Here is a 45171-nt window from a genome sequence, read left to right on the forward strand (position 1 = left end):
AGTTCACTGGCCAGGGTACGGTCTACATCCAAGCGAGCGAAAGGTAAGCCATGACGATTTACAATCCCGATACCTTGCCAAAGAACGATAATCTGAACCGCTTTTCGTATGTCATCGACGTCAAGGAACAGATCTTCATCCGCAAGGGCAAGATGATCGCCTTCTATGGCGAGTTGCGCTTCGAATCCATGGGCAGCAGCGTGCTCGACTTGATCGTGCGCAATGCCTTCAATGCGCCCAAGTACGTGCATCACTTTGTCGTGGCGCAAGGCCAGGGCCAATTGATTTTGGGCGACAACGGCAATGACCTGGCGTGCTACGACCTTGACAGCGCCAACATGACCATCCGCGCGAAAAACCTGCTGGGCTTTACCAAGGATGTGATTTGCCAGGAATCGACCCTGCCCGGCTATCTGACCATGATAGGCACGGGTAAAGTCATCGCCTCGTCGAACGGTCCCGTGCACTTCCTGGAGTTGCCTTGCCGTGTGGATGAGCAGGCCGTGCTGGGCTGGGCCGACTGCCCCAGCCCTTCGTATCACTACGACTATGCCCACGTTCAGGGCTGGGCCTCGGCCGCCGGCGCGCTCACGGGTTTTACCCTGTCGGGCGAGGAAAAGCAGATCGACTTCACGGGCGTCGGCACGGTGCTGGTGCAGTCGTCCGAGCTGGACGTGACGGGCAGCTCGGCCCTGATGCAGCTGCTGGCGCAATTGCCGCTGCTGGGCAAGGAAGACCTGGGAACCTTGAGTCTTTCCGTCCAGCAGCAGATGAAGCAAGAGCGTTAAACTACTTTACGGCCGCGCCCAGCTGGGCGGCCGTTTCTCCAGGAAGGCGGCGACGCCTTCCTCCGCATCCTCTTCCATCATGTTGCGCGCCATCACGTCGCCCGCATACGCATACGCGTCGTCCAGCGGCAGCTGGCGCTGCCGGTAGAACATGGCTTTGCCATAGCGGATGGCTGTCGGGCTTTTCGCCATGATTTGCTGTGCCAGGCGCGCCACGGCTTCGTCGAGCGCCGCGTCGGCCACCGTTTCATTGATCAGGCCCCAGTCGACGGCCGTGTCGGCGTCGATGAAGCGGCCCGTCACCAGCATGTCGAAGGCCCGCTTGGGCGAGACATTGCGCGACAGGGCCACGGACGGCGTGGCGCAGAACAGACCCACGTTGATGCCGGACACGGCGAAGCGGGCGGACGCGCCCGCCACGGCCAGGTCGCAGCTGGCCACCAGCTGGCAGCCGGCCGCCGTGGCGATGCCATGCACGCGGGCAATCACGGGCACGGGCAAGGACTGGATGGCTTGCATCACGCGCGAGCATTGCGCGAACAGGGTTTGATAATACTCAAGCTCACGCGTGGCTTGCATCTGGCGCAAATCGTGGCCCGCGCAAAAGGCCTTGCCTTCGGCGGCCAGCACCACACAGCGCACCTGCGGTTGCTGCGCGATGCTATCGAACGCCTCTTGCAACGCCGCCAGCATGGCGACGGACAGGGCGTTGAATTGCAGCGGGCGGTTCAGGCGCAGGGTGACGAGGCCATCGTGCTCCTCGCGCAGCACCAGCGGTGCGTCGGTATCTTGGGTATCGGGTGTTGCGGTCATGGGGTCTCCAGTGGCCTGATGGCTTTGTCAGGAAGTCTTACTTGGCGGCGTTGACGCTGCCGATGCCGGCGATCGATTTGTGCACGATCTTCGGCTTGCCGTAATACGTCAGTTCGCCCATGCCGCGCACCACGGCGTTCAGTTCGCCCGAGGAATACACCTTGACGGAGCCGATGCCGTCGAAATTGACATCGACGTTTTTCGCCAGCAAGGCTTTCGTATCGACTTCGCCCACGCCTTGCGCCTTCAAGCGCAGCCAGTCGACCTGGCCTTCGGCGGTCAGGCGGCCCGCGCCCTTGTAGCTGATGTCGACCCTGGGGCCATTGAGCTTGGTCAAGATCTTCTCGCCTGCGCCTTCCGCGATCAGCTTGCGCAAGGCGGGCATGGTGATGATGACCCGCGGGTCGCCCTCGGTCTTCTTGATATCCTTGTCTTTCATGGAAATTTTCAACTCGCCATCGACCACCTCCGTGATCACGCCGCTGAGGAACTTCTGGTCGCCGCGCAGCAGCAGGCTTTGCTCCTTGCCCGATTCCACCTCGATGCTGATGGGGCCACGGATGTCGATGGCGTTGAAGGCGGCGACCGTGCGGCTTTGCTCGTCGGCATGCGCGAGGGTGGAGAGGCAAGCGAGGGACAGGACTGACAACAGGAACAGAGGACGCATGGCGGTTTCCTTGAGTAGTTGATCAGTGTATTCTAGGGCGCAAGTTCTCCGAGAGGGAGAAATTTGCGATGAACTGCACAAATCTCGGCGCGGATGGCACTGCGCCTCCATCGGCCAGGCGCGCGCCCGCCGAGGCGCCATTGGTCTATGCTATGGCGTACCGCGTCCTGGAGAGCAGATGAAAAATTACCACAAAGAAGATTATCCCGTCGCCGATATCCGGCGCTTCCTCGAGCCCGGGCCGGTGGTGCTGGTCAGCTCCACCTGGAAGGGCGAGAGCGACGTCATGACCATGGCCTGGCACATGCTGATGGAATTGTCGCCATCGTTGCTGGGCTGCTTCATTTCTGACGCGAATCACAGCTATGAAATGATCAAGCGCAGCATGGAATGCGTGATCAACCTGCCCACGGCCGACATGGTCGACCAGGTGGTGGCCATCGGCAATTGCAGTGGCGAAGACACGGACAAGTTCACGGCCTTCGGCCTGACGCCGCAGCCGGCCGAACGGGTGGGCGCGCCCCTGATCGCCGAGTGCTACGCCAACTTCGAATGCAAGCTGGCGCAGGTGGCGGGTAATCCGAAGGGCGGCTTTTTCATTTTCGAGTGCGTGAAGGCCCACGTGGCCACCTCGCCCAAGCTGCCCGAAACCCTGCACTACCGCGGCAACGGCGAGTTCATGGTGTCGGGCCGCACCATCAGCCGCAAGAGCCTGATGAAGCCTGAAATGTTGTAGGTCGGCGTAGGTCGGATTAGGCGCAAGGCGCCGTAATCCGACAACACCGTTGGCCGATGATTAAATCACCCCTTGCGCCAGCATCGCATCGGCCACTTTGACAAAACCGGCGATATTGGCGCCATCCACATAGCTGACGGTGCCGTCAGGACGCGTGCCGTACTGCTTGCACGCCGCATGGATGCCTTGCATGATCTGCAGCAAACGCGCGTCGACTTCTTCGCGCGGCCACGCCATGCGGGCCGCGTTCTGGCTCATTTCCAGGCCCGACGTGGCCACGCCGCCCGCATTGCTGGCCTTGCCCGGCGCATACAGCACGCCGGCCGCCTCGAACGCCTTGGCCGCCTCGATGGTGGTGGGCATGTTGGCGCCCTCGGCCACGCACTGTACGCCATTGGCGATGAGAAGGCGCGCGTCGTCGATGTTTAATTCATTCTGCGTGGCGCAGGGCAGGGCGATGTCGACCGGCACGTGCCATGGCGACACGCCCGCCTCGAAGCGCACCCCCGTGCGCTCGGCGTAATCGCTGACGCGGCCATACAGGTGGTTCTTGATTTCCATCAGGATGGCCAGCTTTTCCGGCGTAAAGCCGTCTTCGTCGATGACGGTGCCGCTGGAATCGGAGACGGTGATGACTTTCGCGCCCATTGCCATGGCTTTCTCCACCGCGTACTGCGCCACGTTGCCCGACCCGGAAACGGACACGCGCATGCCTTCGAACGAGCGGCCCTGCGTTTTCAGCATTTCTTCGGCGAAATAGACGGTGCCGTAGCCCGTCGCTTCAGGCCGCATCAGCGAGCCGCCAAAGCTGGCGCCCTTGCCCGTAAACACGCAGTCGGCGCGGTTGCTGAGCTTTTTCATCATGCCGGCCATATAGCCCACTTCGCGGCCGCCCACGCCGATGTCGCCAGCCGGCACATCCGTGTCCGAACCCACATGGCGGAACAGTTCACTGACGAAGGCTTGGCAAAAGCGCATCACTTCGCCCGGGCTCTTGCCCTTCGGATCGAAATCGGCGCCGCCCTTGCCGCCGCCCATCGGCAAGGTCGTCAGGGCATTCTTGAACGTTTGCTCGAAGGCGAGGAATTTCAGCACCGACAGGGTGACGGACGGATGGAAGCGGATGCCGCCCTTGTACGGCCCGATGGCCATGCTGTGCTGGATGCGGTAGCCGCGATTGACTTGCACTTGCCCATGGTCATCGACCCACGACACGCGGAACATCACCACGCGTTCCGGCTCGATCAAGCGTTCCAGCAAGCCTTGTTCCGCGTATTTCGGGTGCTGCTCGAGGAACGGCCACAAGCTCTCCATGACTTCGGTGACGGCTTGCAGAAACTCGGGCTGACCTGGATTGCGTGCGGCGACATGCTGGACATACTCGTGAGCAGATGCGTATTTCATCAGAATTCCATGGAGGTGATCGGTTATTTGGGCAACTATCATCGCAGATTTTGCACGAAAATAGTGCAAAAATTTGGTTTTGAGGGGTTTCTGCTACATTTTGGGGATTTTTGGGAGGCTCTCAGGCCGAAGCAAGGGCGAATGCCTTATTGCGAAAAAACAAGTGACGAGGCGGTTTCAGCGGCATGCCAGGCCCACAAACGACAACGCCAGCCCTAAGGCTGGCGTCGTTGTCATGGCCGGGTGAATCACCCCGCCATGGCGCGCAATATCAAACCCGTGATGTAAGCGCCATAGGTGCCCAGCGCGTAGCCGAGCACGGCCAGCAGCACGCCGACGGGGGCCAGGGCCGGGTGGAAGGCGCTGGCGATGACGGGGGCGGAGGCGGCGCCGCCGATGTTCGCTTGCGATCCCACGGCCATGAAGAACAGCGGCGCACGTATCAGCTTGGCGACGAGCAGCATCAGGCCGCCGTGCACGGCGATCCAGATCAGGCCCAGCAGGAACAGGAATGGCTTGTCGAACAGGGCTTTCAAGTCCATGTGCATGCCGATGGTGGCCACCAGCACGTACAGCATGGCCGAGCCGATGGTCGAGGCGCCCGCGCCTTCCAGGCTGCGCGCCCGGGTAAAACTGAGCAGCAGGCCGAAGGTAGTGGCGAGCACGACGATCCAGAAGAAGTTCGACGTCAGGCTGTAGTCCTGCAGGCGCCATTCGGCGGGCAGGGTATTGATCCAGCTGATGATGGGGCCGGCCAGGAAGTGCGACAGGCCCGTCACGCCCAGGCCCACGCCGAGGATGATCATGATGTCGGTCAGGCTGGCAACGCGCGCGTGCTGGGCCCGGTAGCTCTCGATGCTGTCCTTGAGCGCATTGATGGCTGTCAAGTCGGCGCCCGTCCAGCGATCGAAGGCGCCCGCGCGGCCGGCCAGGAACAGCAGCACGGCCGTCCAGACGTTGGCCACCAGCACGTCGACGGCGACGAACTGGCCGAACAGGGTGGCGTCCACTTCAAACACTTCCTTCATGGCCGCCTGGTTGGCGCCGCCGCCTATCCACGAGCCGGCCACGGTGGTCATGCCGCGCCAGGTGTCGCCCGCCACCGTTTCCGGGTGGATCAAACGCAAGGCTTCGAACGAGACAAGGGCGCCCAGCATGACGCCAAGCGTGCCAGTGAGAAACATGATGATGGCTTTGGGCCCCAGGCGGATGATGCCGCCGAAATCGATGGCCACGCACAGCAGGACCAGCGCGCTGGGCAGCAGATAGTCGCGCGCCACGGCGTACAGGCCGGACGTGTTGCCATCGATGATGCCGAAGGTGTTGAGCAGCGCCGGGATCAGGTAGCACATCAGCAGCGACGGGATATACGTGTAAAACTTTTTCCAGAAGCCGTTCGTTCGGGAAGCGGTCCAGAAAACGGCCCCCAGGGTCATGGCGAGCAGGCCGAGGACGACGGCGTCATTGGTGATCAGGGCAGGTGTGGCAGGTGGCATCGGGGATTCCGGTGAACGTGTCAGGAACGCCCGGGATGCCGATAAGGCTCCCGGACGCAGGGTGGCCGTATCGTATAGTAATGTTGAGGCTTAAACAAATTGTTTAAGCGGTGCCGTGTGGATTTTTACTTGTCAAATCAAACACTTAGAAACTGCTCGCCACAGCACGCACTAGACTGGTGGTTACAAATAGCGGGCCAGCAAAGCCTTGTCGAGGGCACCGTCGAGTTCGATGCGCACGAAGTGGCCGCTGCCGGGCGCGACCTGGATTTCCTTGCCGTCATCGCTGAGCATGCGTGCTAGGGTGAAATCGCGGTTGCCGCCCGGATGCAGGGCCTCGATGCGGTCGCCCACGGCGAAGCGGTTTTTCACTTCCACCCTGGCCCAGCCGTCCGCCACGCCCAGCACGTCGCCCACGTACTGGCTGCGGTCCGCTTCCGAGGCGCCGCGCATGTAGTTCTGATGTGTTTGCGTGTGGTGGCGCTGGTAAAAACCATCCGTGTAGCCGCGGTTGGCCAGGCCTTGCAGCTGGCCCAGCAGGCTGATGTCGAAAGGACGGCCCGCCACGGCGTCATCGATGGCCTGGCGGTAGACTTGCGCCGTGCGCGCCGCGTAGTACAGCGATTTGGTGCGGCCCTCGACCTTCAGCGAATCGACGCCGATCTTGACCAGGCGTTCGATATGCTCGACAGCGCGCAAGTCCTTCGAGTTCATGATGTAGGTGCCGTGCTCGTCTTCGAGTATCGGCATCAGCTGGCCAGGGCGCTGTGCTTCTTCAATGAAATAGGGCTGGTCGGCCAGCGGGTGGCGCGGCTGCTGGTGCAGGGCCGAAAACGCGTTGTTGTCGGCCTCGGCCAGCGCCTGGTGAAATTCCAGCGGCACCACCTGCATGCCGCCCAGATCGCCGCTGGCGTCTTCCGAAGCATTTTTCACCTTGTAATCCCAGCGGCAGGAATTCGTGCACGTGCCCTGGTTCGGGTCGCGGTGGTTGAAATAGCCGGACAGCAGGCAGCGGCCAGAGTAGGCGATGCACAGGGCGCCGTGGACGAACACTTCCAGTTCCATCTCCGGGCAGCGCTGGCGGATTTCCTCGATCTCGTCGAGCGACAGTTCGCGCGACAGAATCACGCGCGTCAGGCCCATGCGGTGCCAGAATTTTACATCCGCCCAGTTCACGGCATTCGCCTGCACGGACAGGTGGACGGGGACGTCCGGCCACTTGTCGCGCACCATCATGATCAAGCCCGGGTCGGCCATGATCAGGGCGTCGGGACGCATGGCGATCACAGGTTCCATGTCGCGCAGATAGGTTTTCAGCTTGGCATTGTGGGCGAAGATATTGCTGGCGACAAAGAACTGCTTGCCACGCGCATGGGCGCCATCAATTCCCTCCTGCAAGGCTTGCAAGGTTGAAAAATCGTTATTGCGCACGCGCAAACTGTAGCGCGGCTGGCCCGCGTAGACGGCATCGGCGCCATAGTCGAAGGCGGCGTGCATCTTGGCCAGGGAGCCGGCAGGAAGGAGGAGTTCGGGAGCGTGGCGCATGGAGGAGGAGCAAAGCCGGCGATTGTAGGCGGCTTGGCGCCAGATTGCCTTGCCTTGGGTCAAGGGATTGACAGCCGGCACCAAGGCGCTCAGGCGTAAGGCGAGCCCGCCAGCGCCGCGTTCAAGCCGATATGTCCCTGGTCCAGCAGCGCGAGAAAGCTGGCCTTGGCCTGCCGCGCGTCGCCATGCTGGCGAAAGTGCCGGTGCGCTTCGATGAGGGCGGTGCTCCAGGTTGCCAGCAGCAGGCTGGCCGCCAGTTGTGCCAGAGGATCGTGCGCGTCGCGCCCGGTGCTCTCGGTCAGTGCCTGCGCCACCACGTGCGCCAGCTCGTCGCGTATCGCCCGCGCCCGCGCTTTCAGGGTATCGCTGGCCTCGATGGTGGCAATGAAACCCTGGCCGGCGGCGGAAAATGTGATGTAGGGACTGTCCTCCAGTACCAGCCGGTGCGCCAGCAGGCGCAGGGTGTCGATAGGCGCGATGGCGGGATCGCGCTGGCGCAAGGCGGCACGCAGCAGTTCGCGTCCCTCTTCCTCGCGGTCGAAGAACATGTCTTCCTTGCGCGGGAAGTGGTTGAACACCGTCATGCGTCCCACGCTGGCGGCCGCTGCGATCTCGTCCACCGTCACTTGCTCGAAGCCGCGTACGAAGAACAGGCGCGTGGCGGCATTCGAGATGGCTTGCCGGGTGGCAAGGCGTTTGCGGGAGCGGAGGTCGGCAGGAATCGTCATGTTGCCGCAATCATACACCAGGTGTACTGAGTACAGATAAGGCTTGATGACACAGTCAGGCGGGGCGTATTATTTATATACTGAGTATATATTTGGATTGAGTATATGAAGCCATCCGTTCCGGCGACAGCGCTGTCTGTCATCTTCGCCACGGTCGTGCTCGATGCCGTCGGCATCGGCCTGATCTTCCCCATCCTGCCTGCACTGCTGCGGGATGTCACGCATGCCGCCAACGTGGCGCCGTATATCGGCATCATGACGGCCTTGTACGCGCTGATGCAGTTCATCTTTGCGCCCGTGCTGGGAGCGCTGAGCGACCGCCTGGGGCGGCGCCCCGTGCTGCTGGTTTCGCTGGCGGGCGCCGCCGTCAACTACCTGTTCCTGGCGTTTGCGCCCAGCCTGTGGATGCTGTTGCTGGGGCGCGCCATCGCGGGGCTGACGAGCGCCAACGTCTCCGTGGCCACGGCTTACATCACCGATATTTCGGCCGAGAAGCAGCGGGCGCGCCGCTTCGGCTTGCTCAACGCCATGTTCGGCGCAGGCTTCATCATCGGCCCCGTGCTGGGCGGTGCGCTGGGCGATTACGGGCTGCGCCTGCCGTTCATGGCGGCGGCCATCTTGAATACCGGCAACCTGTTGTTGACGTTTCTTACCTTGCCCGAGTCACGTCCCCCCATGCGCCAGCCCACGCGCGCGAAAATTGACCTGGCGGCATTGAATCCCTTGTGTCCGCTGCGCTGGGTTTTCTCGCAGAAAACCTTGCTGCCGATCACCGTCATCTTTTTTACCTTCAGCGCGGCCGGTGAAGTGTATGGCGTGTGCTGGGCCTTGTGGGGCCACGATGCGTTCGAGTGGAACGGGCTGTGGATCGGCCTGTCGCTGGGCGCCTTTGGCCTGTGCCAGGCGCTGGCACAGGCCTTCTTGCCCGGCCCGGCCGTGAAACTGCTGGGCGAGCGCGCCACCATCCTGACCGGGGTGGCCTGCGCCTGCCTGGCGCTGGTCGTCATGGCCTTTGCCAGCCGCAGCTGGATGATCTTCGCCATCATGCCTGTGTTCGCCTTGGGCGGCATCGGCGCGCCGGCCCTGCAGTCGCTGGCCACGCGGCAAGTCGCCGACGACCGGCAAGGCCAGTTCCAGGGCGTGCTGGCCTCGTCCGTGAGCCTGGCGTCCGTGCTCTGCCCGCTGGTGTTTTCCAGCCTGTATTTTGTGTTCAAGGAACACTGGCCCGGCGCCATCTGGCTGTCGGTGATCGTCGTGTACGCGGCGCTCGTGCCGCTCGTACTGGGTCTGGACATCAGGACGCCAGCCAGCAAGCTGGCATCCTGAACTAGCAAGCCGGCGTGGCCGGCACGGACTTAATGTGTGTGCGTGTGCGCGGCGCTGCTGCTGCCGGCCTGCCCCGCCATGGGCAGGTGTTCAGGCGGCATGCCGTCCTTGAACAATTGACGCAGCTGCTGGCGCAGCTCCGGCGTGTCGTGGTGATGGTGTACCGAAACCGCGTGTTCCACAGCAATTCCCAATAGCTCTTCCTCGCTGTCGGCCGAGATGGCCACCGAGCAACGCGTGTCGCTTGGAAATTCCCGGCAATCGATGAATTTGCGTGTCATGATCGACTCCTTTCTGCCAAGAGCGGGTACCGTACCCGCTCCTTTTAGTATAGGCCGCAATCTGGCCTAGGCCACGCGGCTGCTGGCATTCGTCCTGTGCGCAGGCAAGTGTCTGGGCTGTGCCGTATCGGCGGGGAAATCGTTGACCTGTATCAAGCCATCGACCAGGCGCGCATATTCCAGCAAGGTATTGTGCTCCTGGCAGCTGACCAAGTTTGCTGGCTTGGCCGCAGCCAGCCACTGTTGCATGGCAGACAGGCTTTGCGGCAGGCGCCTGAGGGACGCCCCTTCGGGCGTGTCTTTCAGGCGTTTTTCGATGTGCAGCACGTCGGGCAGCAAGGCCAGCGCCCGTTCGGCGCAAGCCAGCGTATCGTCGGTGTCGCTGGCGACATGGCCGTCGGCCAGCAGGCGCTCGCGGTCGGCGCCCGGCGTTTGCAGGGCCAGCGCCACCTCGCTGCCCAGTTCGTCGGACGGCGGAAGATGGGGCAGGCCGAAGGGCAAGAGCAGCATGCGCAGCAACACTGCCAGCACGCGCGCGGGAAAATTGTCCAGTACGCCCGTCAAGCCCTGCTGCGCCTTGACCAGCGCATCTTGCAGCGACCAGTGCACGTAGGGCAGGTCGGCGGCGAAACGGCCATCGTCCTCGTAACGCTTCAGCACGGACGACGCCAGGTACAGTTGCGCCAGCACGTCGCCCAGGCGGGCGGACAGCCGCTCGCGGCGCTTGAGCTCGCCACCGAGCACGAACATCGACATATCCGTCATGACGGCAAAGGCCGTCGACATGCGCGTCAGCGCGCGGTAATAGGGAGCCAGTACGGGTGCGCTGGCGTCGGGCACGGCCACCAGGCGCGCGCCGCCCAGTGCGTACCACAATCCCCTGGCCAGGTTGCCCAGCACAAAGCCTACGTGGCCAAAGAAGGCTGCATCGAAATCGCGCACGGCTTTGCGGCCATCGCTTTCGCTGACGGCCGCCATTTCCCGGAGTACATATGGATGCGCGCGGATGGCGCCCTGGCCAAAGATGATCAGGCTGCGCGTGAGGATGTTGGCACCCTCAACGGTAATCGCGATGGGGATTTGCTGGTAGGCGCTGGCGAGGAAATTGTCCGGCCCCACGCAGATGCCCTTGCCGCCCAGGATGTCCATGCCGTCATTGACGAGCGCGCGTCCCCGTTCCGTGACGTGGTATTTGACGATGGCGGAAATGACGGCCGGCTTTTCGCCCAGGTCGACGGCGTGCGCAGCCAGGGTGCGGGCCGCGTCCATCAGGTACAGATTGGCGCCCATGCGGGCCAGCGCTTCCTGCACCCCCTCGAATTTGCCGATAGCCATGTTGAACTGGCGCCGCACGGCCGCATATGCGCCGGTGCCGCGCACGGCCATCTTGCCCATGCCCACGCTGGACGAGGGCAGGGAAATGGCGCGCCCGGCCGCCAGGCATTCCATCAGCATGCGCCAACCTTTACCCACTTGCGCCTGGCCGCCGATGACCCAGTCGATGGGAATGAAGACATCGTTCCCGGACGTGGGGCCGTTCTGGAACGCGGCGTTCAAGGGGTGATGGCGGCGGCCGATCACCACGCCGTCGTGGCTGGCGGGGATCAGGGCGCAGGTGATGCCCGGCGCATCGTTGTCGGAGAGCAAATGATCGGGGTCGCTGGTCTGGAATGCCAGCCCCAGCAAGGTCGCCACGGGTGCCAGGGTGATGTAGCGCTTGTTCCAGCTGAGGCGGAAACCCACAGTGGCGCGCCCTTCATGCATGCCCATGCACACGATGCCAAGGTCGGGAATGGCAGCCGCATCGGAACCCGCATACGGGCTGGTCAGTGCAAAGCAGGGAATCTCTGTGCCGGAAGCCAATCGCGGCAGGTAATAATCCTTTTGTTCTTCGGTGCCGTAGTGCAGCAGCAGTTCGGCCGGTCCCAGCGAATTGGGCACCATCACGGTCACGGCCAGCGCCGAGCAGCGGCTCGACAATTTCATGACAACTTGCGAGTGCATGTAGGCGGAGAATTGCTTGCCGCCGTATTGTTTCGGGATGATCATGCCGAGGAAACCTTGCGCCTTCATGTAGGCCCAGGCTTGCGGCGGCAAATCCTGCGCCTGCTGCGTTTCCCAGTCGTTGACCAGTTCGCACAGCCGCTCGACGTCGTGGTCAAGAAAATGGCGCTCGTCGGCAGTGAGCGAGGCGCGGCCATAAGCCAGCAGCCTGGACCAGTCGGGCCGGCCGGAAAACAGCTGGGCATCCCACCAGGTGGTGCCCGCCTCAAGGGCGTCGCGTTCCGTGTCGGACATGCTCGGCAAGATGCGCTTGAACAGGGCCAGCAAGTGTGGGGTAATCAGGGCGCGGCGCACGGGGCCGGGCGCGAACAGTGCAAGCAGGCCCAGCAGGGCCACCATCAGTACGATCGTCAGCATGCGATATCTCCCTGTGTAATAAGTACAGGGTAGGCCGATATGGACGATGTTACTGTGCGGTACTGCGCATACGCACAACGCCAACCGGATGGGTTGGCGTTGTGGTGTGTGGCGTGAGGCGTATTAGCGTTGTGGAACGACAATCACCGTGTCGCCTGTCTTGCCCTTGGCACCGTCGTCGCCCTTGGCACCGTCGTTGCCTTGGACACCATCGTTGCCTTGAACACCATCGTTGCCTTTTGCGCCAGTGGCGCCCTTGGCGCCATCATATCCGGCGGCGCCGCTGTCGCCGGTCTGGCCAGTGGCGCCGGTCGCACCGGTTGCGCCGGCAGGAGCTTCGGCACCCGTGGCACCCGTTGCGCCGGCTGGACCAGGCGCGCCGGCAGGGCCGGGGACGACTTGCACGACGGGTGGCGCTTCGCGCTGGCAAGCGGTCAAGGCGAGGGTAGAGGCGAGCGCGAGCAATATCAGGGTTGTTTTCATGATGCATCCTTTGGAGTGTGCCGTTATGTACGGAACGGCTCGACGGCGTCGGGCGCGAGTTTCGCATGGCGGGGAGAGATGACCAGTTGACCCGTCTGCCGTGTTGCGCATGGCGCGGACGGCGGGAAGGGAATTAGTGGTCTGCCTGCAGCATGTGCTCCTGGACGGCTGCAGTCCGTACGTTTGCGTACACAGCGGTGGGCGCGATGGTGGTTTTGTGCAAAGACAAACAAAAACGCCACCCGAAGGTGGCGTTTTTGATAAGTTCTGCTGAATTCTTGGTGGCCCGGGGCGGAATCGAACCACCGACACAAGGATTTTCAATCCTCTGCTCTACCGACTGAGCTACCAGGCCAAGGCGGCGAATTATAGCAGAAAGACTTTCCACCTGACCAGAGCTAGCTGTGTTCAAATGCAACAGATGGCCAAAACATAGTGTTTTGGCATCGATATGCGACATAAGGATGCGACGATGCAGCGACGTATTGGAGTGCAAGGCTTGGCGGTGGCGGGCTTGTTCAGTTTGTTTTGCAGTACGGCGCGGGCCGACGGGCTGGCCGATTTGAATGCGGCGCTGGCGCGCTTGCAGGGGCAGATGCCTATCAAGGCACAGGTGGAATCGAAAACCTGGCGCCGCGAGGGCGAAGGCAAGGCGGCGGAAGAGGATAGCGGTCAGGCCATGGTGACTGTCGACGGCGGGTCGGCGGGCTTGCAGGTGCTCTACGGCAAGGATTTGCTGGCGAAAGTGGAAGCCGAGCAGCGCGCCAAGGTGAAGGATCCCAAGGTCAAGACGCCGATCGGTTTTGCGCTGGGGGAAATGAAGGCGACGGAGCTGCGTTCCATGGTGTCGGCGGCGGACGCCCTGTCGCGCGAGATCGAGGAAGCCGTGTTCAGCGGCGAAAAAATGGATAGCTACAAGGGCAAGCCGGCGCGCCTGCTCAGCTTTACCCTGTCGCTCGACAAGGTGCCTGAGAAAGACCGCAAGTATGTGAAAAAGTTCGAAGGCGGCATCGAGGTGTGGATCGCTGCAGACGGCACGCCGCTGGCCAGCCATTTCCACGTGGATGTGAGCGGACGCGCCTTTGTCGTCATCAGCTTTACGCAAAAGACGGATGAGACGCGCCAGTATGGCGTCAGCGGTGACCATTTATTGTTGCTGCGCAAGGAAAGCAAGAACGCCACCTCGGGTGCGGGCGAGAAGGTGGAAAGCAAAATTATCAAGACCTTGCAGCTGCAATCCTGAAGCGTTGCAAAACCTCCCAAGCCGCTGATCCAGTGGCTTTTTTTACATCGCCGAGCTGCCGCCCATGACGCTCTTTTGCAGTACGCAGCGTCCCGCTTCGCAGGTGGCGCCCGGGTCCGTGACGATGGAGCAGGTCGACATCATGCCATCCGCCTGCTGCTGCTTGCGGCTGGCCTCGGCTTGCGCCTGGGCCAGTGCCTTGAGTGTCTTGCCGTCATAGTCCTTGCTGGACCAGGCCAGGTAGCGCTCGGGTCCGCCGCAGGCCTTGGCGCCGATGGCGATGGTGTGGCATTGCTGGGTGGAGTCGCAGGCGGCGGCGCCCACTTCCGCCTGGATTTGCGCCAGCAAGCCGGCATTGCCGGGGGCGGGCGGCGCATCCTGTGCGGGGGCGCTGCCACAGGCACTGGCGGCCAGCAGCACGATGGAGGAGCACGCGGCGCGCAGCAGTGGTAACAGGATGGGGGAGGTAGGTATATGCATGCCTTCATCATGTGCCACGCTTGCCCGAATGGCAAGCGCGATTCGCACGCTGGACGCACATGCTGTTGCCGATCCTGCCGCCATCGAGCGACACGACGCCGCGGCCCCTGCCGTTTGACTGACGTCAAGATGCCGTACATAAAAATGCCCGCATGAAAGCGGGCAGTTAAACTTACTTCAGCGTACGCTGGAACAGCTGATAAATCCTGCGGTACTCGTCATACCACGCTTCGGGCTGCACGAAGCCGTGGCGCTCCATGGGGTAGCTGGCCATTTCCCAGTTATCCTTTTTGAGCTCGATCAAACGCTGCGACAGGCGCACGGAATCCTGGTAAAACACGTTGTCGTCGATCATGCCATGGGCAATCAAGAGGTTGCCCGTCAGTTTGTCAGCGTATTCGATCGGCGAGGAGATTTTGTACGCTTGCGGATCGATGTCCGGCGTGTTCAGGATATTGGCCGTGTACTCGTGGTTGTAGGCAGTCCAGTCCGTCACGGGACGCAGCGCTGCGCCGGACTTGAACACGTCCGGCGCGCGCATCAGGGCCATCAGGCTCATGAAGCCGCCATAGCTGCCGCCATAGATGCCCACGTTCTTGATGTCCCCCTGGTGCTGCTGTGCCAGCCAGTTGGCGCCGTCGAGGAAATCTTCCAGTTCCGGGTGGCCCATCTGGCGGTAGATGGCCGTGCGCCACGCGCTGCCGTAGCCCATCGAGGCGCGGTAGTCGACGTCGAGCACGATATAGCCTTGCTCCACCAGCAGGTTGTGGAACATCTGTTCGCGGAAGTACACAGGGTAGCGCTCGGTCACGTTCTGCAGGTAGCCGGCGCCGTGCGCGAACATGACGATGGGATAGCGCTTGCCCGCTTCCAGTTGCGCAGGGCGGTACAGCTTGGCCCAGATGGGCGCCGCGCCATGCGTGGATGGCACTTGCACCAGTTCCGGCATGACCCAGCTGCGCGCCTTGAAGGCCTCGCTGCGCGTATCGGTCAGGATAGTCGCCTTGCCGCCTGCAACGGAAATCGTCGCCAGCTGGGCCGGCAGGTAGCTGTTCGAGTAGCGCAGCAGCAGCTTGCCGTTATCCGGCGACAGGCCGAAGTTTTCCACGCCTTTCAAATTTGTCACTTCGCGCACGCCGCCCTCCCTGGCCGTGCTGGCGCACACTTCATAGGTGCCGGGCGCCTGCGGGTTGCACATAAAGTAGGCGGTCTTGCCGTCGCGGCTCCACTCGACGGCGCTCACTTCCCATTTGCCTTGCGTCAACGCGCGCGCCGGAGCCGCGCCCGTTTTTGTGTACAGGTGGGCGTAGCCGCTTTCCTCGGACAAATACCACAAGGTGGCGTTGTCGGGCAGCCAGCCGAATTCGTCGGCGCGGCGGTTCACCCAAGCCGTGTCGCTCATGCGGTGTACGGGCAGGAGGGCGCCATTGGCCAGGTCGACGTTGGCGATCCAGCGGTCCTTGTTGTCGATGGCGCGCACGCGCACGGCCACGCGCGAACCGTCATCGGTCCAGGCGATGCCGTCGCGCTGGGCGTCGATGCGCACGGGACGGTTGCCTTTCAGTGGCGGCAGCTTCTGTTCGGCGCGCAAGGCCCCCAGCGGATCGGTGGCGATGCCGGGCAGGCTGTCGAAAGCGATCTCGCGCACCTGGCCCGTGCGCAGGTCGGCCAGTTTCAGGCTTTGCGCGATGGGCATGTTGCGGCCCACGCGCGTACGCTCGTCATCCGCTTCCGGGTAGCCTGTTTCCGTGACGTAGCGGGCCAGTTTGCCCAGCTTGCCTTTTTCGGCGGCCTTGTCTTGCGTGACGAACAGCAGCCAGCGGCCATCCGGCGACAGGGCGCTGCCCGATATCGTCACTTTTTCGCCCAGGTAAATCGGTTCCGGCGCGCGCGTGGCGTCCAGGCGGCGCTCTTCGTGGCGGCGCTCGCGGCTTGCGTCGCGATCTTCCTTCTGGCGCGCCAGGTTGACGATCAGGCGCAGTTGCAGCTCGCGCAGGGCGTCCGCTTCCGGCTTGGCGTCCGGGTCCTTGGCTGTGCGCAGCAGGGCGACGGGCGCGCTCAGGCGGTCAACGCGGCTCCAGCTGAACCAGTCGCTGCCGCTACGGTACTGCACCGCGCTGCCGTCGGCGGAGTATTGCGGGTCGCTGATGGCCGAGACGCCGCGCGTGATCTGGATCAAGGCGCCGTTTTTCAGGTCGCGCTCGAACAAGTCGCCATTGCGCAGCAGGATGGCGCGCGTGCCGGCCCGGTTGACGACCATCTGCTGGCCATCGAGGTTCGCCAGTTGCGCATCGGCAACCTTCTTGCCGCTATTGAGCTTGGCGTTCGCGCCTGGCAATTGATAGGTGTCGCGCAGAGGCGAACCAAGGCGTTTTTGCTTGTAATACAGCTGCCCATTCCAGCCCCACCACGCCGCTTCGACGGGTGTGCCGATCCAGTCGGGATCGGCCATGGCCTGGTCCAGGGTGATGGACGTGGGTGCTGCGGTAGTGGATGGGGCCGCATGCGCGGCGGGCAGGGCGGTGGCCAGCAGAGACAGTAGCAGAGGTGTCAGCAGGGGTTGGGCCAACAGGGGAAGAACCAGACGCATCGGGGATCGCTTTATTTGACGAGATTATAAAAGGGGATGGTGAAGGTACAGGCCATGAGGCCGGTATTCTAGCGGAGGAGTTTCGTGCAGGAAATGTCGGAAAGCTAAGCTTGATGTTGGGCCAGCCAGGCGAGAAAGTCATCGAGCGGCATGGGCCGCGCATACAGGTAGCCCTGCAAGCCATCGCAATCGTGGGCGACCAGGAAGTCGGCCTGCTCCTGCGTTTCCACGCCTTCGGCCACGACGCGCAAGCTCAGATGGCGCGCCATGGCCAATATCGCTTGCACGATGGCCGTATCGCGCGCATCGCGCGGCGTGTCGTCGATGAAGCGCTTGTCGATTTTAAGTTCGTACAGCGGCATCGAGGTCAGGTAGGCGAGGCTGGAATAGCCGGTGCCGAAATCGTCGATGGAAAAGCGGATGCCCAGTGCCGCCAGTTCGCGCATGCGCGCCAGCGAGGCGTCGCGCTGGTCGATCAGCAAGCCTTCCGTCAATTCCAGGATCAGGGCGCCGGCCGGCGTGCCGTACTCGGCCAGCGCCGCCTGCACGCGGGCGGCGAAATCAGGCTGGCGAAATTGGGCCGGACTCACGTTTACCGACAGCGCCACGGGCGATCCCGCCTGCGCCAGCAGGCTGGCGGCGCGGCACGCTTCGCGCAGGGCCCAGTGCCCCAGCCTGACGATCAGTCCCGATTCCTCGGCGATGGGGATGAAGACACCCGGCCCGATATGCGTGCCGTCCGCCTGTGGCCAGCGCATCAGCAGCTCGGCCCCCGTCACCCGGCCTTGGCGGTCGACCTGCGGCTGCACGTGCATGCATAATTCATGCTCATCGAGGGCGCGCGCCAGCGCCCGTTCCAGGGTCAGGCGCCGTTCCACGCCTGCCTGCATGGCCGCTTCAAAGAAGGCGATGCCGTTGCGCCCTTCCGCTTTGGAGCGGTACATGGCGATGTCGGCTTCGCGCAGCAGGTCGTGCGCCTGTTGGCCCGTTTTTGGCAGCAGGGTCACGCCGATGCTGGCGCTGCAATGATAGGACTGCCCCTCGATATCGAAGTCGCGCGCGATGGCGGCGCGGATTTTCTCGGCCACCTGGGCTGCCGCGCGGGCGGCGCAGTCCAGGTCATTGGCCAGGTGCGCCAGCAGCACGACGAATTCGTCACCGCCGATGCGCGCCACCGTGTCGGCTTTGCGCATCAGCTGCGCCAGTCGTTCACCGGCCAGGCGCAGCAGCGCGTCGCCGGTGGCGTGGCCGCGCGCGTCGTTGATGTGTTTGAAGTGGTCGAGGTCGATGAACATCAGCGCGCTGATTTTATTGTCGCGCGGCGCGGCGGCCAGCAGGTGGGCGATGCGGTCCATCAGCAGGCGCCGGTTGGGAAGGCCCGTCAGCACGTCGTAGAAGGCCAGGCGGTGGATGTCCGCTTCCGATTTCTTGCGCTCGTCAATTTCGCGCTCGACAGCCACCCAGTGCGTCTGCCTGCCGTCCGCATCCGTAAACGGCACCAGTTCCGCTTCGACCCAGTACGCCTTGCCGGCCTTGTTGTAGTTCAGTAACTCCGCCCTGGCCGGCTGGGCGCTGGCCATGGCGGCGGCGACGCGGGCCAGTTCGTGCGCATCGGTGGCGGGGCCCTGCTGGAACAGCAGGCTGCGGCCCAGCACCTCGGCACGCGTATAGCCGCTGCTGCGCGTGAAGGCGTCGTTGACGAAGATGATGCGCGTGGCCGGCACCGCGCCGGGGCCGGGCGGGCCGTCCAGCACTTCGGCGATCATCACCATGTCATTCAGGCGGGCCAGCGCCGTGGCCGTCAAGCGCAGCTCGGCGTTGCGTTGCGACAGGGCCTTGCTGCTGTCTTCCAGGTGGCGCAGCAGGAAGGCGCAGGACAGGGTCAGCACGGCGGCGATGAACAGGAAATTCAGGGCCACGATCAGCGCGCGCAGCGCGGGAGAATCAGGCGTGCCCGGCAAATGCAGGGCGACGTCGGGATACAGGCCCAGGAAAAAGATGGTCAGAGACGTCAGGGCCAAGGTTGACAGGGCTGGCCGCATGCCCAGCAGCAGTGCCGCCAGTACGGGCATGAGCATCATGTAGATCTGGCTGACGGGGCCGATTTTCAGCAGCAGGCCCACGCCCACCAGGTAGGCGACGATCAGGAACTGCCACACGCGCCAGCGGTAGGACATGGCGCGCAGATGCCAGATGACGCCGACCCAGCCGATGGCCAGCAGGTCGAGGGCGACAATGGACCAGATGGATTCGCTCGCGGCCAGCAGCGCGCTGGGAATGGCCGTCACGAAGCCAAGCAGCAGAACCACCTGCAGCAGGCGCTTAAAGACCTGGCCGCGCCAATGCGCGAGATCGTTCGACGCCACCACGCTGCCGTCCTTTCTCCAGAATGCCATGTAACCGTACTGAGCAGTAGGTTGATTAAATACTACGCGCTATCTTTCCTCATGTCATCTTGATCATTCATCATGATTGCCGGCGTTCAGCGTTCAGCGTTGTCGACGGATTCATTGATCCATTGGTAGGGCATGATGACCTTGCTGGCGACGGGCTTGCCGTCCAGCGTTTCAGGCTGGAAGACGCACTTGCCCAGCGCATCGCGGGCCGCCTGGTCGAGAGCGGGATAGCCGCTGGAGCGGATGACAGCCGCTTTGCTGACCTTGCCGTCTGCTTCTACCGTGAAGTGCAAGGTCACTCTGCCTTGGGCGCCGCGACGTTTCTCGCCCGGGGGCCAGGCTGGCTGGGTGCAAGCGGCCGGCATGCTGGCTGGCACGCGCACGGCCGGTGTCGAAATGGGCGCCGGCGTGCTTGTGTGACAGCCTGGCAAGAGAATGGCGAGGCAGGTGGCGGCCAGCAGGCTGCCGGCAGTGGAAGGGGACAGGCGATAGGGCAAGAGGGAACTCCAGGCGTTGGGAACAAAAAAAAGCCAGCCTTTCGGCTGGCGCTGTGGGGTGAAGCGCACACTGGCGCTTCGAACCGGCGCTTATTTCTTGGGTGCGCTCAGGCATTCTTTCATGAAAGCCTTGCGCGCGTCGCCCTTCATGTCCTTGGCGTCGGCATTGCACGTTTTCATCTTGGTTTGCTGCGTCATGGCCGGCGCCGGCTTGGCGCTCAGGCATTCCTTCATGAAGGATTTACGCTCATCGCCTTTCTTGCCTGCGGCATCGGCATTGCAGGTGGTCATTTTCGACTGTTGCGCCGTCTTGGCGGCGGGGGCCGCTTCCGGTGCGGCGGCAAAGGCGGTGCTGGCAAACGCGGCAGCGATGCAGAGGGCGATTAATTGTTTCATGGCAAATCCTTGTAGACGCAGACGATGGAAGGGGACAGGCAATCGGCAGCTCACTGCCGATATACAGAACGTAACTAACTATATGACATTTATCAACAAAATTTCCAATCGAGTGTGTCTTTTTGTTACTGCCGGGCGCCAGGCGTCGACTGGCAGGCCCGGCCAGTCATTCTGCGGCGGCAGCGGCCCTGTTTTTTGCTATGCTAACGTCTTTCCACCGGCCGATGCCGCAGTCTCGGCTGGCGCACCCTCAATACGGAGTAGTTATGGTCTCGTTGCAAGAGCAGTTTTTAAAGGCCGGCCTGGTCGACAAGAAGAAGGTCAAGCTGGCCAACCAGGACAAGAGCAAGCAAAAAAAGGACGAGCGCAAGAGCGGCACGCAAAGTGTCGACGAGGTGCGCCTGGCCGCGCTCGAGACGCAGCGCAAGAACGCGGAACGCGCGCGTGAACTGAACGCCCAGCGCGACGCGGCCGCCAACCAGAAGGCCATCGTGGCGCAGATCGCGCAAATGGTGCAAAAGAACCGCCAAAGCAAGGGCAACCACGGCGAGCTGCCGTACAACTTTACTTTTAACAACAAAATCGAGCGCATCTATGTGACGGCTGCCGTGCAAGCCCACCTGGTGGCGGGCCGCCTGGTGATCGTCTGCCTGGGCGGTGCCGTGGAGCTGGTGCCGCGCATCATCGCCGACAAGATCGCCGAACGCGATCCGGCCATCGTCGTACGTGTAAAACAGGCCAGCACCGAAGTGGACGAGGACGATCCGTATGCGGCGTTCCAGATTCCTGATGATTTGATGTGGTAAAGCGGATTGCCCGGCGCCAGGTGCGTCGGCTGATGTAGCGAGCAGGCCGGAAATGGCTCGTTCAGGACGGCGCTTATAACAGCGCCAGATCCGTTTTTTGCGTAAGATTGTGGCACCGCCAGAATGTGGCATCCTCGATCGTGCTGGCCGTCAGGCCGCCCAGTGGCGGCCGGTTTCTGCTTCGGTTGCCTCCTGTGACACCCTACGTCCTTCGTCCTTCGTTCTACGTTAGCCAGAGTGATCAACATGCGTATGCGAAAAAAATCTGACCTTCCGACCAAACGCTGTCAGCAATGCCAGTTGTCGTTTGCATGGCGTAAAAAATGGGAAAAGGTCTGGGACGAGGTGAAATACTGTTCAGATCGCTGTCGCCAGGATAGCAAGCGTCAGACATGAATACCGACCCCGCCGCAAGGTCGGCACAAACGCATATTTACTGGTTCCGCAATGATTTGCGGCTCGAGGATAATCCGGCTTTGCGCCAGGCCTGCCAACGCGCCGGCCATCTGTTGTTTGTGTATTGCCATCGCAGCGCGCCGGTCGCGACGCGCTGGAATGTGCCGCGCACCAGCCCGCATCGCCAGCATTTTCTCCGCTCGGGCCTGGCGGACTTGGCGACGCAGCTGGGGGCGTACGGCAGTCAGTTGCTGGAGGTCGAGGGCGACCCCGCCCAGGTGTTGTTGGCACTGGCGCACTCCATCGGCGCGACGACTATCCATTGCGAGGAGATTGCCGCGCCAGAAGAGCAGGGCGACCTTGCCGCACTGCGTGCTGCAGGCCTGACAGTTGAAGCGCTGTGGCAATCGAGCTTGCTCGATCCGGTCGCGCTGCCGTTTCCGTGCGCTGCCTTGCCTGAGGTATTCACCAACTTCCGCATACTCGTAGAGCGAGAGCAGGTGGCGCCGTCGGCCCCGCTCGCGCGGCCGACGACGATTCCGCCCTTGCCGCCGGACTTCGAAGCACTGGCTGAAACCTGGGCTGTGGTGCCGGACGTGCTCCAGGACGCGCATCTTGCCACCGCACGGTCGTCGTTCCCGTACGCGCTACCGGCTTTTTACGGTGGCCCGAGTGCCGCCGCTGCACATCTGCGCCAGTATTTCGGTGGCGAGCTGGCGCACACCTACAAGCTCACACGCAATGGTTTGACCGGCGTGGACTACTCCACCAAATTTTCTCCATGGCTAGCCTGCGGCGCACTATCCGCGCGCGTGGTGTGCGCCGCGCTCAGGCAATTTGAAGCAGAGCACGGCGCCAACGACAGCACATACTGGATCTGGTTTGAATTGATGTGGCGCGACTATTTCCGCTTTCTGCATCTGCAGCATGGGGGCGCGCTGTACCGGGCGCAAGGCTTGAGCAGCCTGGGCCAGCCCAGTCACGATGCGCATCGATTCGAAGCATGGTGCCAAGCCCGCACCAGTGAGCCGCTTGTCAATGCGGGCATGGCCGAGCTCAGTGCCACCGGTTATCTCTCCAACCGGCTGCGTCAAATTGTTGCCAGTTACCTGGTGCACGATCTGGGCTGCGATTGGCGCGCCGGCGCTGCCTGGTTTGAAGCGCAACTGATCGACTACGACGTTTACAGCAATCAGGGTAACTGGCTGTACGTTGCCGGCCGAGGAGCCGACCCGCGCAATGGGCGACGGTTCAACCTGCAAAAGCAAATGCTTGACCATGATCCAGACGGGGCCTATCGGCGCCTCTGGGCGACGCAAGGCACGGCGCAGGTCGAGCTGAAGTGAGGGATGTCAACGGGGCGCAGCTTTTGCGCCGGAAATGAACCGGCGCCAAGGACTGCACACCCCGGAAACGACAACGCCCACTAACATGAGTGGGCGTTGCGTGAACGAATTCTTGGTGGCCCGGGGCGGAATCGAACCACCGACACAAGGATTTTCAATCCTCTGCTCTACCGACTGAGCTACCAGGCCAAGGTGGCGAATTATAGCAGACCAAAACGGGAATGCAAGAGCCGGCTGTGACTTTTCCCGGATTTCTTGCAGCGGCAGGTCTTTACTTGCCTGTGGATCAAATATTATTTGAGGTAAGCGGTATTTTTCTCAACAAAAGAACGGTGCATAGTGTGCTCATCGTTACTGATTTGAGAGGACTACCGCATGAACGCCACTACCAATCGCACCGCCATCCCCGCCATCGGCCTGGGCACTTTCCGCCTGCAGGGGCAGGTCGTCATCGATTCCGTCGCCACGGGCCTGGATGTCGGCTACCGCCATATCGATACGGCGCAAATCTACGGCAATGAAGCCGAAGTGGGCCAGGCGATTGCCGCCAGTCCCGTCCCGCGCGACGAACTGTTCGTCACCACCAAGATATGGATCGACAATCTGCAGCGCGACAAACTCATTCCAAGTTTAAAAGACAGCCTGCACAAGCTGCAACTGGAGCAGCTGGACCTGACCCTGATCCATTGGCCGTCGCCGCAGGACGCGATTCCCGTCGCCGACTACATGGCGGCGCTGCTGGAAGCCAAGGCGCAAGGGCTGACCAGGGCCATCGGCGTATCGAATTTCACCAACGCGCAGCTGCGGCAAGCCATCGCTACCGTGGGCGCCGGGCAAATCGCCACGCAGCAGGTCGAGATCCACCCGTTTCTGCAAAACCGCACCGTCATCGATTTCGCGCGCAGCCAGGGCATCCACATGACGGCCTATATGCCGCTTGCGTATGGCAAGGTGGTGATGGACCCCGTGATTGCGGCCATCGCCGCCAAACACGGCGTGACGCCAGCGCAAGTGGCACTGAGCTGGTCGCTGCAGCAGGGCTTTGCCGTGATCCCGTCGTCGACCAAACGCGCCAACCTGGAAGCAAACCTGCATTTCCAGCGCATTACCCTGTCGCCGGACGAGATGGCGCAGATGGCAACCCTGGAGCGTGGCGAGCGCCTGGCCAACCCTGACGGCCTGGCGCCGCAGTGGGATTGAGGAGAAGATGATGACTGCGATGAACAAGCTGGGGCAGGGCGGCGGATTGAGTATCGGCCTGGAACTGCCGCTTGATAATGACTGGTCGTCCACGGGGCGCCAGGCGAATGCGGCGTCCGTCCGCGTGCCGGGCGAGCCTGACATGAAGCAGCACGCGGCGCTGGCGCAGCTGGCCGACCGCCTGGGTTTCAGGGCCCTGTGGCTGCGCGACGTGCCCCTGTATGACCCCTCGTTCGGCGACGCGGCCCAGGTCTTCGAGGTGTTTACCTACCTCGGCTACCTGGCTGGCATCACCGAGAACATCTTGCTGGGCACGGCCGCCGTGGTGTTGCCGCTGCGCGAACCCGTATTGACCTTGAAGGCGGCGGCCAGCGTCGACCAGTTGAGCGGCGGGCGCCTGCTGTTGGGCGTGGCCAGCGGCGACCGGCCCGTCGAGTATCCCGTGTTTGGCCGCAACTTCGACCAGCGCGGCGCCGCCTTCCGCGAGCAGGTGGCCATGCTGCGCGACTGGGGCGTAACGCGCCTGCCGTCCGGCATCCGCCTGTTGCCTAGGCCAGCCGCGCGCTTGCCGCTGCTGGTGGCAGGGCTGGCGCAGCAGTCGCCCGCCTGGATCGGTGAACAAATGGATGGCTGGCTCGCCTATCCGGGGACGCCCGACGACCATGCGCGCCGTTCGGCACAATGGCGCGCCGTGGCCGGTGGCGACAAGCCGTATGTCAGCTTCATCCACCTGGACCTGGACGAAGATCCCGCCATGCCGCTGCAGCGTTTCCGCTTTGGCGGGCGCACGGGGCGTGATGGCCTGATCGCGGAGCTGCACGCGATGCGCGAGGCCGGCGTGCGGCATATCGGCCTGCAACTGCGGCAGAACCGCCGCCCGCTGGCCGAGACCTTGCAGGAGATCGCGGACCACGTGCTGCCTGTATTTCATCGAGCCGCTTGATCTGGGGCACGCGTCCTGTACTTCCGGACTATCTGAAAAGGGTGGGGCAAACGCTATAATGGCCGTATGAACAGTCCCACTCCCCCCACCATGCGGCGCTTCATGCATAGCCACAGCGACGTTTGCATCGTCGGCGACGGCGCCATCGCGAAAACCACGGCGCTGGCGTTTGCCCAGGCAGGACAAAGCGTCACCCTATTATCCCCGGTGAGCCCTCCGGCACCCACCGTCAAGCCGGTCGAAGCCAGCTGGGATGTACGCGTGTATGCGCTCAATCACACGGCGCACCAGTTGTTGTCGTCGCTGAAGGTGTGGGGCGCTTTGGCGGCCGACAGGGTGGCGCCCATCGATGCCATGCTGGTCAACGGCGACGGTGCGCAGGCGGGCGGACTCGGTTTCGACGCTTACGGCGCCCATGTGGGCACGCTGGCGTGGATCGTCGAGGACCGCAACCTGGGCCAGGCGCTGGACGCCGCGCTGAAATTCGCACCTAACGTTAATGTGGTGCAGGGCCGCGCCAGCCGCCTGGAATGGACGAATGATACGGCCATCGTGCACCTCGATGGCGGCGACACCATCACCTGCGCGCTGGTGGTGGGCGCGGACGGCGCCCAATCGTGGGTGCGGGGCCAGTGCGACATCGGTCTCGATTACCGCTCGTATGGCCAGCGCGGCGTGGTCAGCAACTTCGCCTGCGAAAAGCCGCACCATGGCGCGGCCCACCAATGGTTTACCGGCAGCGAAGGCATCGTCGCGCTGCTGCCGCTGCCGGGGGACCGCGTTTCGCTGGTCTGGTCGGCGCCCGATGCGCTGGCCGATACCTTGATGAGCGAATCGGCCGACGCCCTGGCCGAGCGCCTGGCCGCGTATTGCCACGACAAGCTGGGCAAGCTGATACCTTTGCAGCCGGAACTGGTGCGCGCGTTTCCACTGACCCTTATGCGCCCGCACGCCATGGTGGCGCCACGCGTGGCCCTGGTAGGCGATGCCGCCCACGTGGTGCACCCGATGGCCGGCCACGGCATGAACCTTGGCTTTGCCGACGTGGCGCAGCTGGTCACGACGATCAGCGAACGCGAGGCGCACCGCGGCATCGGCGACGAGCGCGTGCTGGCCCGCTATGCCCGCGCGCGCAAGGAAGACGTGCTGCTGATGCAGCTGGCGACCGATGGCCTGGCGCGTTTGTTCGGCGCCGATCTTGAGCCGTTGCGCGTGGTTCGCAATTTGGGATTAAACTTGCTGGATAAATTACCTGCCCTGAAGCGAAAAATGATTTCTCACGCGTTGGGACATCATTAAGTCTTAAGATATCGCTGGATAATGGAAGCAGTGAAAATTCAAGGTCGCCGCAGCTGGTCTGCGGCGCTCGTTTTGTTAAGAAGATAGTTGCGCCAGGCCAGAGGCCAGTTCCGCCAGGCGTTTCAAGTGGAGAAGTGATAGTGATAAAAATGAGTAGAATCGCATTAGTGCTGGCCTCGGGCCTGATGATGTCGTGCGCCGGCGCGGAAACGCCTACGGAAGCGAGCATTAAAAAGCTGATCGAACCGCGCCTGGGCGAAGGCGCCAAGGTTGATTCGGTCAAGGAAACCCCGTATGGAGGCCTGTACGAAGTGCGCACGGGTGGCGATATCCTGTACACGGACAAAGCCGCGCAATACCTGTTTGTAGGCCACGTCTTCGACGCCAAGACATCGCAAGACCTGACCAAGGTGCGCCTGGACGAAGTCAACCGCATCAAGTTCTCCGACCTGCCGCTCGATTCGGCCATGAAATCCGTCAAGGGCAATGGCAAGCGCGTGATCGCCGTGTTCGAAGATCCGAACTGTGGTTATTGCAAGCGTTTCCGCCAGAACGCGCTGAAGGAAATCGACAACGTCACCGTCTACACCTTCATGTACAACATCCTGTCACCGGACTCCATCGTCAAGTCGCGCAACGTGTGGTGCGCGCCGGACCGCAACAAGGCCTGGGACGACTGGATGCTGAACGGCAAGGCGCCAGCCACGGTCGCTGCCAATTGCGCCAACCCGCATGAGAAAATCCTGGCCCTGGGCCAGCAATTGCGCGTCTCGGGCACGCCTGCCATCTTCTTTGCCGACGGCAGCCGCATTCCGGGCGCAGTCGATGCGAAAACGCTGGAACAGAAATTCTCGACCATTAAGTAATCCGGGCTGTCGCCAGGAAGGCTGGACGGCGCGCCCTCGCAAGGCGCGCTTTTTTTTGCACTTTTTTCCGCTGTCGTATTATCAAGTGTTGTTTGTAGACGCCATAACAATCCAAAAAAGGGGAAGCAGCAGATGATTACCTTGAATATCAACGGACGAGACACGCAGGTCGATGCCGATCCTTCCACGCCCATTCTGTGGGCGCTGCGCGATAACCTGAACATGACGGGCACCAAATTCGGTTGCGGCGCGGCCCTGTGCGGCGCCTGCACGGTGCACCTTGACGGCCAGCCTATCCGCTCGTGTATCACGCCGATTTCCTCGGTCGGCGCGCAAAAGATCACTACCATCGAAGCGATGGAAAACGACCAGGTGGGCAAAGCGGTGCAGGCGGCGTGGGTGCGCCACGACGTGCCGCAATGCGGCTACTGTCAAAGCGGCCAGGTGATGAGCGCCACAGCGCTGCTGCGCACCAACAAGGCACCCAGCGATGCCGACATTGACGGCGCCATGAGCGGCAATATCTGCCGCTGCGGCACCTATCAACGGATCCGCGCAGCCATCAAGGACGCGGCCAAGACCCTGGCCTGAGGAGAGAGACATGCGTATCGAATGGTTGAATCAGGAAGCATTGCAGCATGGCGGGGTGACCCTGGGCGCGGCGCTGGCATCGGCCCCGGTGGCGCTTGCAGATGGTGTGTCGCGGCGTGGTTTCATGAAAGCCGGCGCGGTGGCGGGCGGCGGCTTGATGCTGGGCTTTTTCCTGCCCGGCGCAGGGAAACTGGCACAGGCGGCCGATGCTGCATCCGCCAAGCCCGCGTACGCGCCGAACGCCTTTTTGCACATCGCCCCCGATAATATGGTGACAGTACAGGTGAACCGCCTGGAATTTGGCCAGGGCGTGCAAACGAGCTTGCCCATGCTGATCGCCGAGGAACTCGACGCCGACTGGAGCCTGGTGCATGGCGCGCTGGCGCCAGCCGGCGAACAGTACAAGGATGCCGCCTACGGCATGCAGATGACGGGAGGCTCCGGCAGCATCGCCCATTCGTTCACGCAGTACCGCGAAATTGGCGCCAAGGCGCGCGCCATGCTGGTAGGCGCCGCCGCCGCACAGTGGAAAGTCAGTCCCGACCAGGTGCGTGCCGCGAAAGGCGTGCTGTATGGCCCCGGCGGGCAAAAGGCGACATATGGCGAGTTTGCCGACGCGGCCATGCGCCAACCCGTACCTGCCAGCGTCATGCTGAAGGACCCGCGCGACTTTTCCATCATCGGCAAACCCGTGAAACGGCTCGACGCGGCTGCCAAGTCCACAGGAAAGCAGCAGTTCGGCATCGACTTCAAGCCGCCTGGCGCGAAAGTGGCCATGGTGGCCCGCCCGCCCGTGTTTGGCGCGAAAGTGGCGAAATTTGACGCCAGCAAGGCCAAAGCCATCAAGGGCGTGCTGGAAGTACTGGAAGTAAAGACCGACCGTGGAGGTAGCGGCGTGGCCGTCATCGCCGACGGCTACTGGCCCGCCAAACAAGGGCGCGACGCGCTGGTGATCGAGTGGGATTCGAGCGCCGTGGAAAAAGTCAGCAGCGTCCAGCAACTGGCGGCCTTCAAGGCGCTGGCCAAAACGCCGGGTACTGTCGCCAAACCTGCCGACATGGGCAAGTTGGCCTCCGCGCCGAAAAAGATCGAGGCCGTCTATGAATTCCCTTACCTGGCACATGCGCCGATGGAACCGCTCAATTGCGTCGTCGACCTGCAGGCCGACAAATGCACGATGTGGGTGGGCTCGCAATTCCAGACGGGCGACCAGGCGGCGATTGCTGCCACCTCTGGCCTGAAACCGGAGCAGGTGACCTTGCACACGATGATGGCGGGCGGCGGCTTCGGCCGGCGTGCCGTGCCATCTTCCGATTACGTGGTCGAAGCCGTCAACGTCGCCAAGGCTTATCGCGCGGCGGGCAAGAGCGGTCCATTGAAGCTGATGTGGAGCCGCGAGGACGACATCAAGGGCGGCTACTACCGGCCGTCGCATGTGCACCGCGCGCAGATCGGCCTCGACGCCAAAGGCAAGATACTCGCCTGGGACCACACCATCGTGGGCCAGTCCATCATGGCCGGCACGCCGTTCGAAGCCTTCATGGTGAAAAATGGCGTCGACGGCACCATGGTCGAAGGCATGGGCGAACCGTACACCCTGCCGATGAAGCTGTCCGTGCACACGGCCAAGGCGAACGTGCCCGTGCTGTGGTGGCGTTCCGTCGGCTCGACGCATACGGCCTTTGTCATGGAAACGCTGATCGATGAAGCGGCGCACGTGGCGAAGATGGACCCCGTCGCCTACCGCAAGCAGCTGATCGACGCCAAGCATACGCGCCACATCGCCGCGCTGGACCTGGCCGTAGCCAAGTCCGGTTATGGCAGGAAGAGGCTGCCGAAGGGACAGGCCTGGGGCGTGGCCATGCATGAATCGTTCAATTCCGTGGTCGCCTACGTGGTGACGGCGTCGGTGGTCGAGGGCGCGCCCAAGCTGCACCAGGTATGGGCGGGCGTGCATTGCAACCTGGCCGTCAACCCCCTGACGATCGAGGCGCAAGTGCAGGGTGCCGCGCTGATGGCGCTGGGCATGACCATTCCCGGCGCGGCCATCACGCTCAAGGATGGCTTGGTGGAGCAGCAGAACTTCGGCGACTATCCGGTGCCGCGCATGCCCGACATGCCGGTGATCGAGGTGCATCTGGTACCGTCGGGCGACGCGCCGACGGGCATGGGTGAACCCGGCGTGCCGCCGCTGGCGCCCGCTTTCGCCAATGCGTTGTTCGCCCTGACGGGCAAGCGCCTGCGCAAGCTGCCGTTTGATCTGGCGGCCGCATGACGGTAGCAGTTTTTTGAGTACGGTCGGCATCCTGCTGGCAGCCGGAAGGGGGCGCAGGTTCGACCCTTCCGGCGCACAGAACAAATTATTGCAGCCTTTGACGGAAGGCCCGCATGCTGGCTTGCCGGTGGTGGTGGCGGCCGCAAAGTCCATGCTGGCGGCCTTGCCGCGCGTGCTGGCCGTGGTGCGCGCCGACGACACGCAGGTGGCGCGCGCACTTGGTGCGCTGGGCTGCGAGGTGCGCGTTTGCCATGATGCCGACACGGGCATGGCGGCCTCGCTCACCTGCGCCATCGATTACGTGCGCGGCGCGCCGGGTTGGCTGATCGCCCTGGGCGACATGCCTGGTGTGGAAGCGGCTACAATCGCCGCCTTGTCGCAAGCCATCGGCGATGGCGCACACATCGCCGTGCCCGTCTTTCAGGGGCGGCGCGGCAATCCTGTCGCGTTCAGTGCCTTTCACTTGCCGCTGCTGCTGGCGCTCGATGGCGACCAGGGCGCGCGCAGCATCGTCAACAGCCATGCCGTATGCGAAGTGACAGTGGACGACAGCGGCATCTTGCGCGATATTGATACACCTGACGATTTGTAAGGCGGGGCAGTGGCGCTCCCGGGAAGACAAGCCAGACACGAGGAAAACATGAAAAAAGCTCCAATTAAAAAAAGCATCGCCAAGGCAGGAGCCAAGGCGAGCGGCAAAGCCACAAGCAAAGCCGCGGCGAAAACCGCAGTGAAAACCACACCGGCCGCCGGCATCATCTACAGCATCGCCGCCCTTGATCTGGCGGGCCACATGTTCAAAGTGACGTTGACAGTCAAGTCACCGGCCGCCATCGGCCAGGTCTTGTCCCTGCCGGCCTGGATCCCGGGCAGCTACATGATCCGCGAATTTTCGCGCAACATCGTCAGCATCCGCGCCGAGTCCGGGGGCAAGGCAGTCGCGCTGACCAAGCTGGACAAGCACTCGTGGCAAGCCGCGCCTTGCCAGGGCGCCCTGACGGTCGAATATGACGTCTACGCTTGGGATTTGTCCGTGCGCGCCGCTCACCTGGACCAGAATCATGGCTTCTTCAACGGTACCAGCGTGTTCCTGCGCGTGCTGGGCCAGGAATCCGACGCCCATGAAGTGCACATCGTGCAGCCGAAGGATGCGGCCTGCAAGACCTGGAGAGTCGCCACCACCCTGCCGGAACTCAAAGCGAAACGCTATGGCTTCGGCAGCTACCAGGCGGCCAACTACGATGAGCTGATCGACCACCCGGTGGAGATGGGCGACTTCGCGCTGGCCACCTTCAACGCGCATGGGGTGCCCCACGATATCGTCGTCACGGGCAAGGTGCCGAACCTGGACCTGGACCGTCTGTGCCGCGACCTGAAAGCCATCTGCGAAACGCAGATCGCCTTCTTCGAGCCGAAAACCAAAAAAGCGCCGATGGACCGCTATGTGTTCATGACCATGGCCGTCGGCGACGGTTACGGCGGCCTGGAACATCGCGCCTCGACGGCGCTGATCTGCGCACGCGCCGACCTGCCGACGACGGCTTCAAACAGCACCGAGATCGGCGACGGCTACCTGAAATTCCTGGGCCTGTGCAGCCACGAGTACTTCCATACCTGGAACGTCAAGCGCATCAAGCCGGCTGCCTTTGCGCCGTATAACCTGCAGGCGGAGAGCTACTCGCCGCTGCTGTGGCTCTTCGAGGGTTTCACCAGTTATTACGATGACCTGATGCTGGTGCGCGCGGGCCTGATCGACGAGGCAGCCTATTTCAAATTGCTCGGGAAAACCGTCAACAGCGTGCTGCGCGGCAGCGGCCGCACCAAGCAAAGCGTGGCCGATTCCAGCTTCGACGCCTGGGGCAAGTACTACCGCCAGGATGAAAACGCGCCGAACGCCATCGTCAGCTACTACACCAAGGGTTCGCTGATCGCGCTGGCATTCGACCTGACGATCCGCGCCAAGACGAACGGCGAAAAATCGCTGGACGACGTGATGCAGGCACTGTGGCAGCGCTATGGCCGCGATTTCTACAAGGGCAAAGCGCGCGGCGTGACGCCGGCTGAAGTCGAAGCCCTGTTCGATGAGGTTTCCGGCACGCGCATGAAACCGTTCTTCGAGCGCTACATCCGCGGCACGGACGACGTGCCACTGGCGCGCCTGCTGGCGCCATTCGGCGTGAAATACAGCGACGCGCGCAAGGCCGAAAAAGCCAGCCTGGACGTCAACCTGGGCCGCGACGGCAACGATGCCAGGCTGGCGCAGGTGCACCAGGGCGGTGCCGCCCACCTGGCTGGTCTGTCTGCCGGCGACGTGCTGGTGGCTGTCGATGGCTTGCGCGTGACGGGCAACCCGGCCAACCTGGACACTTTGCTGGGTCGTTATGCCGTCGGTGCCAGGGTGGCGATCCACGCTTTCCGCCGCGACGAGCTGATGACGTTTGCGGCCGTGCTGCAAGGCGACCGCGTGCCGGGTGTCAGCCTGGCGTTGCTGCCGGCGCCAAAGAAAGCCACGGGACCGAAGCGTCCTAGCGCGGCATGATGGTGTTTGTCGTGCAGTAAGACAGAAAACCGGCCTTTACTGGCCGGTTTTTTCTTTCAGGATATATTTCCTCAAATGTAATTCACCTGCCGACACTGCCGGGTTGCCATCATATTTCCTGCAAATGAACTAATTTTTCTTTAACTAAACTAAAATTGCCGCACTGTCTCTTTTAGATCGCGCCCAACGTGCAAACCCTCGATCCACGAACGATTATGTTGATGACGACCCTGATGTGCGGGGCGATGTGCATCGTCATGTTCTCGGTCTATCACAGCTTCCGGCGCGAGGTGCATGGCCTTGGGCATTGGGCGGCCGGTTTGCTGTTGCTGGTGTGCGCGTCCCTGCTGTTCGGCACCCGCGAGGTGCTGCCGCCTGAATTGTCCATGATCGCGGCCAATGCGGCGCTGGTGGCCGGCATCGGCCTGTCGATGCTGGGCACGGAGAAATTCTTTGGCCTGGCGCCCAGCCGCCGCGCTTATTGGCTGATACTTGCCCTGGCCATCGCCGGCAATAGCTGGTGGCTGCTGGCGCGCCCCGATTTCTCGGCGCGCGTGGCGGTCTTCTCCCTGCTGGTCTTCCTGTTTTATGCGCGCCAGGTGCAACTGGTGTGGCACCATGGCGAGCGCCATTTCTCAAGTTTTTTCTTTGGGGCGCTGATGCTGCTGCAAGCTGTCGTGGTGCTGGCGCGCGGCGTGTCGGCGTTGCTGCATGGCGGCGCCAGCGTGAACCTGGCGGTGGCAAGCACACCGGCCGGCATCTATCTGGCGGTCGCCAATTTCATGGCGCTGCTGCTGACGGTGGGCTTCATGACGGTGGCGACGCGCCGTCTGCAGCAGATACTGGAGCGCCGCTCGACCCACGATCCATTGACGCAGGTGCTGAACCGGCGCGGTTTTGGCGATGCCTATGCCCGCGAGATAGGCAATCTGCGCCGCCGCCGTTTACCGCTGACACTGCTCAGCATCGACCTCGATTACTTCAAATCGATCAATGACCGCTACGGTCACGCGGTGGGTGACCAGGTGCTGGCGCATGTGGCCACCGTCATCGGAGGCGCCCTGCGCGAATCGGATTGCGTGGCGCGTTTCGGCGGCGAGGAGTTCGTCGTGCTGATGCCGGATATGCCTGTGCATAATGCCTTGGGCGTGGCCGAACGCATTCGCACCTTGCTGCGCGAGTCCAGTCATGCGGGACTGCCTTCGTGTACCGTCAGCATTGGCGTCGCTTGCCAGGCATCGGTGGTGGAGGGGCTGGAAGGATTGCTGTCGCGCGCCGATGCGGCCCTGTACCTGGCCAAGGAGCGGGGACGCGACCGCATCGAGCTCGATGCTGCCGCGTTTACTGAGGACCGGACAATGTCCGCAGCTGGAATCGGTACTGCTCGTTGAACAGGAAGGTTTCGGAAAAATCGAAGGTTTTGGCGCGGCTGTGCATCAGGTGTGCGGCCGGCGGAAGGAGGGTTTGCACGCGCCGCACGGCGGCCAGCGCCACGGCCGATGCTTCGCTGTCGCGTGAACGGTGTACATGCACGCTTTTCAGCGCGCCGTCTGGGCCAACGCTCAGGTCGAGCACGACGATGGCCGGCAACATGGGCGGCAGGCGCCCGCTGAATGTGTATTCCACATTGGCCGCCATGATCTGCTGGGCCACCAGCGACTTGTAGGCGTCGATGTTGGCGGCAAGCTGTATCGCGGCTGGCGTGCCAGGGGGCGTGCGCTCCAATGGCGAGGGCCTGCGCTCCCCTGGAGGGGATGCAGTCTGGCAAGCCGACAGCAGGACAGTGGCGGCAAGGGCGATGATCGCGTGTCTCATGGCTGCCAGACTAGCATGTTTTAACTAAACAGGCGTTCCAGCTCCACGCCGGGGTCTGGCGCGCGCATGAACGCTTCGCCCACGAGGAAGCTGTGGATGTGCGCATCGCGCATGCGTTTCACGTCGGCCGTGCTGTGGATGCCCGATTCCGTGATGATCAATTTGTCTTGCGGGATGCGCGGCAAGAGATTGATGGTCGTGTCGAGCGAGGTCTCAAACGTGCGCAGGTTGCGGTTGTTGATGCCGATCAGCGCGCTCTTGAGCTTGAGCGCTGCCGTCAGTTCTTCGCCGTCGTGGCTTTCGATCAGCACGCCCATGCCCAGTTCGTGGGCGCACGATTCCATTTCGGCCATCAGACCGTGGTCGAGCGCGGCCACGATCAGCAGGATGCAGTCCGCACCCATGGCCCGCGCTTCATAGATCTGGTACATGTCGACCATGAAATCCTTGCGCAGCACGGGGATGGCGCAGGCGGCGCGCGCTTGCTGCAGATAGTCCACGGCCCCCTGGAAGAACTGCTCGTCTGTCAGCACGGACAGGCAAGCCGCGCCATGCGCCGCATAGCTGGCGGCGATGTCGGCCGGGCGGAAGTCCGCGCGGATCACGCCTTTCGATGGCGACGCCTTTTTTACTTCGGCGATGATGCCGGGCTTGCCGGCGGCGATGTGCTGGCGCAGGCTCGCTTCAAAGCCGCGCAGGCCGGCGCGCAGAGCACTGTCGCTTTCCACGTCGCCGCGCAGGCTGGCCAGGCTGCGGTGGGCTTTGGCCTTGGCCACTTCGTCGGCCTTCACGGCCAGGATTTTATCGAGTATGTCGGACATGATGGTCGCTATTCTAAAAAGGAGGGCGGGGAGCTTACGCCTGCGCCGGGGTGCCCAGTTGCTGCGTCACCTGCACGAACTGATCGAGTTTCGCCAGCGCGGCGCCCGAGCTGACGGCCTTGCGCGCATGGGCCAGGCCGTCTTCGATCGAACTGGCTACGCCGGCCGCGTACAGCGCCGTGCCCGCATTCAGGGCGACGATGTCAGCTGCCGCACCGGGTTCGCCGCGCAGCGCTTCCATCATCTTGGCCTTCGATTCGATGGAATCAGCCACTTTCAGGTTGCGGCTGGCGATCATCGACATGCCGAAATCTTCGGGATGGATTTCATATTCACGGATTTCGCCGTTGATCAATTCGCCCACCATGGTGGCTGCGCCCAGCGACACTTCATCCATATTGTCGCGGCCATACACGACGATGGCATGCTGCGCGCCCAGGCGCTGCAGCACGCGTACCTGGATGCCGACCAGGTCGGCGTGGAACACGCCCATCAGAATGTTCGGCGCGCCGGCCGGGTTCGTCAGAGGCCCCAGGATATTGAAAATCGTGCGCACGCCCAGTTCCTTGCGCACGGGCGCCGCATGCTTCATGGCCGCGTGGTGGTTCGGTGCGTACATGAAGCCGATGCCCGTCTGCGCGATCGACTGGGCGATCTGCTCGGGCTGCAGGTTGATGTTGACGCCCAGGGAGTCCAGCACGTCGGCGCTGCCGGACGAGGACGAGACGCTGCGTCCGCCATGCTTGGCCACGCGCGCGCCGGCTGCCGCCGCCACGAACATCGAGGCGGTGGAGATATTAAAAGTGTGCGCGCCGTCGCCGCCCGTGCCGACGATGTCGAGCAGGTTGGTGGTGTCGGCCATGGGCACCTTGGTGGAAAACTCGCGCATCACTTGCGCGGCGGCGGCGATTTCGCCGATGGTTTCCTTTTTCACGCGCAAGCCCATGGTGAGCGCCGCGATCATGGTGGGCGACATTTCGCCGGACATGATCTGGCGGAACAGGTAGAGCATTTCGTCGTGAAAGATTTCGCGGTGTTCGATGCAGCGCAGCAGGGCTTCTTGTGGGGTGATCGGCATGATGCTTCCTTCTTCAATGATGGCGCAGGAGGACACTGATGGCACGCCGTGGCGTGCGCATGGAATCAGCGCTCGAGGAAATTCTTCAGCAGGGCGTGGCCGTGCTCCGAGAGGATCGATTCGGGGTGGAACTGCACCCCCTCGATATCGTATTCCCGGTGGCGCACGCCCATGATTTCGCCGTCGTCCGTCCACGCCGTCACTTCCAGGCAGGAAGGCAGCGAGGCGCGTTCGATCGCCAAAGAGTGGTAGCGGATCACTGTGAAGGGGCTGGGGATGTCCTTGAAGACACCCACACCCGTATGCGCGATGACGGAAGTCTTGCCATGCATGACCTGCTTGGCGCGGATGACCTTGCCACCAAATGCTTCGCCGATGGCCTGATGCCCCAGACAGACGCCCAGTATCGGTTTCTTGCCGGCGAAGTGCTTGAGCACTTCCACCGAAATACCCGCCTGCTTTGGAGCTTTCGGGCCGGGCGAGATGCAGATGCGGTCCGGGTTCAGCGCTTCGATCTGTTCGATCGTGATTTCATCGTTGCGGTAGACCCGCACGTCTTCGCCCAACTCGCCGAAATACTGCACGATGTTGTAGGTGAAGGAGTCATAGTTGTCGATCATCAGCAGCATCTTAAAACTCCCCATCCAGGCCATCTTGCACTTGTTCGGCGGCGCGCAATACGGCGCGCGCCTTGTTTTCGGTTTCCTGCCATTCCATTTCGGGGATGGAGTCGGCCACGATGCCGGCCGCAGCCTGCACGTACAGCATGCCGTCCTTGATCACGCCCGTGCGGATGGCGATCGCCACGTCCATTTCGCCGCCAAACGACAGGTAGCCGCATGCGCCGCCATAGATGCCGCGTTTGGTGATTTCCAGCTCGTCGATCACTTCCATGGCGCGCACTTTCGGCGCGCCCGTCAGGGTGCCGGCCGGGAAGGTGGCGCGCAGCACGTCCAGGTTCGACAGGCCGTCTTTCAAAGTGCCTTCCACGTTCGAGACGATGTGCTGCACGTGCGAGTATTTTTCGATGACCATGCGGTCGGTGACTTGCACGCTGCCCGTTTCGGCGATGCGGCCGATGTCGTTGCGGGCCAGGTCGATCAGCATCACGTGTTCGGCGATCTCTTTCGGATCGGCCAGCAGTTCAGCCGACAGCTCGGCGTCGCGCTCTGGCGTGGCGCCGCGAGGACGGGTGCCGGCGATGGGGCGCAAGGTGACTTTCTTGCCGCCGTCCGCCAGCTTCTCGTTGCGCACCAAAATCTCGGGCGAGGCGCCGATGATCTGCATGTCGCCGAAATTATAGAAGTACATGTACGGCGACGGATTGAGCGACCGCAGGGCGCGGTACAGGGTCAGCGGAGAATCGACATACGGTTTGCGGATGCGCTGGCCGATCTGTACCTGCATCAAGTCTCCGGCCATCACGTATTCGTGCGCCTTGGCCACCGCCTTCAAATAGTCTTCCTTGGAAAAATCGCGGATGGTTTCCGTACGCACGGAGGCGCTGGTAACGGGCGCATCGACGCCGCGGCGCAACATCATGCGCAAGTCTTTCAGGCGCTGGCGAGCCTTGCTGAACGACTCGGGCTGCGTGGTGTCGGCGTAGACGATCAGGTACAGTTTGCCGGACAGGTTGTCGATGACCGCCAGTTCCTCCGTCACCATCAACTGGATGTCGGGCAGGTTCAAGTCGTCTTTCGGCGCGCCCCCTGCCAGTTTTTTCTCGATGTGGCGTACGGTGTCGTAGCCGAAGTAGCCAGCCAGGCCGCCACAGAAACGCGGCATGCCAGGGCGCAGGGCCACCTTGAAGCGAGACTGGTACTGTTCGATGAAGTCGAGCGGATTGCCTTCGTGCTCTTCGATCACGGCACCGTTCTTGACGATCTCGGTGCGGTTGCCATGGCTGCGCAAGACGGTCGTGGCGGGCAAGCCGATGAAGGAATAGCGGCCGAAGCGTTCGCCGCCGACGACGGATTCGAGCAGGAAGGTGTTCTTGCCGCCTTGCTGGGTTTGCGCCAGTTTCAGGTACAGCGTGAGCGGGGTTTCCAGGTCGGCAAAAGCTTCAGCGATCAGGGGGATGCGGTTGTAGCCTTGTTGGGCCAGCGATTTGAATTCGAGTTCGGTCATGTGTCTCTCCATGCCGCCAGGGTACGCGTGTGCGTCGTGCTTATAAAACACAAACCCTGCGGTGGGTTATCAAAAAACCTGCCGGTGCGCGCGCGCAGCCGACAGCAATCTTACACGGCTCGGCCCTTAGGCCTGCCAGGATTGCCAGCGTCGCCAAAGCCAGGCCTCAATCGAGCCGGTTTGGGTGACATTGTGTTTTTTGATGAGAAACGTGTTCACGATGTGGTGTTGGTCAGTATGCTGGTCTGTTGTGCATGCTTATAAAATGCGCTGCTTCGAGCAGCGTATTTACTATACCATCGGAATCGGTGTCGTGTATAGAGTGTCCGTGGTTGTAACCATACGGTACGGTCAAGACGGGGCAAGCCGCAGCCCGTGCCGCTTGCGCGTCATTCGAGGAGTCGCCGATGGCCACCACTTTGGCGGGCGCCAGATCGAAGTCCGCGCACACTTGCAGCAGTGGCATGGGGTGTGGTTTTTTCTTCGGCAGCGAATCGCCCCCGTAGACGATCTCGAAATACTGTGCCAGGTTTTTCTGCTTCAGCAGGGGCAGGGCGAAGGCGATCGGCTTGTTGGTGACGCAGGCCAGGCGCAGGCCCGCCGCCTTCATTGCCGCCAGCCCTGCTTCCACGTCCGGATACAGGGTGCTGAACTGGCCATTGATGGCCAGGTAGTGGCGCTGGTAAGCCTCCATTGCCTGCTCGAAACGCTGTTCCACGCCGGCCGCATCGAAGTCGAGCGCCAGCACGGTGCGGATCAGGTTTTCCGAGCCCTTGCCCACCATCAGTTTGATGGCGTCGGCGCTGATGGGCGCCAGATCCAGTTCCGCGCGCATGCCATTGATGGCGACATGAAAATCGGGCACGGTGTCGAGCATCGTGCCATCGAGGTCGATGATGGCGGCGCGCACGCCGGCCAGTACGTGGTCTTTCACCGTGCCTGCTTGCATCAGGCGCCCTTCACTTTTGCCAATTCGGCACGCATGGCGTCGATGACTGCCTTGTAGTCAGGCTTGCCGAAGATGGCCGAACCAGCGACGAAGGTGTCGGCGCCGGCAGCGGCGGCCGCGGCGATGTTGTCGATCTTGATGCCGCCATCGACTTCCAGCATGATGTCACGTCCGGATTCGTCGATCATGCGGCGTGCTTCTGCGATTTTCTTCAGCGCTTGTGGAATGAAGGACTGGCCGCCGAAGCCGGGGTTGACCGACATGATCAGGATGATGTCGATCTTGTCCATCACGTGTTCCAGGTAGTGCAGCGGCGTGCCCGGGTTGAAAACCAGGCCCGATTTGCAGCCATTGTCGCGGATCAGCTGCAAGGAACGGTCAACGTGATCCGACGCTTCCGGATGGAAGGTGATGATGTTCGCGCCAGCCTTGGCGAAATCCGGGATAATGCGATCGACAGGCTTCACCATCAGGTGCACATCGATGGGTACTTGCACGTGCGGGCGGATAGCCTCGCACACCAGCGGGCCGATGGTCAGGTTCGGCACATAATGGTTATCCATCACGTCGAAGTGGATGATGTCGGCGCCGGCGGTAACGACGTTGCGCACTTCTTCGCCCAGACGGGCAAAGTCGGCGGACAGGATGCTGGGAGCGATACGGAATGTTGTCATGGTGGCTAAGGGCTTAGAGTAGAAAATGCGAAGATGCGCTATTTTACGCTTGGCGCCGTTACCATGCTTCATTGAAGTACAGTGAAACACAGAATACGCATCGCGCGATGGCCAATGCGGCGCGCGCGACACACAATACACGACTGGCAATGTCTGAATAGGAATGACGATGGCGACTTATGAATTTACGGTAACGGTCAAGACGCAATATCTGCCCGAGCAATCGGCACCGGACCAGGGGCGGCACGTGTTCAGCTACACGATACGCGTCGTCAACACGGGCACAGCTGGCGCGCAGCTGATTTCGCGCCACTGGGTCATCACGGATGCGAACAACAAGGTGGAAGAGGTGCGCGGCCTGGGCGCCGTCGGCCACCAGCCGTTGCTGCAGCCGGGCGAGCAGTTCGAATACACGAGCGGTACCATGCTGGGTACGCCGCAAGGCTCGATGCACGGCGAATACTTTTGCGTGGCCGAGGATGGCCATCAATTCGAAGCGCCGATTCCCGAGTTCGTGCTGTCGGTGCCGCGCACCCTGCATTAACGAGTGACGTGGGGCTCGCGCCCCTTATTTCAGTTTTTCGGTGCGGTCCTGTTCTTCGCTGAGCTGCTTGCGTGCAGGTGGCGCGGGTTTTTTACCCGAATACATGGTCCACCAGACTATAAATGCCAGCAAGAAGAACGCCACCAGCGCCTCTATCATCAAGATCCACATACGCACCCCTATGTTATTTACCCGCAGCTTAGTATTTACCCGCCGTCTACTGACACGCGGTAGTCTACCCGTTTCAATGGGCGCCGTCGCGCTTGCTTTGTCCGCATGCACCACGCCGCCCACGCCGTCCGCTGCCTCCAGCGGCAAGGCGCCCGCCATTGCTCCGACCGTCGTCAAGCCTGTACCTGCCAAACCGGCGGATGCCAAGGATGCCACGGATGTGGCGGCGCCCACTTTCGTGCCCGCCAAGTTTGCCGCCTTGCCAGGTTGGGCCCGCGACGACATGCGCGCCGCCTGGCCAGCGTTCATGGCTTCGTGCGGGGTGCTGGTGAAACGCCCGGACTGGAAGGAGTCGTGCACGATCGCGCGCCAGGTGAATGCGGATAGCGACAAGGCCATCCGCCTGTTCTTCGAGACCTTCTTTGTGCCCAATCAAGTCGTCACCGCCGATGGCGCCAGTACCGGTTTGGTGACCGGCTATTACGAACCGCTGCTGCACGGGGCGCGCAAGCGCGGCGGTCCATATCAGACACCGCTGTACAAGGTGCCCGACGATCTGGTCTCGGTCGATTTGTCCGGCGTATATCCGGAATTGAAGAATATGCGCTTGCGCGGCAAGCTGGTCGGCAAGAAGGTGATACCGTATGCGACCCGTGCCGACATCGAGCGCGCCACGTCCGTCACGGGTAAGGAATTGCTGTGGGTGGATGACGAAGTCGAAGCGTTCTTCCTGCAGGTGCAGGGTTCCGGGCGCGTGCAGCTGACCGATACGCAGGAAACCGTGCGCGTGGCGTACGCGGACCAGAACGGTCACCCGTACAAATCGATCGGACGTTACCTGGTCGACAAGGGCGAGCTGACGCTGAGCCAGGCGTCAGCGCAGGGCATCAAGGCGTGGATCGCCGGCCATCCCACGCGCAAAGATGAATTGTTCAACGCTAACCCGAGCTATGTCTTTTTCAAGGAAGAGCGCCTGCCCGATCCCAAAGTGGGACCGAAGGGCGCATTGGGCGTGCCGTTGACGCCGCAGCGTTCGGTCGCCATCGATTCGCGCTTCCTGCCGCTGGGTGCGCCCGTGTTCCTGTCCACCACGCAATCCAATAGCGAGATTCCCATGCAGCGCCTGGTGATGGCGCAGGATACGGGCGGCGCCATTCGCGGGCCCATCCGGGTCGATTACTTCTTTGGTTTCGGTGCGGAAGCGGCGGAGAATGCGGGCCGCATGAAGCAGAGCGGCGCCGTGTGGGTGTTGTTGCCGAAGCAGGCGCCGGCGCGCTGAGTTTGTCGCGGCGCCGGACGGGGATTGCGCTAGCGCAAGGTTAGCGCAGGACCATGACTGGCAGCTGTGTATGCGCCAGTACTTTTTGCGTTTCGCTGCCCACGAACAGCTTGTTCAAGCCTTTGCGGCCATGCGAGGCCATCAGGATGATGTCGCAATGGTAGGTTTGCGCCGCATTGACGATTTCCTCGTGTGGGCTTGGCGAGACGACGACTACGCCTTCGAAGGGCACGCCGACAGCGCGTGCCGCTTCGCCGATCTTGTCAACGGCGCGTTGCGATGATTCCTGCATTTGTTGCTCGTACAAACCGGCGTCGAGCACGATGCCGCCATCGGCCATCGGCGAGAACGGGAAGGGCTGCACCACGCTGATGGTAACCAGCTTGGCCTTGTTCAATTGAGCGAAGGCGAGGGCCGTCTCGGCGGCTTTGTCGGACAGCGGCGAACCGTCGGTGGGAAATAAGATGGTGTTAAACATGACGTGCTCCTAGAGTGATGTAAGACAGCTTATGGATTTACATCAATGAAAACCTTGATGTAAATCAAACCTCATAGGCTTTGGCATGAATAGTGTCGCCAAGGCAATCTTTCAGCAGTGTATGCCCGTTCGTCGCTTCAGGTGCGCACGCTACGCAGCGGCGTGCCCCACACCATGGCGATGGTCAGTGCAATGCCGCCTGCCGCGATGCACGCCAGGCCATTGCGCACGCCAAAGTGTTGCGCTACCCAGCCGGCAGCCAGCGCGCCCAGCGGCGCCGTCGCCACCGTCAGGAAACGCATGGTCGAGGTCATGCGGCCCAGCATGGGGTCGGGCGTGACCTTCTGGCGCAAGCCCAGGTAGGGAATAAAGAACAGCATCACGCCGCAATCAAAAAAGAACATCAGCACGGCATATGCCACGGCGCTGGCGGCTGTGCTGCCGAACAAGGCGGCGGGGATGGTGGGCGTCAGGGCAAAGCACACGGAGGTGGAAGCGAGTCCGATCAGGATGGTTCTGCCGGCGCCATAGCGGCGCGTCAGCGGCTTGACGATAAAGGCGCTAAGCAGTACGCCGGCGCCACCGAGCATCTGCGTCATGCCCAGCACGCCAGGACTCATGCCCAGGTCGCGCGTGGCGAACAGCACCGTCAAAGCCATGCTGGCGTAAAACAGGAAGTGCCAGATGCCGGCGCCCCAGGCCAGCGCGCGCAGCAGTGGTTCACGCCAGACAAACAGCAAGCCGTCAGCGATGTCGCGCAGGGCGTGCTTGTCGGACGGCGCGGGACGCGGGTCGCGCACGCTCATGGCGCGCAGGTTGCAGACCGAAACTAAATAGCCACAAGCCGTGCACAGGATGGCGACGGGCGCCGACAAGACCTGAACCAGCACGCCGGCCAGGCCGGGACCGATCAGGCGCGAAGCCGATTCGGTGGCGGCAAATTTCGACTGCGCATCGATCAAGCCATCGCGGCCCACCAAAAAGGTCAGGAAAACCTGTTCGGCGCCGCCACCGACAACAAAGCCCGTGCCGATGATGAATCCCACTATATATAACCACGGCATCGACAGCACGCCGCACCAGTAGGCGACCGCCACGCTGGCCAGGGCCAGGCCCGACATGCTTTCGCTGAGCAGCATGATGGGGTGCTTGCTGCGCCGGTCCAGCAGTACGCCGACGGGCAAGCCGAAGAGGGCGAACGGCAGCGCCTGCAGGGCGACCAGCACCCCCATCTGTTCCGGCGTCGCATGCAGTAGCAGCACCGCGCACAGGGGCAGGGCCAGCGAGGTGATCTGGGCGCCGAAGCAATTGAGGCCGTTGCTGAACCATAGGCGGCGAAAATTGACGCTGGCGACGCTGCCGTCGCCGCGCAGGTAGCGGGCGCAGTACTGGAAGAGGGAGGTGAAAATACGCTGCTCGGTAAAGGTGATCGGGCTCACAATAATAGCAGTGCGCCTGTCGCACCGCTGCCGTTAGCCGCTACAATCGTCACACCGTTCATCGAGAGGAGACACTATGCAATACGAAGACCTGATCATCGACATCCAGGACAAAGTGGCGGTCATCCGCCTGAATCGCCCGAAGGCGCTCAACGCCTTGAACGACAACATGATGAATGAGCTGGGCGACGCCCTGTTGAAGTTCGACGCGGATGACAATATCGGCTGTATCGTGCTCACGGGCAGCGAAAAGGCGTTTGCCGCTGGCGCCGACATCGCCGCCATGGCCGATTACACCTATCCGGACACCTTCACCCAGGGTTATATCAGCCGCAATTGGGAGCATATCTTGCGGGTGCGCAAACCCGTAGTGGGCGCCGTAGCGGGTTACGCACTCGGTGGCGGCTGCGAACTGGCCATGATGTGCGACTTCCTGATCGCTGCCGACAGCGCCAAATTTGGCCAGCCGGAAATCAAGGTGGGGGTCACGCCAGGTGCTGGCGGCACGCAGCGTCTGCCGCGCGCCATCGGCAAGGCCAAGGCCATGGATCTGCTGCTGACGGCACGCACCATCGATGCAGTGGAAGCGGAACGCATCGGCCTGGTATCGCGCGTGGTACCGGCCGATAAATTGCTGGAAGAAGCGCTGGCCGCTGCCAAGACCATCGCCGCCATGCCCACCTCGGTCGCCATGATGATCAAGGATTGCGTCAACCGCGCCTTTGAAACCACCCTGACCGATGGCGTTGCCTACGAGCGTCGCTTGTTCCAGGCCGCCTTTGGTACGCCCGCGCAAAAAGAAGGCATGCACGCTTTCTTGGAAAAGCGCTTGCCAAACTTCGGCGGTCTTTGATATGATTCGCCTCCCCGATGAGACGCACTAGTTTGCGGCGCAAAGGGGACAGCCTTCCGGGGCTGGATAGTAAAAAGTTTTTAAGCGCAATGCGCTGAAAAACGGGGGTTGACGGACGTAGCAAAATGCTTCATAATCTTCCTTCTTCGCAGCTGACAAACACAACGCTTTGTCGATAGCGCGAAAGCAGTACCGAATACCGTTCTTTAACAATTAACAGTCGATAAGTGTGGGCATTTGATGTAAGTGCAGCAGTGATCTTCGGATCGCTGTAAAACTTAAAATATCAAATGTTCACAAGAAATAATGAAATAGGATACTTCTTCGGAAGTAGCCTGTCAGTTTTTTGAGTGAGCGACCCGTCGCAAGACGGTGCCAATAAAATGGCAAAG

At 62.4% G+C, this 45171-nt stretch carries 44 protein-coding genes and 2 tRNA genes (1 of these 46 cut by a window edge); 20 read left to right on the plus strand and 26 right to left on the minus strand.

The window, feature by feature from the left end; genetic code table 11:
• Together ACQ4WZ_RS24230 and ACQ4WZ_RS24235 are read left to right on the plus strand one after the other, a co-directional pair.
• Positions 1–47, plus strand: partial view of an AIM24 family protein gene (locus tag ACQ4WZ_RS24230; protein ID WP_436574696.1) — the 3' end only. 595 nt of this gene lie to the left of the window's left edge; the window shows 47 of its 642 coding nt (coding positions 596–642); the start codon falls outside the window, past its left edge; the stop codon is at positions 45–47.
• 3 nt (positions 48–50) lie between these two features.
• On the plus strand, positions 51–788 hold the full coding sequence (locus tag ACQ4WZ_RS24235; protein WP_133988730.1) for an AIM24 family protein: 738 nt from the start codon (positions 51–53) through the stop codon (positions 786–788).
• 6 nt (positions 789–794) lie between these two features.
• On the opposite strand, the gene ACQ4WZ_RS24240 is transcribed toward ACQ4WZ_RS24235, so the two are convergent.
• Together ACQ4WZ_RS24240 and ACQ4WZ_RS24245 are read right to left on the minus strand one after the other, a co-directional pair.
• Positions 795–1601, minus strand: coding sequence for an enoyl-CoA hydratase (locus tag ACQ4WZ_RS24240; protein ID WP_101483728.1), 807 nt, complete (start codon positions 1599–1601; stop codon positions 795–797).
• A gap of 37 nt (positions 1602–1638) precedes the next feature.
• Complete coding sequence (locus ACQ4WZ_RS24245; protein ID WP_101483729.1) at positions 1639–2268, minus strand: head GIN domain-containing protein; 630 nt, start codon at positions 2266–2268, stop codon at positions 1639–1641.
• Between the two features lie 178 nt (positions 2269–2446).
• On the opposite strand from ACQ4WZ_RS24245, the gene ACQ4WZ_RS24250 reads away from it, so the two are divergent.
• Complete coding sequence (locus ACQ4WZ_RS24250; protein WP_101483730.1) at positions 2447–3004, plus strand: flavin reductase family protein; 558 nt, start codon at positions 2447–2449, stop codon at positions 3002–3004.
• A gap of 60 nt (positions 3005–3064) precedes the next feature.
• Here the strand turns inward: ACQ4WZ_RS24250 and gdhA are convergent, their stop codons facing one another.
• The 4 genes from gdhA to ACQ4WZ_RS24270 form a co-directional block, all read right to left on the minus strand.
• The gene (gene gdhA, locus ACQ4WZ_RS24255; protein WP_133988727.1) at positions 3065–4408 is read right to left on the minus strand and encodes an NADP-specific glutamate dehydrogenase; all 1344 of its coding nucleotides are present in this window, start codon (positions 4406–4408) and stop codon (positions 3065–3067) included.
• Between the two features lie 248 nt (positions 4409–4656).
• Entirely contained in the window at positions 4657–5904 is a 1248-nt protein-coding gene (locus tag ACQ4WZ_RS24260) for a DUF819 family protein (RefSeq protein WP_101483732.1), read from the minus strand.
• A 183-nt stretch (positions 5905–6087) separates the two neighbouring features.
• Positions 6088–7449: a prephenate-dependent tRNA uridine(34) hydroxylase TrhP gene (gene trhP / locus ACQ4WZ_RS24265; protein ID WP_133988726.1), complete on the minus strand. Its 1362-nt coding sequence runs from the start codon at positions 7447–7449 to the stop codon at positions 6088–6090.
• Positions 7450–7538: 89 nt separating this feature from the next.
• Positions 7539–8177 carry a TetR/AcrR family transcriptional regulator gene (locus ACQ4WZ_RS24270; RefSeq protein ID WP_101483734.1) on the minus strand — a complete coding sequence of 213 codons (639 nt, stop codon included), beginning with the start codon at positions 8175–8177 and terminating at the stop codon, positions 7539–7541.
• 105 nt (positions 8178–8282) lie between these two features.
• Here ACQ4WZ_RS24270 and ACQ4WZ_RS24275 point away from each other — a divergent pair, with 105 nt between their 5' ends.
• Positions 8283–9503, plus strand: coding sequence for a TCR/Tet family MFS transporter (locus tag ACQ4WZ_RS24275; protein ID WP_436574697.1), 1221 nt, complete (start codon positions 8283–8285; stop codon positions 9501–9503).
• A 29-nt stretch (positions 9504–9532) separates the two neighbouring features.
• On the opposite strand, the gene ACQ4WZ_RS24280 is transcribed toward ACQ4WZ_RS24275, so the two are convergent.
• The 4 genes from ACQ4WZ_RS24280 to ACQ4WZ_RS24295 all read right to left on the minus strand — a co-directional run bounded on the left by ACQ4WZ_RS24280 (position 9533) and on the right by ACQ4WZ_RS24295 (position 13043).
• Positions 9533–9784 (minus strand): DUF1059 domain-containing protein, encoded by a 252-nt coding sequence (locus tag ACQ4WZ_RS24280; RefSeq protein WP_436574698.1) that lies wholly within the window; start codon positions 9782–9784, stop codon positions 9533–9535.
• A 66-nt stretch (positions 9785–9850) separates the two neighbouring features.
• The gene (locus ACQ4WZ_RS24285; protein ID WP_436574699.1) at positions 9851–12205 is read right to left on the minus strand and encodes an acyl-CoA dehydrogenase; all 2355 of its coding nucleotides are present in this window, start codon (positions 12203–12205) and stop codon (positions 9851–9853) included.
• 123 nt (positions 12206–12328) lie between these two features.
• A complete protein-coding gene (locus ACQ4WZ_RS24290) occupies positions 12329–12688 on the minus strand; it encodes a hypothetical protein (RefSeq protein WP_101483738.1) in 360 nt (119 codons plus the stop codon).
• Between the two features lie 279 nt (positions 12689–12967).
• Positions 12968–13043: transfer RNA gene (locus ACQ4WZ_RS24295), tRNA-Phe, on the minus strand.
• Between the two features lie 117 nt (positions 13044–13160).
• On the opposite strand from ACQ4WZ_RS24295, the gene ACQ4WZ_RS24300 reads away from it, so the two are divergent.
• Positions 13161–13931 (plus strand): hypothetical protein, encoded by a 771-nt coding sequence (locus ACQ4WZ_RS24300; protein ID WP_436574700.1) that lies wholly within the window; start codon positions 13161–13163, stop codon positions 13929–13931.
• A 42-nt stretch (positions 13932–13973) separates the two neighbouring features.
• Here ACQ4WZ_RS24300 and ACQ4WZ_RS24305 read toward each other — a convergent pair whose 3' ends face one another.
• From ACQ4WZ_RS24305 to ACQ4WZ_RS24325, 5 genes are all read right to left on the minus strand, one after another.
• Positions 13974–14411: a hypothetical protein gene (locus ACQ4WZ_RS24305; protein ID WP_436574701.1), complete on the minus strand. Its 438-nt coding sequence runs from the start codon at positions 14409–14411 to the stop codon at positions 13974–13976.
• A gap of 172 nt (positions 14412–14583) precedes the next feature.
• Positions 14584–17001: a S9 family peptidase gene (locus tag ACQ4WZ_RS24310; RefSeq protein WP_436574702.1), complete on the minus strand. Its 2418-nt coding sequence runs from the start codon at positions 16999–17001 to the stop codon at positions 14584–14586.
• A gap of 104 nt (positions 17002–17105) precedes the next feature.
• Positions 17106–19397 carry a putative bifunctional diguanylate cyclase/phosphodiesterase gene (locus ACQ4WZ_RS24315; RefSeq protein WP_436574703.1) on the minus strand — a complete coding sequence of 764 codons (2292 nt, stop codon included), beginning with the start codon at positions 19395–19397 and terminating at the stop codon, positions 17106–17108.
• 86 nt (positions 19398–19483) lie between these two features.
• Entirely contained in the window at positions 19484–19894 is a 411-nt protein-coding gene (locus ACQ4WZ_RS24320; RefSeq protein WP_101483742.1) for an energy transducer TonB, read from the minus strand.
• Between the two features lie 90 nt (positions 19895–19984).
• Positions 19985–20290, minus strand: a complete 306-nt coding sequence (locus tag ACQ4WZ_RS24325; protein ID WP_101483743.1) for a PsiF family protein — start codon at positions 20288–20290, stop codon at positions 19985–19987.
• Positions 20291–20556: 266 nt separating this feature from the next.
• Here ACQ4WZ_RS24325 and ACQ4WZ_RS24330 point away from each other — a divergent pair, with 266 nt between their 5' ends.
• The 3 genes from ACQ4WZ_RS24330 (at position 20557) to ACQ4WZ_RS24340 (ending at position 22838) form a co-directional block, all read left to right on the plus strand.
• Positions 20557–21096, plus strand: a complete 540-nt coding sequence (locus tag ACQ4WZ_RS24330; RefSeq protein WP_010393404.1) for a DUF2058 domain-containing protein — start codon at positions 20557–20559, stop codon at positions 21094–21096.
• A gap of 252 nt (positions 21097–21348) precedes the next feature.
• The gene (locus tag ACQ4WZ_RS24335) at positions 21349–21492 is read left to right on the plus strand and encodes a DUF2256 domain-containing protein (RefSeq protein ID WP_306821383.1); all 144 of its coding nucleotides are present in this window, start codon (positions 21349–21351) and stop codon (positions 21490–21492) included.
• On the plus strand, positions 21489–22838 hold the full coding sequence (locus ACQ4WZ_RS24340) for a DASH family cryptochrome (RefSeq protein WP_436574704.1): 1350 nt from the start codon (positions 21489–21491) through the stop codon (positions 22836–22838). The genes ACQ4WZ_RS24335 and ACQ4WZ_RS24340 overlap by 4 nt, the downstream gene beginning before the upstream one ends.
• 113 nt (positions 22839–22951) lie before the next feature.
• Here the strand turns inward: ACQ4WZ_RS24340 and ACQ4WZ_RS24345 are convergent.
• Positions 22952–23027, minus strand: a tRNA-Phe gene (locus ACQ4WZ_RS24345).
• A gap of 186 nt (positions 23028–23213) precedes the next feature.
• Between ACQ4WZ_RS24345 and dkgB the strand changes: the two genes are divergently transcribed.
• The 9 genes from dkgB to ACQ4WZ_RS24390 all read left to right on the plus strand — a co-directional run bounded on the left by dkgB (position 23214) and on the right by ACQ4WZ_RS24390 (position 33942).
• Positions 23214–24038: a 2,5-didehydrogluconate reductase DkgB gene (gene dkgB, locus ACQ4WZ_RS24350; RefSeq protein WP_101483745.1), complete on the plus strand. Its 825-nt coding sequence runs from the start codon at positions 23214–23216 to the stop codon at positions 24036–24038.
• Positions 24039–24045: 7 nt separating this feature from the next.
• Positions 24046–24981 (plus strand): LLM class oxidoreductase, encoded by a 936-nt coding sequence (locus tag ACQ4WZ_RS24355; RefSeq protein ID WP_436574705.1) that lies wholly within the window; start codon positions 24046–24048, stop codon positions 24979–24981.
• A 66-nt stretch (positions 24982–25047) separates the two neighbouring features.
• Entirely contained in the window at positions 25048–26280 is a 1233-nt protein-coding gene (locus ACQ4WZ_RS24360; protein WP_436574706.1) for an FAD-dependent monooxygenase, read from the plus strand.
• A gap of 149 nt (positions 26281–26429) precedes the next feature.
• Positions 26430–27146, plus strand: a complete 717-nt coding sequence (locus tag ACQ4WZ_RS24365) for a DsbC family protein (RefSeq protein ID WP_101483748.1) — start codon at positions 26430–26432, stop codon at positions 27144–27146.
• A 132-nt stretch (positions 27147–27278) separates the two neighbouring features.
• Entirely contained in the window at positions 27279–27737 is a 459-nt protein-coding gene (locus tag ACQ4WZ_RS24370) for a (2Fe-2S)-binding protein (RefSeq protein ID WP_034753534.1), read from the plus strand.
• Between the two features lie 10 nt (positions 27738–27747).
• Positions 27748–30012, plus strand: a complete 2265-nt coding sequence (locus ACQ4WZ_RS24375; protein ID WP_436574707.1) for a xanthine dehydrogenase family protein molybdopterin-binding subunit — start codon at positions 27748–27750, stop codon at positions 30010–30012.
• A gap of 13 nt (positions 30013–30025) precedes the next feature.
• The gene (locus tag ACQ4WZ_RS24380) at positions 30026–30604 is read left to right on the plus strand and encodes a nucleotidyltransferase family protein (protein WP_101484845.1); all 579 of its coding nucleotides are present in this window, start codon (positions 30026–30028) and stop codon (positions 30602–30604) included.
• 48 nt (positions 30605–30652) lie between these two features.
• Positions 30653–32551 (plus strand): M61 family metallopeptidase, encoded by a 1899-nt coding sequence (locus ACQ4WZ_RS24385; protein ID WP_436574708.1) that lies wholly within the window; start codon positions 30653–30655, stop codon positions 32549–32551.
• Between the two features lie 215 nt (positions 32552–32766).
• Positions 32767–33942 (plus strand): GGDEF domain-containing protein, encoded by a 1176-nt coding sequence (locus ACQ4WZ_RS24390; RefSeq protein ID WP_101483750.1) that lies wholly within the window; start codon positions 32767–32769, stop codon positions 33940–33942.
• Here ACQ4WZ_RS24390 and ACQ4WZ_RS24395 read toward each other — a convergent pair.
• From ACQ4WZ_RS24395 to rpe, 7 genes are all read right to left on the minus strand, one after another.
• Positions 33893–34366 (minus strand): hypothetical protein, encoded by a 474-nt coding sequence (locus ACQ4WZ_RS24395; protein WP_436574709.1) that lies wholly within the window; start codon positions 34364–34366, stop codon positions 33893–33895. The two genes, ACQ4WZ_RS24390 and ACQ4WZ_RS24395, sit on opposite strands and share 50 nt — an antisense overlap.
• A gap of 20 nt (positions 34367–34386) precedes the next feature.
• Positions 34387–35187: an indole-3-glycerol phosphate synthase TrpC gene (gene trpC, locus ACQ4WZ_RS24400; RefSeq protein WP_101483752.1), complete on the minus strand. Its 801-nt coding sequence runs from the start codon at positions 35185–35187 to the stop codon at positions 34387–34389.
• Between the two features lie 34 nt (positions 35188–35221).
• Positions 35222–36265, minus strand: coding sequence for an anthranilate phosphoribosyltransferase (gene trpD / locus ACQ4WZ_RS24405; RefSeq protein ID WP_436574710.1), 1044 nt, complete (start codon positions 36263–36265; stop codon positions 35222–35224).
• 65 nt (positions 36266–36330) lie between these two features.
• Complete coding sequence (locus tag ACQ4WZ_RS24410; protein WP_101483754.1) at positions 36331–36894, minus strand: aminodeoxychorismate/anthranilate synthase component II; 564 nt, start codon at positions 36892–36894, stop codon at positions 36331–36333.
• A gap of 1 nt (position 36895) precedes the next feature.
• Positions 36896–38392, minus strand: a complete 1497-nt coding sequence (gene trpE, locus ACQ4WZ_RS24415; protein ID WP_101483755.1) for an anthranilate synthase component I — start codon at positions 38390–38392, stop codon at positions 36896–36898.
• A gap of 232 nt (positions 38393–38624) precedes the next feature.
• Positions 38625–39341 carry a phosphoglycolate phosphatase gene (locus ACQ4WZ_RS24420; RefSeq protein WP_101483756.1) on the minus strand — a complete coding sequence of 239 codons (717 nt, stop codon included), beginning with the start codon at positions 39339–39341 and terminating at the stop codon, positions 38625–38627.
• Positions 39341–40015 carry a ribulose-phosphate 3-epimerase gene (gene rpe, locus ACQ4WZ_RS24425; protein ID WP_133988713.1) on the minus strand — a complete coding sequence of 225 codons (675 nt, stop codon included), beginning with the start codon at positions 40013–40015 and terminating at the stop codon, positions 39341–39343. The genes ACQ4WZ_RS24420 and rpe overlap by 1 nt, the downstream gene beginning before the upstream one ends.
• A gap of 169 nt (positions 40016–40184) precedes the next feature.
• Here rpe and apaG point away from each other — a divergent pair, with 169 nt between their 5' ends.
• Positions 40185–40559: a Co2+/Mg2+ efflux facilitator ApaG/CorD gene (gene apaG / locus ACQ4WZ_RS24430; RefSeq protein ID WP_034753698.1), complete on the plus strand. Its 375-nt coding sequence runs from the start codon at positions 40185–40187 to the stop codon at positions 40557–40559.
• A 24-nt stretch (positions 40560–40583) separates the two neighbouring features.
• On the opposite strand, the gene ACQ4WZ_RS24435 is transcribed toward apaG, so the two are convergent.
• A complete protein-coding gene (locus ACQ4WZ_RS24435) occupies positions 40584–40730 on the minus strand; it encodes a hypothetical protein (RefSeq protein ID WP_166674646.1) in 147 nt (48 codons plus the stop codon).
• Positions 40731–40806: 76 nt separating this feature from the next.
• Between ACQ4WZ_RS24435 and mltA the strand changes: the two genes are divergently transcribed.
• Entirely contained in the window at positions 40807–42009 is a 1203-nt protein-coding gene (mltA, locus tag ACQ4WZ_RS24440; RefSeq protein ID WP_436574711.1) for a murein transglycosylase A, read from the plus strand.
• A gap of 40 nt (positions 42010–42049) precedes the next feature.
• Here mltA and ACQ4WZ_RS24445 read toward each other — a convergent pair whose 3' ends face one another.
• Together ACQ4WZ_RS24445 and ACQ4WZ_RS24450 are read right to left on the minus strand one after the other, a co-directional pair.
• Positions 42050–42487 (minus strand): universal stress protein, encoded by a 438-nt coding sequence (locus ACQ4WZ_RS24445; protein ID WP_101483758.1) that lies wholly within the window; start codon positions 42485–42487, stop codon positions 42050–42052.
• A gap of 137 nt (positions 42488–42624) precedes the next feature.
• Positions 42625–43926 (minus strand): MFS transporter, encoded by a 1302-nt coding sequence (locus ACQ4WZ_RS24450; protein ID WP_436574712.1) that lies wholly within the window; start codon positions 43924–43926, stop codon positions 42625–42627.
• 76 nt (positions 43927–44002) lie between these two features.
• Between ACQ4WZ_RS24450 and ACQ4WZ_RS24455 the strand changes: the two genes are divergently transcribed.
• Positions 44003–44779 (plus strand): enoyl-CoA hydratase, encoded by a 777-nt coding sequence (locus ACQ4WZ_RS24455; protein ID WP_436574713.1) that lies wholly within the window; start codon positions 44003–44005, stop codon positions 44777–44779.
• Positions 44780–45171: the final 392 nt, after the last annotated feature.

Source organism: Janthinobacterium darwini (genome assembly GCF_051380905.1).
GTDB lineage: Bacteria > Pseudomonadota > Gammaproteobacteria > Burkholderiales > Burkholderiaceae_D > Janthinobacterium.

Bases quoted from the DNA above. Each gene is read 5' to 3' on its own strand.
- apaG (WP_034753698.1), top strand. From the start codon at position 40,185: ATGGCGACTTATGAATTTACGGTAACGGTCAAGACGCAATATCTGCCC.
- ACQ4WZ_RS24280 (WP_436574698.1), bottom strand. From the start codon at position 9,784: ATGACACGCAAATTCATCGATTGCCGGGAATTTCCAAGCGACACGCGT.
- ACQ4WZ_RS24335 (WP_306821383.1), top strand. From the start codon at position 21,349: ATGCGAAAAAAATCTGACCTTCCGACCAAACGCTGTCAGCAATGCCAG.
- ACQ4WZ_RS24300 (WP_436574700.1), top strand. From the start codon at position 13,161: ATGCAGCGACGTATTGGAGTGCAAGGCTTGGCGGTGGCGGGCTTGTTC.
- trhP (WP_133988726.1), bottom strand. From the start codon at position 7,449: ATGCGCCACGCTCCCGAACTCCTCCTTCCTGCCGGCTCCCTGGCCAAG.
- ACQ4WZ_RS24455 (WP_436574713.1), top strand. From the start codon at position 44,003: ATGCAATACGAAGACCTGATCATCGACATCCAGGACAAAGTGGCGGTC.
- ACQ4WZ_RS24315 (WP_436574703.1), bottom strand. From the start codon at position 19,397: ATGGCATTCTGGAGAAAGGACGGCAGCGTGGTGGCGTCGAACGATCTC.
- ACQ4WZ_RS24235 (WP_133988730.1), top strand. From the start codon at position 51: ATGACGATTTACAATCCCGATACCTTGCCAAAGAACGATAATCTGAAC.
- trpD (WP_436574710.1), bottom strand. From the start codon at position 36,265: ATGCCGATCACCCCACAAGAAGCCCTGCTGCGCTGCATCGAACACCGC.
- ACQ4WZ_RS24240 (WP_101483728.1), bottom strand. From the start codon at position 1,601: ATGACCGCAACACCCGATACCCAAGATACCGACGCACCGCTGGTGCTG.
- ACQ4WZ_RS24340 (WP_436574704.1), top strand. From the start codon at position 21,489: ATGAATACCGACCCCGCCGCAAGGTCGGCACAAACGCATATTTACTGG.
- ACQ4WZ_RS24355 (WP_436574705.1), top strand. From the start codon at position 24,046: ATGATGACTGCGATGAACAAGCTGGGGCAGGGCGGCGGATTGAGTATC.
- trpC (WP_101483752.1), bottom strand. From the start codon at position 35,187: ATGTCCGACATACTCGATAAAATCCTGGCCGTGAAGGCCGACGAAGTG.
- ACQ4WZ_RS24365 (WP_101483748.1), top strand. From the start codon at position 26,430: ATGAGTAGAATCGCATTAGTGCTGGCCTCGGGCCTGATGATGTCGTGC.
- ACQ4WZ_RS24285 (WP_436574699.1), bottom strand. From the start codon at position 12,205: ATGCTGACGATCGTACTGATGGTGGCCCTGCTGGGCCTGCTTGCACTG.
- ACQ4WZ_RS24275 (WP_436574697.1), top strand. From the start codon at position 8,283: ATGAAGCCATCCGTTCCGGCGACAGCGCTGTCTGTCATCTTCGCCACG.
- ACQ4WZ_RS24290 (WP_101483738.1), bottom strand. From the start codon at position 12,688: ATGAAAACAACCCTGATATTGCTCGCGCTCGCCTCTACCCTCGCCTTG.
- gdhA (WP_133988727.1), bottom strand. From the start codon at position 4,408: ATGAAATACGCATCTGCTCACGAGTATGTCCAGCATGTCGCCGCACGC.
- ACQ4WZ_RS24410 (WP_101483754.1), bottom strand. From the start codon at position 36,894: ATGCTGCTGATGATCGACAACTATGACTCCTTCACCTACAACATCGTG.
- dkgB (WP_101483745.1), top strand. From the start codon at position 23,214: ATGAACGCCACTACCAATCGCACCGCCATCCCCGCCATCGGCCTGGGC.
- trpE (WP_101483755.1), bottom strand. From the start codon at position 38,392: ATGACCGAACTCGAATTCAAATCGCTGGCCCAACAAGGCTACAACCGC.
- ACQ4WZ_RS24390 (WP_101483750.1), top strand. From the start codon at position 32,767: ATGTTGATGACGACCCTGATGTGCGGGGCGATGTGCATCGTCATGTTC.
- mltA (WP_436574711.1), top strand. From the start codon at position 40,807: ATGGGCGCCGTCGCGCTTGCTTTGTCCGCATGCACCACGCCGCCCACG.
- rpe (WP_133988713.1), bottom strand. From the start codon at position 40,015: ATGACAACATTCCGTATCGCTCCCAGCATCCTGTCCGCCGACTTTGCC.
- ACQ4WZ_RS24305 (WP_436574701.1), bottom strand. From the start codon at position 14,411: ATGCATATACCTACCTCCCCCATCCTGTTACCACTGCTGCGCGCCGCG.
- ACQ4WZ_RS24420 (WP_101483756.1), bottom strand. From the start codon at position 39,341: ATGCAAGCAGGCACGGTGAAAGACCACGTACTGGCCGGCGTGCGCGCC.
- ACQ4WZ_RS24245 (WP_101483729.1), bottom strand. From the start codon at position 2,268: ATGCGTCCTCTGTTCCTGTTGTCAGTCCTGTCCCTCGCTTGCCTCTCC.
- ACQ4WZ_RS24310 (WP_436574702.1), bottom strand. From the start codon at position 17,001: ATGCGTCTGGTTCTTCCCCTGTTGGCCCAACCCCTGCTGACACCTCTG.
- ACQ4WZ_RS24360 (WP_436574706.1), top strand. From the start codon at position 25,048: ATGAACAGTCCCACTCCCCCCACCATGCGGCGCTTCATGCATAGCCAC.
- ACQ4WZ_RS24260 (WP_101483732.1), bottom strand. From the start codon at position 5,904: ATGCCACCTGCCACACCTGCCCTGATCACCAATGACGCCGTCGTCCTC.
- ACQ4WZ_RS24325 (WP_101483743.1), bottom strand. From the start codon at position 20,290: ATGAAACAATTAATCGCCCTCTGCATCGCTGCCGCGTTTGCCAGCACC.
- ACQ4WZ_RS24270 (WP_101483734.1), bottom strand. From the start codon at position 8,177: ATGACGATTCCTGCCGACCTCCGCTCCCGCAAACGCCTTGCCACCCGG.
- ACQ4WZ_RS24250 (WP_101483730.1), top strand. From the start codon at position 2,447: ATGAAAAATTACCACAAAGAAGATTATCCCGTCGCCGATATCCGGCGC.
- ACQ4WZ_RS24445 (WP_101483758.1), bottom strand. From the start codon at position 42,487: ATGTTTAACACCATCTTATTTCCCACCGACGGTTCGCCGCTGTCCGAC.
- ACQ4WZ_RS24435 (WP_166674646.1), bottom strand. From the start codon at position 40,730: ATGTGGATCTTGATGATAGAGGCGCTGGTGGCGTTCTTCTTGCTGGCA.
- ACQ4WZ_RS24385 (WP_436574708.1), top strand. From the start codon at position 30,653: ATGAAAAAAGCTCCAATTAAAAAAAGCATCGCCAAGGCAGGAGCCAAG.
- ACQ4WZ_RS24370 (WP_034753534.1), top strand. From the start codon at position 27,279: ATGATTACCTTGAATATCAACGGACGAGACACGCAGGTCGATGCCGAT.
- ACQ4WZ_RS24395 (WP_436574709.1), bottom strand. From the start codon at position 34,366: ATGAGACACGCGATCATCGCCCTTGCCGCCACTGTCCTGCTGTCGGCT.
- ACQ4WZ_RS24375 (WP_436574707.1), top strand. From the start codon at position 27,748: ATGCGTATCGAATGGTTGAATCAGGAAGCATTGCAGCATGGCGGGGTG.
- ACQ4WZ_RS24330 (WP_010393404.1), top strand. From the start codon at position 20,557: ATGGTCTCGTTGCAAGAGCAGTTTTTAAAGGCCGGCCTGGTCGACAAG.